The sequence below is a fragment of the Rhizobium sp. BK049 genome (assembly GCF_014193135.1).
Lineage (GTDB): Bacteria > Pseudomonadota > Alphaproteobacteria > Rhizobiales > Rhizobiaceae > Rhizobium.
In genome coordinates, this window is record NZ_JACHYV010000008.1 from 167,728 (window position 1) to 220,675 (window position 52,948).

At 60.1% G+C, this 52,948-nt stretch carries 52 protein-coding genes and 1 pseudogene (1 of these 53 cut by a window edge); 38 read left to right on the plus strand and 15 right to left on the minus strand.

The window, feature by feature from the left end:
- A protein-coding gene (locus FHT70_RS11290; protein WP_183701007.1) for a choice-of-anchor Q domain-containing protein crosses the window boundary here: on the minus strand, positions 1 to 1,204 show its 5' portion. It extends 602 nt beyond the left edge of the window; only the first 1,204 of its 1,806 coding nucleotides appear in the window; it begins with the start codon at positions 1,202 to 1,204; its stop codon lies beyond the left edge, outside the window.
- A 1,198-nt stretch (positions 1,205 to 2,402) separates the two neighbouring features.
- On the opposite strand from FHT70_RS11290, the gene FHT70_RS11295 reads away from it, so the two are divergent.
- The gene (locus FHT70_RS11295; RefSeq protein ID WP_246721810.1) at positions 2,403 to 2,780 is read left to right on the plus strand and encodes a hypothetical protein; all 378 of its coding nucleotides are present in this window, start codon (positions 2,403 to 2,405) and stop codon (positions 2,778 to 2,780) included.
- A gap of 251 nt (positions 2,781 to 3,031) precedes the next feature.
- Here the strand turns inward: FHT70_RS11295 and FHT70_RS11300 are convergent, their stop codons facing one another.
- Both FHT70_RS11300 and FHT70_RS11305 read right to left on the minus strand, forming a co-directional pair.
- Positions 3,032 to 3,343: a hypothetical protein gene (locus tag FHT70_RS11300; protein ID WP_183701011.1), complete on the minus strand. Its 312-nt coding sequence runs from the start codon at positions 3,341 to 3,343 to the stop codon at positions 3,032 to 3,034.
- A gap of 140 nt (positions 3,344 to 3,483) precedes the next feature.
- Entirely contained in the window at positions 3,484 to 3,924 is a 441-nt protein-coding gene (locus tag FHT70_RS11305) for a DUF3597 domain-containing protein (RefSeq protein WP_097598740.1), read from the minus strand.
- Positions 3,925 to 4,400: 476 nt separating this feature from the next.
- On the opposite strand from FHT70_RS11305, the gene FHT70_RS11310 reads away from it, so the two are divergent.
- A complete protein-coding gene (locus FHT70_RS11310; RefSeq protein ID WP_348649531.1) occupies positions 4,401 to 5,039 on the plus strand; it encodes a hypothetical protein in 639 nt (212 codons plus the stop codon).
- Between the two features lie 63 nt (positions 5,040 to 5,102).
- Here the strand turns inward: FHT70_RS11310 and FHT70_RS11315 are convergent, their stop codons facing one another.
- The 4 genes from FHT70_RS11315 to FHT70_RS11330 form a co-directional block, all read right to left on the minus strand.
- Positions 5,103 to 5,876, minus strand: coding sequence for an amino acid ABC transporter ATP-binding protein (locus FHT70_RS11315; protein WP_097598606.1), 774 nt, complete (start codon positions 5,874 to 5,876; stop codon positions 5,103 to 5,105).
- A gap of 18 nt (positions 5,877 to 5,894) precedes the next feature.
- The gene (locus FHT70_RS11320) at positions 5,895 to 7,040 is read right to left on the minus strand and encodes an amino acid ABC transporter permease (RefSeq protein ID WP_183701013.1); all 1,146 of its coding nucleotides are present in this window, start codon (positions 7,038 to 7,040) and stop codon (positions 5,895 to 5,897) included.
- 1 nt (position 7,041) lies between these two features.
- Positions 7,042 to 8,244, minus strand: a complete 1,203-nt coding sequence (locus tag FHT70_RS11325; RefSeq protein WP_097598604.1) for an amino acid ABC transporter permease — start codon at positions 8,242 to 8,244, stop codon at positions 7,042 to 7,044.
- Positions 8,245 to 8,338: 94 nt separating this feature from the next.
- Positions 8,339 to 9,364: an amino acid ABC transporter substrate-binding protein gene (locus FHT70_RS11330; RefSeq protein WP_085778036.1), complete on the minus strand. Its 1,026-nt coding sequence runs from the start codon at positions 9,362 to 9,364 to the stop codon at positions 8,339 to 8,341.
- A 347-nt stretch (positions 9,365 to 9,711) separates the two neighbouring features.
- On the opposite strand from FHT70_RS11330, the gene FHT70_RS11335 reads away from it, so the two are divergent.
- Entirely contained in the window at positions 9,712 to 10,902 is a 1,191-nt protein-coding gene (locus FHT70_RS11335; protein ID WP_097598738.1) for a cystathionine beta-lyase, read from the plus strand.
- 113 nt (positions 10,903 to 11,015) lie between these two features.
- On the opposite strand, the gene FHT70_RS11340 is transcribed toward FHT70_RS11335, so the two are convergent.
- Complete coding sequence (locus FHT70_RS11340) at positions 11,016 to 12,197, minus strand: FAD-dependent monooxygenase (protein WP_183701015.1); 1,182 nt, start codon at positions 12,195 to 12,197, stop codon at positions 11,016 to 11,018.
- 28 nt (positions 12,198 to 12,225) lie between these two features.
- Complete coding sequence (locus FHT70_RS11345; RefSeq protein ID WP_011425183.1) at positions 12,226 to 12,471, minus strand: zinc-finger domain-containing protein; 246 nt, start codon at positions 12,469 to 12,471, stop codon at positions 12,226 to 12,228.
- A gap of 155 nt (positions 12,472 to 12,626) precedes the next feature.
- Here FHT70_RS11345 and FHT70_RS11350 point away from each other — a divergent pair, with 155 nt between their 5' ends.
- The 6 genes from FHT70_RS11350 (at position 12,627) to clpA (ending at position 18,491) form a co-directional block, all read left to right on the plus strand.
- Complete coding sequence (locus FHT70_RS11350) at positions 12,627 to 13,412, plus strand: alpha/beta hydrolase (RefSeq protein WP_085778038.1); 786 nt, start codon at positions 12,627 to 12,629, stop codon at positions 13,410 to 13,412.
- Between the two features lie 127 nt (positions 13,413 to 13,539).
- On the plus strand, positions 13,540 to 14,373 hold the full coding sequence (gene cysE / locus FHT70_RS11355) for a serine O-acetyltransferase (RefSeq protein ID WP_064709189.1): 834 nt from the start codon (positions 13,540 to 13,542) through the stop codon (positions 14,371 to 14,373).
- 137 nt (positions 14,374 to 14,510) lie between these two features.
- The gene (locus tag FHT70_RS11360) at positions 14,511 to 14,714 is read left to right on the plus strand and encodes a DUF3126 family protein (protein WP_008526943.1); all 204 of its coding nucleotides are present in this window, start codon (positions 14,511 to 14,513) and stop codon (positions 14,712 to 14,714) included.
- Between the two features lie 272 nt (positions 14,715 to 14,986).
- Positions 14,987 to 15,367, plus strand: coding sequence for a phasin family protein (locus FHT70_RS11365; protein ID WP_085778039.1), 381 nt, complete (start codon positions 14,987 to 14,989; stop codon positions 15,365 to 15,367).
- A gap of 270 nt (positions 15,368 to 15,637) precedes the next feature.
- The gene (gene clpS, locus FHT70_RS11370) at positions 15,638 to 15,991 is read left to right on the plus strand and encodes an ATP-dependent Clp protease adapter ClpS (RefSeq protein WP_008526939.1); all 354 of its coding nucleotides are present in this window, start codon (positions 15,638 to 15,640) and stop codon (positions 15,989 to 15,991) included.
- A 10-nt stretch (positions 15,992 to 16,001) separates the two neighbouring features.
- A complete protein-coding gene (clpA, locus tag FHT70_RS11375) occupies positions 16,002 to 18,491 on the plus strand; it encodes an ATP-dependent Clp protease ATP-binding subunit ClpA (protein ID WP_183701017.1) in 2,490 nt (829 codons plus the stop codon).
- 75 nt (positions 18,492 to 18,566) lie between these two features.
- Here clpA and FHT70_RS11380 read toward each other — a convergent pair whose 3' ends face one another.
- From FHT70_RS11380 to FHT70_RS11395, 4 genes are all read right to left on the minus strand, one after another.
- Positions 18,567 to 18,992 carry an HIT family protein gene (locus FHT70_RS11380; protein WP_085778041.1) on the minus strand — a complete coding sequence of 142 codons (426 nt, stop codon included), beginning with the start codon at positions 18,990 to 18,992 and terminating at the stop codon, positions 18,567 to 18,569.
- A gap of 54 nt (positions 18,993 to 19,046) precedes the next feature.
- Positions 19,047 to 20,237, minus strand: coding sequence for a GNAT family N-acetyltransferase (locus FHT70_RS11385; RefSeq protein WP_183701019.1), 1,191 nt, complete (start codon positions 20,235 to 20,237; stop codon positions 19,047 to 19,049).
- 78 nt (positions 20,238 to 20,315) lie between these two features.
- Positions 20,316 to 21,032 (minus strand): glycerophosphodiester phosphodiesterase, encoded by a 717-nt coding sequence (locus FHT70_RS11390; protein WP_097598601.1) that lies wholly within the window; start codon positions 21,030 to 21,032, stop codon positions 20,316 to 20,318.
- Positions 21,029 to 21,499: a RidA family protein gene (locus FHT70_RS11395; RefSeq protein ID WP_097598600.1), complete on the minus strand. Its 471-nt coding sequence runs from the start codon at positions 21,497 to 21,499 to the stop codon at positions 21,029 to 21,031. Before FHT70_RS11395 ends, FHT70_RS11390 begins: the two co-directional genes overlap by 4 nt.
- Positions 21,500 to 21,635: 136 nt before the next feature.
- On the opposite strand from FHT70_RS11395, the gene FHT70_RS11400 reads away from it, so the two are divergent.
- The 15 genes from FHT70_RS11400 (at position 21,636) to lpxB (ending at position 36,239) form a co-directional block, all read left to right on the plus strand.
- Entirely contained in the window at positions 21,636 to 22,472 is an 837-nt protein-coding gene (locus FHT70_RS11400; RefSeq protein WP_183701021.1) for a cell envelope integrity EipB family protein, read from the plus strand.
- Between the two features lie 169 nt (positions 22,473 to 22,641).
- On the plus strand, positions 22,642 to 22,785 hold the full coding sequence (locus tag FHT70_RS11405) for a hypothetical protein (protein ID WP_176536260.1): 144 nt from the start codon (positions 22,642 to 22,644) through the stop codon (positions 22,783 to 22,785).
- A 233-nt stretch (positions 22,786 to 23,018) separates the two neighbouring features.
- Positions 23,019 to 23,786 (plus strand): 30S ribosomal protein S2, encoded by a 768-nt coding sequence (gene rpsB, locus FHT70_RS11410; RefSeq protein ID WP_003573382.1) that lies wholly within the window; start codon positions 23,019 to 23,021, stop codon positions 23,784 to 23,786.
- 237 nt (positions 23,787 to 24,023) lie between these two features.
- Entirely contained in the window at positions 24,024 to 24,950 is a 927-nt protein-coding gene (gene tsf / locus FHT70_RS11415) for a translation elongation factor Ts (protein ID WP_183701023.1), read from the plus strand.
- A 95-nt stretch (positions 24,951 to 25,045) separates the two neighbouring features.
- Positions 25,046 to 25,768: a UMP kinase gene (gene pyrH, locus FHT70_RS11420; protein ID WP_183701025.1), complete on the plus strand. Its 723-nt coding sequence runs from the start codon at positions 25,046 to 25,048 to the stop codon at positions 25,766 to 25,768.
- 161 nt (positions 25,769 to 25,929) lie between these two features.
- Entirely contained in the window at positions 25,930 to 26,490 is a 561-nt protein-coding gene (gene frr, locus FHT70_RS11425) for a ribosome recycling factor (protein ID WP_004678618.1), read from the plus strand.
- A 37-nt stretch (positions 26,491 to 26,527) separates the two neighbouring features.
- Positions 26,528 to 27,271 carry an isoprenyl transferase gene (locus tag FHT70_RS11430; protein ID WP_183701027.1) on the plus strand — a complete coding sequence of 248 codons (744 nt, stop codon included), beginning with the start codon at positions 26,528 to 26,530 and terminating at the stop codon, positions 27,269 to 27,271.
- Positions 27,271 to 28,101 (plus strand): phosphatidate cytidylyltransferase, encoded by an 831-nt coding sequence (locus tag FHT70_RS11435; protein WP_183701029.1) that lies wholly within the window; start codon positions 27,271 to 27,273, stop codon positions 28,099 to 28,101. The genes FHT70_RS11430 and FHT70_RS11435 overlap by 1 nt, the downstream gene beginning before the upstream one ends.
- Before the next feature lie 27 nt (positions 28,102 to 28,128).
- On the plus strand, positions 28,129 to 29,256 hold the full coding sequence (gene rseP / locus FHT70_RS11440; RefSeq protein ID WP_183701031.1) for an RIP metalloprotease RseP: 1,128 nt from the start codon (positions 28,129 to 28,131) through the stop codon (positions 29,254 to 29,256).
- 202 nt (positions 29,257 to 29,458) lie between these two features.
- Positions 29,459 to 31,798, plus strand: a complete 2,340-nt coding sequence (gene bamA, locus FHT70_RS11445) for an outer membrane protein assembly factor BamA (protein WP_085778051.1) — start codon at positions 29,459 to 29,461, stop codon at positions 31,796 to 31,798.
- A gap of 50 nt (positions 31,799 to 31,848) precedes the next feature.
- Entirely contained in the window at positions 31,849 to 32,913 is a 1,065-nt protein-coding gene (gene lpxD / locus FHT70_RS11450; RefSeq protein WP_183701033.1) for a UDP-3-O-(3-hydroxymyristoyl)glucosamine N-acyltransferase, read from the plus strand.
- A complete protein-coding gene (gene fabZ, locus FHT70_RS11455) occupies positions 32,906 to 33,373 on the plus strand; it encodes a 3-hydroxyacyl-ACP dehydratase FabZ (RefSeq protein ID WP_011425200.1) in 468 nt (155 codons plus the stop codon). The genes lpxD and fabZ overlap by 8 nt, the downstream gene beginning before the upstream one ends.
- Positions 33,370 to 34,188 carry an acyl-ACP--UDP-N-acetylglucosamine O-acyltransferase gene (gene lpxA / locus FHT70_RS11460; protein ID WP_085778053.1) on the plus strand — a complete coding sequence of 273 codons (819 nt, stop codon included), beginning with the start codon at positions 33,370 to 33,372 and terminating at the stop codon, positions 34,186 to 34,188. The genes fabZ and lpxA overlap by 4 nt, the downstream gene beginning before the upstream one ends.
- Positions 34,189 to 34,191: 3 nt before the next feature.
- Positions 34,192 to 35,073: an LpxI family protein gene (locus tag FHT70_RS11465; RefSeq protein ID WP_183701035.1), complete on the plus strand. Its 882-nt coding sequence runs from the start codon at positions 34,192 to 34,194 to the stop codon at positions 35,071 to 35,073.
- Positions 35,070 to 36,239 (plus strand): lipid-A-disaccharide synthase, encoded by a 1,170-nt coding sequence (gene lpxB / locus FHT70_RS11470; RefSeq protein ID WP_183701037.1) that lies wholly within the window; start codon positions 35,070 to 35,072, stop codon positions 36,237 to 36,239. The genes FHT70_RS11465 and lpxB overlap by 4 nt, the downstream gene beginning before the upstream one ends.
- Before the next feature lie 28 nt (positions 36,240 to 36,267).
- On the opposite strand, the gene gltA is transcribed toward lpxB, so the two are convergent.
- Complete coding sequence (gene gltA / locus FHT70_RS11475) at positions 36,268 to 37,557, minus strand: citrate synthase (protein ID WP_004678636.1); 1,290 nt, start codon at positions 37,555 to 37,557, stop codon at positions 36,268 to 36,270.
- A gap of 289 nt (positions 37,558 to 37,846) precedes the next feature.
- On the opposite strand from gltA, the gene FHT70_RS11480 reads away from it, so the two are divergent.
- Entirely contained in the window at positions 37,847 to 40,279 is a 2,433-nt protein-coding gene (locus tag FHT70_RS11480) for a ComEC/Rec2 family competence protein (protein ID WP_183701039.1), read from the plus strand.
- On the opposite strand, the gene lexA is transcribed toward FHT70_RS11480, so the two are convergent.
- Positions 40,260 to 40,976, minus strand: coding sequence for a transcriptional repressor LexA (gene lexA, locus FHT70_RS11485; protein WP_183701041.1), 717 nt, complete (start codon positions 40,974 to 40,976; stop codon positions 40,260 to 40,262). The two genes, FHT70_RS11480 and lexA, sit on opposite strands and share 20 nt — an antisense overlap.
- A gap of 198 nt (positions 40,977 to 41,174) precedes the next feature.
- Between lexA and FHT70_RS11490 the strand changes: the two genes are divergently transcribed.
- The 13 genes and pseudogenes from FHT70_RS11490 (at position 41,175) to lipA (ending at position 52,750) form a co-directional block, all read left to right on the plus strand.
- Positions 41,175 to 42,071 (plus strand): VOC family protein, encoded by an 897-nt coding sequence (locus tag FHT70_RS11490; RefSeq protein WP_183701043.1) that lies wholly within the window; start codon positions 41,175 to 41,177, stop codon positions 42,069 to 42,071.
- Positions 42,068 to 42,913, plus strand: a complete 846-nt coding sequence (gene kdsA, locus FHT70_RS11495; protein WP_183701045.1) for a 3-deoxy-8-phosphooctulonate synthase — start codon at positions 42,068 to 42,070, stop codon at positions 42,911 to 42,913. The genes FHT70_RS11490 and kdsA overlap by 4 nt, the downstream gene beginning before the upstream one ends.
- Positions 42,914 to 43,054: 141 nt before the next feature.
- On the plus strand, positions 43,055 to 44,329 hold the full coding sequence (eno, locus tag FHT70_RS11500) for a phosphopyruvate hydratase (protein ID WP_097598589.1): 1,275 nt from the start codon (positions 43,055 to 43,057) through the stop codon (positions 44,327 to 44,329).
- Positions 44,330 to 44,464: 135 nt separating this feature from the next.
- Entirely contained in the window at positions 44,465 to 44,785 is a 321-nt protein-coding gene (locus FHT70_RS11505) for a septum formation initiator family protein (RefSeq protein ID WP_064802306.1), read from the plus strand.
- A 145-nt stretch (positions 44,786 to 44,930) separates the two neighbouring features.
- Positions 44,931 to 45,977: a pyruvate dehydrogenase (acetyl-transferring) E1 component subunit alpha gene (gene pdhA / locus FHT70_RS11510; RefSeq protein WP_011425209.1), complete on the plus strand. Its 1,047-nt coding sequence runs from the start codon at positions 44,931 to 44,933 to the stop codon at positions 45,975 to 45,977.
- Positions 45,978 to 45,992: 15 nt separating this feature from the next.
- Positions 45,993 to 47,375, plus strand: coding sequence for a pyruvate dehydrogenase complex E1 component subunit beta (locus FHT70_RS11515; protein ID WP_183701047.1), 1,383 nt, complete (start codon positions 45,993 to 45,995; stop codon positions 47,373 to 47,375).
- 15 nt (positions 47,376 to 47,390) lie between these two features.
- The gene (locus FHT70_RS11520; protein ID WP_183701049.1) at positions 47,391 to 48,746 is read left to right on the plus strand and encodes a pyruvate dehydrogenase complex dihydrolipoamide acetyltransferase; all 1,356 of its coding nucleotides are present in this window, start codon (positions 47,391 to 47,393) and stop codon (positions 48,744 to 48,746) included.
- Positions 48,747 to 48,765: 19 nt separating this feature from the next.
- Positions 48,766 to 49,407 (plus strand): SGNH/GDSL hydrolase family protein, encoded by a 642-nt coding sequence (locus tag FHT70_RS11525; RefSeq protein ID WP_064802314.1) that lies wholly within the window; start codon positions 48,766 to 48,768, stop codon positions 49,405 to 49,407.
- 2 nt (positions 49,408 to 49,409) lie between these two features.
- Positions 49,410 to 49,658, plus strand: a pseudogene (locus tag FHT70_RS30690) (GNAT family N-acetyltransferase); the annotation flags it as partial.
- Positions 49,659 to 49,674: 16 nt separating this feature from the next.
- Entirely contained in the window at positions 49,675 to 51,120 is a 1,446-nt protein-coding gene (gene lpdA, locus FHT70_RS11530) for a dihydrolipoyl dehydrogenase (protein ID WP_183701051.1), read from the plus strand.
- A gap of 75 nt (positions 51,121 to 51,195) precedes the next feature.
- Complete coding sequence (locus FHT70_RS11535) at positions 51,196 to 51,450, plus strand: GlsB/YeaQ/YmgE family stress response membrane protein (RefSeq protein ID WP_011425215.1); 255 nt, start codon at positions 51,196 to 51,198, stop codon at positions 51,448 to 51,450.
- A 23-nt stretch (positions 51,451 to 51,473) separates the two neighbouring features.
- Positions 51,474 to 51,722 carry a GlsB/YeaQ/YmgE family stress response membrane protein gene (locus FHT70_RS11540; protein WP_085778064.1) on the plus strand — a complete coding sequence of 83 codons (249 nt, stop codon included), beginning with the start codon at positions 51,474 to 51,476 and terminating at the stop codon, positions 51,720 to 51,722.
- 56 nt (positions 51,723 to 51,778) lie between these two features.
- Positions 51,779 to 52,750 carry a lipoyl synthase gene (gene lipA / locus FHT70_RS11545; protein WP_183701053.1) on the plus strand — a complete coding sequence of 324 codons (972 nt, stop codon included), beginning with the start codon at positions 51,779 to 51,781 and terminating at the stop codon, positions 52,748 to 52,750.
- The last annotated feature ends 198 nt before the right edge of the window (positions 52,751 to 52,948 follow it).

Sequence of the window (52,948 nt, forward strand, 5' to 3'; positions counted from 1 at the left end):
TGGTTGGCGTTCCCGATGTGGAGCCGGATTCGTACGCACCCATATCGACAGTTCCAACGACGCGATGGTCGCCGTCCAGATCGACGGAGCTGACGCCGTACTTGCTGGTTCCGTGGTCGATCGCCGTCGAGCCGGAGCTGAGGTGGAAGTTGTCGCTCGATGCCCCTGCGAATTTAGGGTCAACGCCGAGCTGATTGCCGTTCGCCGTGCTCGGCATCGCGTTGCCGCCATCGGTTTTGACCGATGCCTGACCGGCGGTGCCGTTATAGGTGATGTTGTTGGCCCAGACGACGTTCTTGTTGGTGTAGGCGTCGGTAGACGTATTATCGATCGCGGTGTTGTTCTTGTTCAGCGATGGATCCGCTACGGCGATGTTGTTGACCCAGGTGTTGTTGCTCGATGCCGAGTTGCTGAGCTCGCCACGCCAGGTGCCGCTGTTCTGCGGGTCCTGATTGTTGTGGTATGCGGTGTTGTTCGACACAGTGACGGAGTCGCTCCAGGTAACCTGAATGCCTTTGCCGCCGTTCCCGTAGACAAGGTTGTTGTCGACCAGGGTTTTGAACGTGTAGTTCGGATTACCGCTAGCCTGCGTGCTCTGGAAATCGTCGATGATGATGCCGTTGCCGTCGGTGTGCTCACCAGACTTTGTGACGTTGTCGTGCGAGATGTTGTTGCGCACGATGTTCCGGTATCCGTCCGTCGAGGTATCGCCGGTGATGTTCCGGTTCTGGTAGATGGAGATGCCCGAGAACCAGCCTGTCGAAGCGTTATTGTAAGTCTCGTTGCCTTCGACGTGGATGAAGTCCGACTGGTTGAACTGGATGCCCGACTCCCCGCTGCCGTGGACCTTGTTGTTGAGGATCTGGACGTGGTGGACATTGTTCGCTTCGATGCCGTCGCCTTTGGCGCCGCCGATGTCAAAGCCGTCGATCGTGACGTAGTTGGCGTTGACGCTGATCGCGTTCCATGAGCCCGCGGGCGGCCGGATCAGCGCCCCGCCAGGCACCTCGGAGCGGAGCGTGATGTCGCCTGCCGCCGAGCCGTCCTTGTCGATGTTGATGCTCTCGTTATAGGTCCCCGGTTTCACCACGACCTCGTCGCCAGGCTTAAGGTTTGAAGCCATCGCCTCACTGATCGTGCGAAAAGGGGAGGTGGCACTGCCGTTACCGCCGCTGCTGCTCGAAGCTACGTAGTATGTTGTCATGGTTTTGTTCCTCAACTTCAGCGTTGTCTAATATTTTGTGGTTAATCATGTGTTGCGGCGGGGGTTATAGGACGACGTTTTGAAGGGCGCAACAGCTTAAAAACAGTAAGTACTTGAGAAACATAGCCATATTGCTGCCACAATATCCAGATCACTCCCAAGTTACATTTTGAAATATTTGCGGAAATCCGATTCGCCCAAATTGGGACAAACTATATATCTCGCAAACCGCGAATTATTCTTTCTGCAACCATGGCGACACCCACCCATTGAAAAGATTAGGAAAACCTGATGGACGTCACTGGAATCCTGCCGCGAAGGCGGGATCAACATTTTTTGTGAATTTTTCAATTTTTGGCAGCTTCGCCTTCACGATTGAGGCTAATTGAGGTGGCCGTGGCAAGGCCAACATCCTCTCCGGGGTGCTCGAATCGATCATGAGTCGCTTTCAAGACTGATTAGATAACGGGCACACCGCTCCTCCGCCGACACATGCTGGCAGTGAAATTCGCCTTCGAAGCGCAGGCTCTGGCGGAAGCCTTACTCAGCGCCACGGCATCGAATGCGTGTGATCGCGCCGAAAGACACTCCTCAGCTGGTGGCATATCCTGAACAATCCTGAACTCGAACCCCGCCAATTTAGAGAGCGTGGGCAGGGCGATTCATCCATAGTTCGGTGTCCAATCGGTAGATTACAAGGGAAATTTGGTCGGACCCCTCATCTGGCATGGAGGCGGCTGGTCCCATTTGGGCGCGGGTCCTTCGGCGGCACATCGGGCGTGATGGCAAATGTTCAGACGCTCTCGGCTTCGCAGTTGTTCTATAGGAGAGAAATATTGCTCTTCTTCGTGGCTGGTCTTTCCGATACCGGAGCCATGACGATTTCGGCTGGCTGACATGTCGTCACGCAGGCGGCAAGCAGTACCATGGAGATCATCTTTGATACAGCGGGGACGCGAATAATATTATCCAAGACTGTCCAGTAATCGTCGCAACTGGTCTATTTCATGTAGTGTGACGCAGCCAAGACAAAGACAGAAATTCTGCGGATGTCGCCGAAAAGTTGAAATGTCGCAGAATTATATATGTTTCAACCTGCGCCAAGCTCTTCCTAGCCACAATAGGTGGGATGCTGCCGCCGAAAACGGCGTGTACCCTCCCTGCCAATTCTTGGGGGGCGAGTATGAGAACGATTTGTTTGAGCATCGGCGCCGCTGCATTTCTATATGCGTTGAATGCCTACGCCGTTGATCTTCCTGCGGGGGCCAAACAGGCTACAATGGACGAGTTCAAAGCTTTTGCTGACGGCAAGCCGGTGAAAGTAGAAATTCTCGATCTGGAAAAGCCTGTGTCCGCCGAACTCGTTTGGAGTTGGAAGAAGGGCACCATTACCGGTAAAGCCGATGTCGGCGGCAAAACGCTCGACGTGAAAACGAAACTCACTTTCAAGGGCGATAAGGCCTGTTCTGCCGGCAATGGCGAAAAGCCAAGCTGCCACTTTATCTATATCGACGGCGACAAATTCTACGAAGTGCGAGATGACATGAAGGTGCACGCAGTTTCGACGGTCGATTGAGGTTCGCAGTCTATCCCGTAGCTCCCGACCTCCGCACTTATGGAGCTCGATCGATCCCGCTGCTCCCGTTGCCCTGAAAGCCGCGCTGCAGCTTCCATCATCCCTCTGGTAATTGCCGGACGGCAAGGGCCGACCATCCGACAGCGGTCAAAGCTGATATGCGGTCGCCGTCGACAAGCCACGCCGATGCAGCCGGGCCTGTGTTCCTGACTTTTGAAGTCCTATGGGAGACTAGAACCGTTCGGTTCTTCTCAGCGGTCCAGGAAATGCTCGAAGTAAACTTCTGGGATGGGGTAGGCGTAGACGCCTCGGTCGACGAAGCCGCGTCGATAGAGGCAATTTCTGAGCGCCGCGTTATAATCGAGGCTTCTCTGGTCCGGCGAGCCGCGTCGCCACGAACCTGCTTCCGGCACGCACCGCTGGAGCGCCTTGTCATACCGGGCGAGGAGGACCGGGTCGGTATCGACCCGAATGCCGCTGTAGGATTGATAGTTAGAAGGAGATTCGGCGGCTGATATACAGCCGAAGCTAAGCACAAGACCAACAACTGCCATCAATCGCATTGGATTAAGCGCTCCCCAGATCGATTTTCGAAGTCATCTGACGGAACGTTATTGATTCCAGCGCCTGTGGGCAAGGGGTTTGGAAGGTGCCGGGATGGCTGCCGCCGCAGAATGGCGGCAGCTTTTGTCAGCAACCGAGATCAATCGAGGAGATCGGCCGGCACCTTGCCGCCATTTTCTGAAAGCCGCTTCATCAGCGCCTTGTGCAGCCACATGTTCATTTTCGCGGAATCGTTTGTATCGCCGGTATAACCGAGTTCGGCGGCGAGTTCCTTGCGCTCAGTCAAACTGGCATCCATCCCGACTGACTTCATCAGGTCGACGATCGAATGGCGCCAATCGAGTTTCTGGCCGCTCTTCTTCACAGCCGCGTCGAGGATCGGAACAATATCGACTGTCGCTGTCGCCGGGGCCGAGGCCGGCTTAGTTTGCGCAGGAGAGGACGCAGGCGTCGGACTGGGGGCTGACGGGGGTGAGACGGGAGCCTGGGCCGGCGCTGTCTTTGCTGCGCCGCTGGCGACAGGTTCGGCTGCTTTTGCTTCTCCAAAGATTGCATGTTTGATCTTGTCGAAAATGCCCATTCTTGAACCTCCGGCTTCGTAATATAGGAACATGCTGAACATGGAGGCCGGGCCGGGCATATCCAGACGAACGAAGATCTTTTTTGCTCCTGCACTAGAGGAGCGAGAAACCGGAGCAGGCGCTGCGAGGGCGATCGAGTTGGCCGGCCGCCGTGTCGACAGCTGCAACTAAGCAGCCACTTAATTACTGCGTACTCCTTCGGAATTTAGATACAGCGGCTAAATTGGGGAGAAATTCTCGCTCATGCCTGTTTTTGGCACAGTAGCTTTCGTAACGCTTACTCAGTGATAACTACGCGCCGTCATTCTCAGCCGCCGCGCAGGTTCATGACGGGCTGGAATGAAACCTTGGCAAGTCCTTCTCGTTGGTTGGCATGGATGTCGGGGTACTCGGCGTCCAATCGATCGAAGGCACGCGCGTTCCTCGATTTTCGCAGGTCGGACGAACCGTCCGGCATATGAAAACGGAGGAAGAGATGATGACTCAAATGCACAGTAGACTGCCAATTGCCCTGTTCGCATCCGCCTGCGCCGTTCTTGCCATGCCGGCAGACCATGCACACGCGACTGACATTGGCGTGTCGGTAAATGCAGGCAATGCCACCAGCGCCGACGTCGGAGCTTCGCTTGGCCGCGGAAACGGGGTTGATGCGACGGCCGACGCATCCATTGGCGGCTCGAGCGGCGCTGACGCAAATGCGTCGGCCAGTGCTCGCGGCCGCGGCGGTATCGATGCCAATGTCAATGCCATTACCGGGGGCAGTGATGGTCTCGCGACTGGCGCTAATGCCAGGCTCGGCGGCGATCGCGGCGTCAACGCCCGGACTGCCGGCTCCCGGGAGGTCGATGACAAGGCCACGGCTTCCATTGGCGGTAGTAGCGGAGCAGGCACCAAGCTTGCCATTGGTGACGCGAACGACAGGGGCGGGATGACAGCTGCTCGTAACGGCACCCTCAGCGCATCGCAGGCTCGCACGATTGCGGCGTTTCGAGAGAGACCCGTGGACGAGCAACGCAAGATGCTTGTTCGTTGCGCCGATATCTCCGCCGCCGGCAGCGGCGATGCCGGGCTTTCCGGTCTCTGCAGTCTGTTGCAGGCGTCGGTCTCCCACTGAACGTGAAAGACCCGCCGGTGCGGAAGGCACGGCGGGTCTTTTCACGAACTAAGCTTCTCGGACTTAGTGCAGGATCTGGCTGAGGAACAGTTTGGTGCGCTCGTGTTGCGGGTTGTCGAAGAACTCGGCCGGTGAGTTCTGCTCGACGATCTGGCCCTGATCCATGAAGATGACGCGGTTGGCGACCTGGCGGGCAAAGCCCATTTCGTGGGTGACGCAGAGCATGGTCATGCCTTCCTCGGCGAGACCCACCATCGTGTCGAGCACTTCCTTGATCATTTCAGGATCGAGTGCCGAAGTCGGCTCGTCGAACAGCATGATCTTCGGGTTCATGCAGAGCGATCGGGCGATCGCCACGCGCTGCTGCTGGCCGCCGGAAAGCTGACCCGGATATTTGTTGGCCTGTTCCGGGATCTTGACCCGCTTCAGGAAGTGCATGGCGATTTCTTCAGCTTGCTTCTTCGGCATCTTGCGCACCCAGATCGGCGCCAGCGTGCAGTTTTCTAGGATCGTCAGATGCGGAAAGAGGTTGAAATGCTGGAATACCATGCCCACTTCGCGGCGCACCTCGTCGATCTTCTTCAGATCGTTGGTGAGCTCGGTGCCGTCGACGATGATCTGGCCCTTCTGGTGCTCTTCAAGACGGTTGATGCAGCGGATCATCGTCGATTTGCCCGAACCGGACGGGCCGGCGATGACGATGCGTTCGCCGCGCATGACCTTCAGATTGATGTCGCGCAGCACGTGGAAATCGCCGTACCACTTGTTCATGTTGACGATTTCGATCGCCACTTCCGTTGCGGAAACGGTGAGCTTCTTAGCTGGAGCTTCAGCCATATTGTTTTCCCTCATTTTTTATCGTTTGTGGCCGGTGTCGAGGTGACGTTCGATGAATGCTGAATAGCGCGACATGCCGAAGCAGAAAAGCCAAAAGGCGAATCCGGCGAATATCAACCCCGTTAGCGGCGTTACTGCGGTCGCCCAGTTCGGATCGACGAAGTTGAGGCGAACGATGCCGAGCAGGTCGAACATGCTGATGATCGACACCAGCGAGGTGTCCTTGAACATGCCGATGAAGGTGTTGACGATGCCAGGGATCACCAGCTTGATCGCCTGCGGCATGATCACCAATCGCATCTTCTGCCAGTACCCCAGGCCGAGAGAATCCGCCCCTTCGAACTGGCCTTTGGGAATAGCCTGAAGGCCGCCACGAATGACTTCCGCCATATAGGCGGAAGCGAAGATCGATACGCCGATGATCGCGCGCAAGAGCTTGTCCACCGTCCAGCCGGCCGGCAGGAAAAGCGGCAGCATGACGCTCGCCATGAACAGGACCGTAATCAGCGGCACGCCGCGGACCACTTCGATGAAAACGACGCTGAACGTGCGGATGACCGGCATCCGCGAGCGCCTTCCGAGCGCCAGGATGATGCCGAGCGGGAAGGAGACCGCGATGCCGACAAAAGAGAGCACCAGCGTCACCAGCAGCCCGCCCCAGAGTGGCGTCTCGACGATTTCCAGGCCAAATCCGCCGTAAAGCAGAAAGAAGGAAATGATCGGCAGCACGCCGAACAGCAGCAGGGCGTTGACCCCCTTGCGCGGTGCCGAAGGAATGAGCATCGGCACCAACAGGAGTACGAAAAGAATGCCGACCAGGGTCGGGCGCCAGCGCTCGTCGAGCGGATAACGCCCAAAGATGAACTGGTCGAATTTGGCGTTGACGAAGGCCCAGCATGCACCGCTCCAGCCATCCGGCTGAATGCCGCCCTGTACGGCAGTGGCGCAGAAGGTGCGGTCAGGGCCGCTCCAAACCGCCTGCACGAAGAGCCAGTCGAGCGCGTGCAGGAGGGCCCAAACGACAAAGACCAGCGCTAGGATGGTAAGGACGATGTCCTTCGGCGTCGCAAGGAGGTTGCGGCGAATCCAAGCGACAGGGCCCTTCTCTGCTGAGGGCGGCGGCTCCGGCGCCAGTATGGCGGTTCTGACGAAAGCGTTGCTCATCTTACCTCTCCACCAGCGCCATTTTGGCATTGAACCAGTTCATCAACAGCGAGGTCACGACACTGAGGCTGAGGTAAATGACCATCCAGATGAGGATCACCTCGACAGCCTGACCGGTCTGGTTCAGCGTTGTGCTGCCGACGGCGACGAGATCGGCAAAACCGATTGCGATCGCCAGCGATGAGTTCTTGGTGAGATTGAGGTACTGACTGCTCAGCGGCGGAATGATGATGCGGAAGGCCTGCGGAATGACGACCAGCCGGGTGATCGACGAGGGGTGAAGCCCGAGTGCGCCTGCAGCTTCCGTCTGTCCCTTCGGCACGCCGCGAATGCCTGCGCGCACGATCTCGGCTATGAAGGCAGCGGTGTAGAAGGAAAGTGCCAGGAAGAGCGACATGAACTCCGGCCCGACAACGGAACCTCCGGTGAGGTTGAACTTGCCTGCGATCGGATAATCGAAGGAAAGTGGCGCGCCTGCGACTAGGAAGGCGATAAGCGGCAGGCCGATCAGCAGGCCGATCGAAGCCCAAATCGTATGGAACTGCTGACCCGTCGCGGCCTGCCGGCGATGCGCCCATCGGGCCGTGGCGATGACGGCGATGATCGCGACGACGAAGGCGACGCCGACGAGCCAGAAAGTCTCGCCGAAAATCGGCTTGGGAAAGGAAAGGCCACGGTTGTTCAGATAGGCGCCGAGCGGCAGATGCAGTGACTCGCGCGCATTCGGCAGAACTGCCAGAACGCCCGAATACCAGAAGAAGATGACAAGCAGCGGCGGGATGTTGCGGAAGACCTCGACATAAACCGTGCACAGCTTGGCTATCAGCCAGTTCCTCGACAGGCGGCCGATGCCGATGATGAAGCCGATGATCGTGGCGGTGATGATGCCCGTAACGGCGATCAGGATCGTATTCAGAAGGCCGACGACCAGCGCGCGGCCATAGGTCGAATCGCTTGAATAGGCGATCAGCGACTGACCGACCTCGAAGCCGGCGCGGCCGTTCAGAAAGCCGAAGCCGGACGCGATGTTTGCGCGCGCCAGATTGACGGCAGTGTTGTGCGCAACCCACCAGACGAAGACGACCAGCAGGACGATGGTGAGAACCTGGAAGAAGATACCCCGAACTGTCGGGTCGTAGAGGGCGGACTGAAAACTCCAGCCGCTTCTGGATAGACGTGTTGATTCCAAAGCCTGATGCGTCATGCTTGGCCAATTCCCCATTATGCTCCTTTTCGGAGCTTTTTTATTGGAGGGGAAAGGCGGTCGCCCGCCTTTCCGGCTTCATGCGTGATGCCGCTCAGCGAACCGGCGGAGCGTACTGAATGCCGCCCTTGCTCCACAGCGCGTTAAGGCCGCGCGCGATCTTGAGCGGGCTGCCCTGGCCGATGTTGCGCTCGAAGACTTCGCCGTAATTGCCGACGTTCTTGACGATGTTGTAAGCCCAGTCGTTGGTCAGGCCGAGATCGGTGCCGATCTTGGTATCCGCCTCGACGCCGAGGAAGCGCTTGATATCGGGATTCGGCGAGTTCTTCATCTCGTCGACATTGGCCTGAGTGATGCCGAATTCTTCGGCATTGATCATCGCATAGCCGACCCAGCTGACGATATCGAACCACTGGTCGTCACCCTGACGTACGGCCGGGGCGAGCGGTTCCTTGGAGATGATTTCCGGCAGAATCGTATGTTCGTCCGGATTCTTCAGCGTCAGGCGCAGCGAATAGAGGCCGGACTGGTCGGTTGTGTAGACGTCGCAACGGCCGGCATCATAGGCCGCATTGACCTCGTCCAGCTTTTCAAAGACCACCGGATTGTACTGGAGATTGTTGGCCTTGAAATAATCGGCGAGATTGAGCTCGGTGGTCGTGCCGGACTGGACGCAGACAGACGCGCCGGAAAGTTCCAGCGCCGACTTCACGTTGAGGCTCTTGCGGACCATGAAGCCCTGGCCGTCATAATAGTTGACGAAACGGAAGTTCAGGCCAAGCGCCGTATCGCGGTTGATCGACCAGGTCGTATTGCGGGCGAGGACATCGATTTCCCCGGACTGAAGCGCGGGGAAGCGATTGGCGGCGCTGAGGGGGGTGAATTTCACCTTGGTGGGATCGCCGAAGACGGCCGAAGCGACGGCTTTGCAGAAGTCGACGTCGAAGCCTGCCCAATTGCCGGAAGCGTCAGGCGCGGCAAAGCCAGCGAGCCCGGTGTTGACGCCGCACTGAATGAAACCCTTTGCCTTTACATCACCGAGAGTCGTGGCCGAAGCAGCCGAGGCGCCAAGAGCGAAAACTGCTGCGCCAATCGCGGCGGACAGAAGCTTGTTCTTCATTTTTTCCCAACCTTTTCCGTTGTATTATCTTTTCTTGTGGGGCGTTCCGGCGGAAAACTCTGCCACCCCCATCGTCTCGACACCCTCCCGGCGCGAGTACCCTATCACAGTCGCAAATGTCACTATGGTCAAGTGTCGCCATGCATAATTGCGGCAAAATTCAGAATTTTGCCGCATTGCGCCGCATTCGAAGGCGGTTGGCTAGGAAATGAGCGCCCGCTTGCGGAAAAATAACGCTAATTTGAAAAACCGAGGCGACAGTTGTCCCCATGCTCGAGGGGTTGACCGGATCGGGCGAGGCGTCCAAAAGTCTGGCTTTGCGCCCCTCGCCAAAGGCTATTTCCGACATGAAAGATAAAGACAGCTTGCTGCAGACCGCCGGCATCAATACCCGCCTGACCCATATCGGCAACGACCCCTTCGATTATCACGGCTTCGTCAATCCGCCGGTCGTGCATGCCTCGACGGTGCTGTTTCCGAACGCGGCGACGATGGACACGCGCTCGCAGAAATATACCTATGGTACGCGCGGCACACCGACGACGGATGCGCTCTGCGAGGCGATCGATGCGCTCGAAGGTTCGGCCGGCACGATCCTCGTCCCCTCGGGGCTGGCAGCCGTCACCATTCCGTTCCTCGGGTTCGTCGCCGCCGGCGATCACGCACTTGTCGTCGACTCGGTTTATGGCCCGACGCGCCATTTCTGCGATACGATGCTGAAACGCCTCGGTGTCGAGGTGGAATACTACGATCCGGCGATCGGCGCCGGCATCGAGACGCTGTTCCGGCCGAACACCAGGCTCGTCCATACCGAGGCTCCCGGATCCAACACCTTCGAAATGCAGGATATTCCAGCGATCTCGGCGGTTGCCCATCGCCACGGCGCCGTCGTCATGATGGACAATACCTGGGCGACGCCGCTTTATTTCAGGCCGCTCGATCACGGCGTCGACATCTCCATTCATGCGGCGACGAAATATCCGTCCGGCCATTCCGATATCCTGCTCGGAACGGTATCGGCCAATGCGGAGCACTGGGAGCGGCTGAAGGAGGCCAACGGCGCCCTTGGCATCTGTGGCGCACCCGACGATGCCTATCAGATCCTGCGCGGATTGCGCAGCATGGGCCTGCGCCTCGAGCGGCATTATGAAAGCGCACTCGATATCGCGGAATGGCTGGAGGGGAGGGAGGATGTCGCCCGCGTGCTGCATCCGGCGCTGCCGAGTTTCCCCTCCCACAATATCTGGAAGCGCGATTTTAAGGGCGCCAGCGGCATCTTTTCCTTTGTGCTTGCCGCTGAGAGCCCCGAGAAATTCAAACCGAAGGCGCATGCCTTCCTCGATGCGCTGAGGATTTTCGGTCTCGGATATTCCTGGGGCGGCTTTGAAAGCCTCGCGCTGCACGCCTATCTCAATGACCGCAAGGTCGCCAAGGCGCCGAAGGAGGGTCCTGTCATCCGCCTGCAGATCGGCCTTGAAGACGTGGCCGACCTCAAGGCCGATATTGAACGGGGTTTTGCGGCGGCAAGTGCAGTCTGAGCCGTTGCGGCTAACACATATCGCGCAAAAGGATGCAGCGGTTTTGTGGCAACGACATGCGTAAAACAAACACCTAAAGCGCAAGGAGCGAATCTGAAAGATCGTGACGCGCTTTAGGTGCTGCGGCCGCTTGCCGAGCCTAACAGCGTGCCCTCAGCCCGGTAGCCGTAGATCCAGTCGAGATCGGCCGCCAGGCTTTGCGGCGGCTTCAGGCCGAGCACCAGATCGCGGCCTACCCGGATCGGGCCCTTCGCATGATAGGCAAATTTGTTGAAGGCGCCGCGCTGGCGAAGCTTTGCAATGCGCGGCGCGCGATGCCTTTCAAAGAGCGTCAGCGCTTCCGCCACGGGACGATTGGCGAGAAACGCGGCAAGTTCGTAGGCGTCTTCGACCGCCATGGCCGCTCCCTGGGCGGCAAAGGGCATCATAGCATGCGCGGCGTCGCCGATCAGAACCGTCCTGCGGCCGTCCTGCCACGCGCCCGGGGTGGTTTCGAAGAGCGGCCAGAACGTCAGCTTCGGCTGTTTTTCCAGCAGCGACGTAATCGCGCTGTTCCAGCCGGAAAGCTGCGCCCGGAGCCGAGCGCGCTGCTCTGCGGTCGGCTCGTTTCGCCAGGCCTGCGGCGAGACATTGCCGGCGGTGATCGCCACCATGTTGATGCTGCCGATCTCTTTCAGCGGATAGCAGACAAGATGGGCCGATCCGCCGAGGAAAGCCGAAACGCTTGTCCGGTCGAGAAAACCTGGCGCCTGGTCTTCGGGAATGGTGAAGCGGTAGGCGATATTGCCGGAAAAACGCGGCGAGGGGCTGACGGGAACGGATTGCCGGAGCTTCGACCAAACGCCGTCCGCCCCGATGACGACATCGGCAGCGCGCTCGACAGGCGGCGAATTCGATTCCACTCGCACACCAAGATGAAGCCGGCAGAGCGGATCAGCTTCGACCGCCGTGAGAAGCGCATTCTGCAATGTGGCGCGGTGCAGGACCCCGTAGGGTGCGCCCCAGCGCTGGCGCGCGAATTTGCCGGCCGGCACGGCCGCGAGCTGGCGCAGCGAACCGCCTGACATCAGCCGGATCGCTTCCGGTTCGAGCCAGACTTTTGAAAGTCCCTCGACGACGCTGAGTTCTGCCAGGATGCGGGAGGCGTTCGGCGAAACCTGCAAGCCGGCGCCAACTGCGACGAGTTCATCCGCCTGCTCGAAAATCTCCGAGCTGATGCCCCAACGCGAAAGCGCAAGCGCAGCTGTCAGCCCGGCAATGCCGGCGCCGATGATGGCGGCATGTTCGACCGGCATTGTCAGTCCGATCCGGATTCTGGACGGTTTACGCCGCCTTCACGTGGAAAACGCAGCCGGCCGGATTGGTCTGGCTCGGCTTGAGAGATGCATTATAACGGTAAAGCGTCGAGCAATAGGAGCAGACCTTCTCGTTGTCGTCGCCCATGTCGATGAAGATATGCGGATGGTCGAAAGGAACCGAAGCGCCGGTGCACATGAATTCCTTGACGCCGACTTCGATGACGCGATGACCGCCGTCGTTCTGGAAATGGGGAATGTTGTGGCCGGCCATGTCGTTCTCCGAATGCTTTGAAAGTGCGCGAACCTTATAAGCCTTCGTCTCAAATGTGTAGAGCCAAAGCGCCGCGCCGGGCACAGTTTTTACCCACAATTTTGGCTTCCCGCCGGGAGGCGGCTCGACTATGGTCGCGCCAAAAGGAAGGCCCGATGAACCTGAATACACCCGCGTTTTCAAGCTTCACTCATGATGGATTGAAGATCGCCTTTTTCGACGAGGGCGACCCCTCCGGCGTGCCTGTCCTGTTGATCCATGGCTTTGCTTCGACGGCAAGCGTCAACTGGGTGCATCCGGGCTGGCTGAAGACGCTGGGCGATGCGGGCTACCGGGTGATCGCCATCGACAATCGCGGCCATGGCGCAAGCGACAAGCCGCACGATGCCGAAGCCTATCGCCCCTGGGTCATGGCCGGCGATGCGATCGCCTTGCTCGATCATCTCGGCATCCCTGAGGCGAATCTCATGGGCTATTCGATGGGGGCGCGCATTTCTGTATTTGCTGCACTTGCCAATCCGCATCGCGTCCGCTCGCTGGTGCTCGGCGGCCTCGGCATCGGCATGACCGATGGGGTCGGCGACTGGGATCCGATCGCCGATGCGCTGCTGGCTCCGTCGCTGGAGGTCGTGACGCATGACCGCGGCCGCATGTTCCGCGCCTTCGCCGAACAGACGAAAAGCGACCGCACTGCGCTAGCCGCCTGCATCCGCGGCTCGCGCGACCTTGTCGCTCGCTCCGATATGGGCAAGCTCGACATGCCGACCCTGATCGGCGTCGGCACCAAGGACGATATCGCCGGCTCGCCGCAGGAGTTGGCTGCCCTGATGCCCGAGGCCGAAGCGCTCGATATTCCCGGCCGCGATCACATGCTCGCCGTCGGCGATAAGGTTTTCAAGCAGGCGGTGCTGGCCTTCTACGCAAGGGTGGCCGAGGGGTGACATTATCGTGATGCCGAAAAACCATGCTAAAAAACCATGGTGACGGCACCCATTTATGTTATTGGCGTTTTCCACTATATATGGGCATTCCGAAACGGCATTCCGGCTGGCAACGAGGAGAGCGGCGATGGTCGCCAAGACAGATATCCGTGCTTTTGAAACTGGCCATCCGCTGAAGGTGATGGATCCCATCTGGGACAGCCTGCGCGAGGAAGCACGGATCGCGGCCGAAAAGGATCCTGTTCTCGCGGCCTTCCTCTATTCGACGGTGATCAATTATCATTCGCTTGAGGAATGCGTCATCCACCGCATCTGCGAACGTCTCGACCATCCGGATATGCAGGCGAACCTGCTGCGTCAGACCTTCGAGGAAATGCTGCTCGACTGGCCGGAGTGGAGCTCCATTCTTCGCGTCGACATCCAGGCCATCTACGACCGCGATCCCGCCTGCCTGCGCTTCATGGAAGCGGTGCTCTACTTCAAGGGCTTTCATGCGCTGCAGACGCACCGACTCGCGCACTGGCTTTTGAACCGTGGCCGGCGTGATTTCGCGCTCTATCTGCAGAGCCGATCCTCCAGCGTCTTCCAGACCGACATCAATCCGGCTGCGCGTATTGGCAAGGGCATCTTCCTCGATCATGCCACCGGCCTCGTCGTCGGCGAGACGGCCGTCATCGGCGACAATGTCTCGATCCTGCACGGCGTGACGCTCGGCGGCACCGGCAAGGAGGGCGCCGATCGCCACCCGAAGATCGGCAGCGGCGTCATGATCGGCGCCGGTGCGAAGATCCTCGGCAATATCGAGATCGGCTATTGCTCGCGCGTCGCCGCCGGCTCTGTGGTGCTGAAGGCGGTGCCCCCCAAGAAGACGGTTGCAGGCGTGCCGGCCAAGGTTGTGGGCGAGGCCGGTTGTTCCGAGCCGTCGCGCAATATGGATCAGGTAATCGGCGCCGATATCTGAGTGTCGGCGCTGGAAAGACAGAATAAGCGACGGAACCTGAGCGGGGACAGTCATCGCCAAGCGGCGCCCCCGCCTTTACACCGCTCCTTTTCCTGTGCAAGAAGCGGCCAATCAAGGCCGCTTACGGAGATGACAGAGTGAAGCCAGAAGAAATCAAGAAGCTCGACGCCTACTTCAAACGTACGCTCAACCCGCAGATCGTCGTCAAGGCGCGTCCGCGCAAGAATGATTCTGCGGAAGTCTATCTTGGCGAAGAATTTCTGGGCGTCGTCTATGTCGATGACGAGGACGGCGACCGCTCCTACAACTTTTCGATGGCGATCCTCGACGTCGATCTTTGATCGCGCATGAGAGCTTGAAGTGGACCGGGCGGCGACATCCGCCCGGTTTTTTTGTTTTTTTCGCTGCCGAATCAAATTTTTTTTAAAACGTCTGGTTGTGACGATATGCCATATATTAGCAAAAACCGTTAAAGAGGTACGTTCACCGGCGCGCTCGCTTTGTCTTATTGCTGTAACGCAACCTTGAGATGTTTTGCGTCGCACAAGACTACTTGACTATTTGTGCGTTGCGGCTACCCTGCCGCCATCCAACAGCCCAACGGAGGATGGCCATGTTCAACTTTGACGAAGCCAACAAAAAGAGCAAGGAAGCCGTCGACACGGCGCTGAGAACCTATTCCGAGACGACCAGGGGCTTTCAGGCGATCGCCGCGGAAGCCGCTGAATATTCGAAAAAGTCCTTTCAGGATGCCGTAACGCATTTTGAAACCTTGGCAGGCGTCAGGAGCTTCGAGGCCGCTTTCGAACTGCAGACCGGCTACGTCAAATCGGCCTATGAGAGCTTCGTGTCCGAAACGACCAAGCTCGGCGAAATGTATGCCGATCTCGCCAAATCCGCCTACAAGCCCTATGAGGCGCCGATCGCTGCTGCTGCCGCTGGCGTAGTCAAGTCGCCGAAATCGCCGCAGCCGGCGACCCCCGCTGCCGCCTGAAGCAACGTCAAAAGCGCAACCTGCGCTACATATTGAAAAATAAAGACTGGCTACGCACCTGTAGCCGGTCTTTTTTGTTTCCACTTTCATTGCTGCGTCGGACCGTCCGGGGACATTTTGGGTCTTTCCCGTGCACGCCGGCATTTCTTGATTGCAGTGTCTGACAGGGGGCTTAAAATCGGCCCATTATGAACTAAGTTAGTGTTTCAGATATTCGGCGGGAAAAGCACCCTCCCATGCTCCGCCGGATTGATCGAGGAATGAATGACAATGATCGCAAAGCCGATCCGGATGCAGAACGACAGCGAAAGGAACGGGGACAACGGAAATCGCGGAACCTCGGTCATCACGCGCACCAAGCCGAAGACCAAGAAGCCCAACCTCTATCGCGTGCTGCTTTTGAATGACGATTATACGCCCATGGAATTCGTCATTCATATTCTGGAGCGTTTTTTTCAGAAGGATCGTGAAAGTGCCACCCGCATCATGCTCCATGTCCACAATCACGGCGTCGGCGAGTGCGGAATATTCACATACGAGGTAGCGGAAACGAAGGTCAGCCAGGTGATGGACTTCGCCCGGCAGCACCAGCATCCGCTGCAATGCGTCATGGAAAAGAAGTGAGGATCTGAACGTGCCAACATTTTCGCCTAGTTTAGAGAAGGCGCTCCATCAGGCACTGACCTTTGCCAACGAGCGGCATCATGAATATGCGACGCTCGAGCATCTGCTGCTCGCCCTGATCGACGATGCCGATGCGGCCGCGGTTATGGGCGCCTGCAATGTCGATCTCGACGCGCTGCGCAAGACGCTCGTCGAATATGTCGATAACGAACTTTCCAATCTGATCACCGGTTACGACGAGGATTCCAAGCCGACCTCCGGCTTCCAGCGCGTCATCCAGCGTGCCGTTATCCACGTGCAGTCATCCGGCCGCGAAGAAGTGACCGGCGCAAACGTGCTCGTCGCGATCTTCGCCGAGCGTGAAAGCCATGCCGCCTATTTCCTGCAGGAGCAGGAGATGACCCGCTACGATGCCGTCAACTACATCTCCCACGGCATCGGCAAGCGGCCGGGCGCGTCGGAGACCCGTACTCCGCGCGGCGCCGAAGAGGAGGCCGAGAGCAAGCCGACGGCGCGCGGCGGGGAGGAAGAGGGCGGCCCCAAGAAGCAGCAGGATGCGCTCAAAGCCTATTGTGTCAATCTCAACGAGAAGGCCAAGGGTGGTAAGATCGACCCACTGATCGGCCGTCATGCCGAGGTCAGCCGCACCATCCAGATCCTGTGCCGCCGTTCGAAGAATAATCCGCTCTATGTCGGTGATCCCGGCGTCGGCAAGACGGCGATCGCCGAAGGTCTGGCCAAGCGCATCGTCGAAGGCAAGGTGCCTGAGGCGCTCGCCGATGCGACGATCTTCTCGCTCGACATGGGCACGCTGCTTGCTGGCACGCGCTACCGCGGCGACTTCGAGGAACGGCTGAAGCAGGTCGTCAAGGAGCTGGAAGAATATCCGGGCGCCGTCCTCTTCATCGACGAAATCCATACGGTGATCGGTGCCGGCGCCACCTCGGGCGGGGCGATGGATGCATCGAACCTGCTGAAGCCAGCCCTGTCATCGGGCGCGATCCGCTGCATCGGTTCGACCACATATAAGGAATACCGCCAGTTCTTCGAGAAGGACCGGGCGCTGGTCCGTCGTTTCCAGAAGATCGACGTCAGCGAACCGTCGATCAATGATGCGATCGAGATCATGAAGGGGCTGAAGCCCTATTTCGAAGAATATCATCATCTGCGTTATTCGAACGACGCCATCAAGTCGGCCGTCGAGCTGTCGGCCCGCTACATCTCCGACCGCAAGCTGCCGGACAAGGCGATCGACGTGATCGACGAAACGGGTGCGGCCCAGATGCTGCTGCCGCCGTCGAAGCGCCGCAAGCTGATCACCGAGAAGGAGATCGAGGCGACGATCGCCACGATGGCCCGCATTCCGCCGAAGACCGTCTCCAAGGACGACGAGGCCGTGCTTGCCAATCTCGAGCAGGAACTGCGTTCGGTGGTCTACGGACAGGACATCGCGATCGAAGCGCTTTCGACATCGATCAAGCTGGCGCGTGCCGGCCTTCGCGAGCCGAACAAGCCGATCGGCGCCTATGTCTTCTCCGGTCCGACCGGCGTCGGCAAGACCGAGGTGGCAAAGCAACTGGCGGCGTCGCTCGGCGTCGAGCTCCTGCGCTTCGACATGTCGGAATATATGGAGCGGCATACGGTCTCGCGTCTGCTCGGCGCACCTCCCGGCTATGTCGGCTTCGACCAGGGTGGCCTCTTGACCGATGGCGTCGACCAGCATCCGCACTGCGTGGTCCTGCTCGACGAAATCGAGAAGGCGCATCCGGATATCTACAATATCCTGCTGCAGGTCATGGATCATGGCACCCTGACCGACCACAACGGCAAGAAGATCGACTTCCGCAACGTCATCCTGATCATGACGACGAATGCGGGCGCCTCCGAAATGGCCAAGGCGGCCATCGGCTTCGGCTCGTCCAAGCGCACCGGCGAGGACGAGGAGGCGCTGACCCGTCTCTTCACGCCGGAGTTCCGCAACCGTCTCGACGCAATCATCCCGTTCGCGGCGCTGCCGACGGCGGTCATTCACAAGGTCGTTCAGAAGTTCATCATGCAGCTGGAGGCCCAGCTTTCCGAAAGGAACGTCACCTTCGACCTGCATGAGGATGCGATCGCCTGGCTTGCAGAGAAGGGTTACGACGAGAAGATGGGCGCCCGCCCGCTGGCCCGGGTAATCCAGGACACGATCAAGAAGCCGCTCGCCAACGAAATCCTCTTCGGCAAGCTGAAGAAGGGCGGCGTCGTCAACGTCACCGTCGGCCCGAAGGAAGACGGCAAGCCCGGTATCCTGCTGGAAGCCATTCCGGATACGGCGCCGATCAAGCCGAAGCCGGAGGCCGAGGTCGTCCATACCGAAACCGACGACGAGGATGATGGCGAGCTGAAGACGAAGACGGCCCGCAAGGCCCGCGCAAAGACGGTCCCGCAGGCCGAGCCTGAGGTCCGCGACGCCCCCAAGAAGGGAAGCACGGTTCCCAAGGTTCCGCGCAAGAAGTGAGAGTTCGTCACCGAATCGGAAAAGGCCGCGGTATCCGCGGCCTTTTTCTGTTTCCGTCGTTGCCAGGAATTCGCGTTATGCAAGGGCCGCCCGGATCTTTTCGGCATGGGCGGCAAGCACGGCGCCATCTTCCATCTTGCCCGAATGCGGCTTGAGCGCCACACCCTCATGGCGGGGGATGATGTGGAAATGCAGATGGAACACCGTTTGTCCGGCCGCCGGTTCGTTGAACTGGGCGATGAACACGCCATCGGCGTCGAAAACTTGCTGGACCGCCTGGGCGACCTTTTGAACGACGGTAATGGCATGGACGAGGGTGGCGGGATCGGCATCGAGGATATTGCGCGAAGGCGCCTTCGGAACGACGAGCACGTGGCCCGGCGCCTGCGGCATCACATCCATGAAGGCGACCGTATGCTGGTCCTCGTAGATTCGGTGCGAGGGAATTTCGCCGCGCAGGATCTTGGCGAAAATATTGTTGTCGTCATAGGCGCTGGTCATCGCGAAATCTCCTCACGTTCCATTTGATCGGGTAGCGCGCTCGCCGGGGCGGCGTCAATCCTCCTGCTGACGCTCACCCTTGCGGAAGGGGCTGTGCTCGCTCAGCAGCTCACTCATCTGCTCGACATCGGCGCGCTCGCGCGCGAGATAATCACCGATCGCGCGGCGCAGTCCGGCATGGGCGACATAATGAGCGGAGTGCGTCGTCACCGGCAGGTAGCCGCGAGCGAGCTTATGTTCGCCCTGCGCTCCGGCCTCGACCCGTTTCAACCCCTTCGCCAAGGCGAAGTCGATCGCCTGGTGATAGCAGACCTCGAAATGCAGGAAGGGGTGGTCCTCGATGCAGCCCCAGTGACGGCCGTAGAGCGTATCGCCGCCGATGAAATTGATTGCGCCGGCAATATAGCGTCCGTCGCGCTTGGCCATGACGAGCAGGATATCGTCGGCCATGCGCTCGCCGATCAGCGAGTAGAATTTGCGGGTGAGATAGGGCCGGCCCCATTTGCGGCCGCCGGTATCCATGTAAAATTTGAAGAACTGGTCCCAGATCCGCTCCGTCAGATCACGGCCGGTCAGCCAGTCGATGCTGATGCCGGTTTCGAGCGCGGCGCGGCGCTCCTTGCGCAATGCCTTGCGTTTGCGCGAAGCGAGCGTTTCAAGGAAGTCGTCGTGATTGGCATAGCCGTCATTGATGAAATGAAACTGCTGGTCGGTGCGGTGTAGATAGCCGTCCATCTCGAAGACGCCGATCTCCTCGTCCGGTACGAAGGTAATATGCGCCGAGGAGATGTCGAGCCGGCGCACGACCTCCTTCAGGCTTTCGGCGATCGCGCTCTGGATCGGCAGACGCTGCAACCCTTCGGCGACGAGAAGACGCGGCCCGGTCGCGGGTGTAAATGGAATCGAGCACTGCGGCTTGGGATAATAACGCCCGCCGGCCCGCTCGAAAGCGTCGGCCCAGCCGTGGTCGAAGACATATTCGCCCTGGCTGTGGTTTTTGAGGTAGCCGGGCAGGGCGCCGATCAACTCGCCGCGATCGGTTTCGAGTAACAGGTGGTGGCCGAGCCAACCGGTTTCGGCTGTGGCCGAGCCGGACTCTTCCAGCGACGACAAAAAGGCGTGCGAAACGAAAGGATTGTAGGCAAGCGTGTTGCCACCCTTCGACGCCCCGGAAAGCCTGGACCAGCTCTCCGGGGAAATCGCGGTGAAGGAGCGTTCTACGCGAATGGACAGTTCATCGGTCATGCGGCGGATGCGAAGCCTGTGGGAGGAGGGTCTCGGCTCTGTTTCAGTCTGCGCATGATCTTGGCCAAAAAGCGAGCGTCAAACCGCACGCGGGTCGAAACCTTCGAAGGTCATCTGGTCTGCATTGGCGAAAGTGCGCCGGCGCGCCTCTTCGTCTCGCACCGTCCAGGTAATCACCGGAATGCCCTTTTCGCGTTCGCCCGTGATGAAGGCATTCGGCAGGTCGTCATAATAATAGGAGATGAAATCGAGACCGATCTGCATCGCCTTGGCATGGGTCTCAAACTCCTCCGGCGTGTTGCCGTTGGCGGTCAGCCCGAGCGGGTAGGGCGAGCCAAGCGCCTTTAGATCGCGCAGCAGCCAATGGTCGAAGCTCATCAGCGCGACCTTGCCCTCATAGCCCTCAAGCACTTCGAGCACGGATTCAGCAAAGCCTTCGTCGTCGGCCTCACGGCCCTTCAGCTCCAGCACCAGGGGCACCTTGCCCTGGACGAGATCGAGGAGTTGGCTGAGCGTCGGCACCTTGTCTCCCGTGCCGCCGACGGCGATCAGCCCGAGTTCCCTGGAGGTGCGCTCGCGGACGTCGCCGTTCAGATTGCACAGACGCTGAAGATCCTCGTCATGAAAGATGATCGGTACGCCGTCGGAGGCGTAATGCAGGTCGCATTCGATCGCGAAGCCGGCTTCGACAGCGCGCGAGAAGGCCGAGAGCGTATTTTCCCAGACAAGCTTATTCAGGTCGTGATAGCCGCGATGGGCGACCGGCACGTCCTTGATCCAGTCCGCATTGGTCATTCTGCGATTTCCATGATAGCGTCGATCTCGACGGCGGCGTTGAGCGGCAGAGCGGCCATGCCGACGGCGGCGCGCGCATGTTTTCCGGCCTCGCCAAGCACACCGGCGATCAGGTTCGAAGCACCGTTGATGACGAGATGCTGCTCGATGAAGTCGGGCGCCGAGGCGACGAAACCGTTCAGCTTGATGACGCGCCGGATGCGGCCGAGGTCGCCGCCGAGCGCAGCTTTGGCCTGGGCGAGGATGTTGATGGCGCAGAGTTCGGCGGCGCGCTGGCCGCTCGCAACGTCGATGGTCTTGCCGAGATGGCCCGATACGGCGACTTTGCCGCCCTCGAGCGGCAGCTGGCCGGAGATGTAGAGAAGATTGCCGCTGATGACATAGGGAACGTAATTTGCGGCGGGTGCTGCGGCTTCGGGCAGGGTTATCCCCATCTCGCTCAAGCGTCCAGCAATTTCATTGGACATTTTCGTCTCCGCTTTTGTTGTCAATGTTTCCAAAATTATGCATCAAGACTAGAATCTTTAATATGACAGCTTCGAGCCTCGATTTGGCCGAAAGAGTTCATATAACATCGCGGCCGAGTCCAATAGGAGTGAATGAATGTTCCGATCGAGTCTAGCCGCTCTGCTTCTCGCCGGCCTTTCCGCCCACGCATGGGCGGCTGCGCCTGCGGTAAGTGCTGCGATCGCGACCGGCCTCGTCGCCCATCGCGCGGTCTACGATTTGGAATTGAAAGATGCGTCGGACCGCTCCGGCATCGCCTCCATGTACGGGCGCATGGTCTATGAATTCGACGGCAACTATTGCCAGGGCTTCACCACAAATTTCCGCTTCGTGACGCAGATCGACACTGGCGACAGCGTACGCGTCAGCGATCAGCAGACAAAGACCTTCGAGAACCTGAAGGACCGCAAGTTTACCTTCGACACCAAATCCTTCACCGACGACCAGCTCGACAAGGAGGTTAACGGCGCGGCCGAGAATCAGGCCAATGGCGTCAAAGTCGATCTCAAGCAGCCGGCGAGCCGCGAGCTGCAGCTTGGCGAAAGCCGCTTTCCGACAGAACACATGCTCGATGTGATCCAGAACGCCAAAGAAGGAAAACGCTTCTTCGAAGCCCGCGTTTTCGATGGTTCCGATGACGGCGACAAGTCGCTGGTGACGACAACGATCGTCGGCAAGCAGGAAACGCCTGCTGCCGAGGAGGCCGATGCCGGCAATGCCGGTGCCTTCTCGAAGACGGCCTTCTGGCCGGTGACCATCGCCTATTTCAACGAGAATGCAAAATCGGATTCGCTGCCGGTCTATCGCATGTCGTTCAAGCTCTACGAGAACGGCATCACCCGGGACCTGACGATGGATTATGGCGATTTCGTTCTGACCGGGAAGCTAGCCAAGCTCGAGCTGCTCGATCACAAGGCTGAGGTCTGCAAGTAGGCCGCCGTTTCTCCACTGTCATAAAACTGTATCACAAAGTTCATTATTGTGTCGGCGACCAGCGATGATTGAGTCGCCTTCTGTCGTCCTGCTCTTGTGATCGGAGCGATTCCAGCGGCCAGTCCATTGCGACGGGGCCTGCAGTTGCGCAATAGGCCTCCAGACCAATGTGCGCCGCAAGCCTGGAAAGCCTCACTATGGCGGAAACGCCGACAGCGCGATCACCAGCCTGCTGCCCGCGGAGATCGACGCCGTCCTGCCGATGCCCGATGCCGGCGTCGTGCTGGCGCTGCTGCCGACACTCGCAAGCTGAGCGGCGGCATTTTCAGGGCAGGGCAGTCGGCCGGAAATTCGGCATAATCCTTGTTTTTATGCCGAATGGAATGTTTCCCTTGCTTTTATGCCCGACGGAATGTATGGGCACCGGCATTCCACACGTAAGGCATGGGATCGTCCGGGAGAAATCCGGGCTGTTCCGCCGGTGGCATCCTCGACGAGGGTGCTGTTCGTCTTGCGGAGGTTCAACCGGAAAAGGAGTAACAAGGCATGGCATTGCCTGATTTTTCTATGCGTCAGCTTCTTGAAGCAGGCGTCCACTTCGGCCACCAGACCCATCGGTGGAACCCGAAGATGAAGCCGTATATCTTCGGCGATCGCAACAACATTCACATCATCGATCTGGCTCAGACCGTTCCGATGCTGTCGCGCGCCCTTCAGGTTGTCAGCGACACCGTTGCCCGTGGCGGCCGCGTTCTCTTCGTTGGCACCAAGCGCCAGGCTTCCGAAATCATCGCCGACAGCGCCAAGCGCTCGGCCCAGTACTACGTCAACTCGCGCTGGCTCGGCGGCATGATGACGAACTGGAAGACGATCTCCAACTCGATCCAGCGCCTACGCAAGCTCGACGAGATCCTCAACGGCGAAGCGCAGGGCTTCACCAAGAAGGAACGCCTGAACCTCGAGCGCGAACGCGAAAAGCTGGACAAGGCTCTCGGCGGTATCCGCGATATGGGCGGCACGCCCGACCTGATGTTCATCATCGACACCAACAAGGAAAAGATCGCGATCGACGAAGCCAAGCGCCTGGGCATCCCGGTCGTTGCCATCATTGATTCGAACTGCGATCCGGACCTGATCGACTATCCGATCCCGGGCAACGACGACGCATCGCGTGCCATCGCCCTGTACTGCGAGCTGATCTCTCGCGCGGCCATCGACGGCATTGCGCGCCAGCAGAGCTCTTCCGGCCGTGATCTCGGCGCATCCTCCGAAGTTCCGGTCGAGCCGGCTCTCGAGGAAGCAGCCGAAGGCTGATGAAGGCGGGCGGAGACAAAACTCCGTCGAAGCTTGCATAGACTGGGAAGGCCGCTCGCGACTCATCGAAGTTCGGCGGCCTTACCTGTTTCAAGGCGGAGGCGTCAGGCGTTCCGCCAATAAAGTTTCGTTATGGCGCGTCTTCATCACGCTGTCATACATACAGGTACATTTCGTGCCTCAATCCGGTGCCGCGCCGCTTTGCGGTCCACCGTTTGAACCGACAAGAGGAAGATAATGAGCGAGATTACGGCTGCAATGGTGAAGGAACTGCGCGAAAAGACCGGCGCAGGCATGATGGATTGCAAGAAGGCTCTTGCAGAAACCAATGGCGACATGGAAGCGGCGATCGACTGGCTGCGCGCCAAGGGCATCGCCAAGGCCGACAAAAAGTCCGGCCGCACCGCCGCCGAAGGCCTCGTTGGCGTTTCGAGCCAAGGCACGAAGGCCGTCGTCGTCGAAGTCAACTCCGAAACCGACTTCGTCGCCCGTAACGATGCCTTCCAGGATCTCGTCCGCGGCATCGCCAAGGTCGCCGTTTCGACGGATGGCACTGTCGACGCGGTGGCTGCCGCAACCTATCCGGCATCCGGCAAGTCCGTTTCCGACACGATCAAGGATGCGATCGCAACGATCGGCGAGAACATGAACCTGCGGCGTTCGATCGCTCTGTCCGTCGAGGACGGCATCGTCGCCACCTATATTCACAACGCGGTTTCCGACGGCCTCGGCAAGCTCGGCGTTCTCGTCGCGCTGAAGTCGACCGGTGACAAGGAAGCCCTGAACGCAATCGGCCGCCAGGTCGCCATGCACATTGCCGCGACCGCGCCGCTGGCGATCCGCCCGGAAGAAGTCGATGCCGCCGTCGCCGAGCGCGAGCGCAACGTTTTCATCGAGCAGTCGCGCGCGTCGGGCAAGCCCGACAACATCATCGAAAAGATGGTCGAAGGCCGCATGCGCAAGTTCTTCGAAGAAGTTGCTCTTCTCTCGCAGTCTTTCGTCATCAATCCGGATCTCACCGTCGCAGCCGCCATCAAGGAAGCTGAAAAGGCCGCCGGCGCTCCGATCGAAGTTGCCGGCATGGCCCGTCTTCTGCTCGGCGAAGGCGTCGAGAAGGAAGAGACCGATTTCGCAGCCGAAGTTGCGGCTGCCGTCAAGGGTTGATCTTTCAGCCATAATTGGGAAAACGCCAGGGCATCGCGTGACAACGCGGTGCCCTTCGTGTATCGGGCATTCACGGCAATTTACGAGGAGCCAAGATGTCTTTAGAGCCTGTCTATAAACGCGTTCTACTCAAGGCTTCCGGCGAAGCGCTCATGGGTGCCCAGGGTTTCGGGATCGATGTCGCGGTGGCGGACCGCATTGCATCTGATATCGCCGAGGCAAGGCATATGGGCGTGGAAGTCGGCGTCGTCGTCGGTGGCGGCAATATCTTCCGCGGCGTCGCAGTCGCATCCAAAGGCGGCGATCGGGTGACCGGCGACCATATGGGAATGCTCGGCACCATCATAAACGCGCTGGCGCTGGCAACCTCCCTGCGCAAGCTGAATATCGATACGGTGGTGCTTTCGGCCATCTCCATGCCGGAAATCTGCGAGAGCTTCTCGCAGCGAGCGACCCTTTATCATCTGTCGATGGGACGCGTGGTGATCTTTGCTGGCGGCACCGGCAATCCCTTCTTCACCACCGATTCCGCCGCCGCATTGCGTGCTGCCGAAATGGGCGCCCAAGCGATCTTCAAGGGCACGCAGGTGGACGGCATCTACACCGCCGACCCAAAAAAATACCCCGATGCGACCCGCTTCGACCGCCTGACGCACCAGGAAGTGCTGGACAGGGGGCTTGCGGTGATGGACGTTGCTGCGGTGGCGCTCGCCAGGGAAAATTCCATTCCGATCATCGTCTTCTCGATCCACGAGAAGGGTGGTTTTGCTGAAATCTTGACGGGCGGTGGCCTCAAGACCATCGTCTCCGACAACTGATACAAGCCGCGCCGCGGTTTCGGCGCAGCCCTCGCTAGAACATGATCGAGCTTTAGGTCCGGTTGGCCTGAATCTGAAACATGTTCTACATTAAAGAATTAGAGCATCAGATGTCCGAAAGCCGCTGACTTTTCGGCATCGCTCTAAACGGGAGCATCGACATGAGTGAAGGTATCGATATCAAGGAACTGAAGCGCCGGATGGATGGCGCGGTCTCCGCATTCAAGAGCGACATTGCATCGCTGCGCACCGGCCGTGCTTCGGCCAACATCCTCGATCCGGTAACGATCGAGGCCTATGGTTCGCGCGTGCCCTTGAACCAGGTGGCCAACATCACCGTGCCCGAGCCGCGCATGCTGACGGTTTCCGTCTGGGACAAGTCGATGGTCAGCGCCGTCGAACGCGGCATCCGCGAATCCAATCTCGGCCTTAACCCGATCGTCGACGGTCAGAGCCTGCGTATTCCGCTGCCGGAATTGAACGAGGAGCGCCGCAAGTCGCTCGTCAAGGTGGCGCACGACTATGCCGAAAAGAGCAAGGTCGCGATTCGCCATGTCCGCCGTGACGGCATGGACGGCCTCAAGAAAGCCGAAAAGGACGGTGTAATCGGCCAGGACGAGAGCCGTGCGCAATCCGAACGCGTACAGAAGATGACGGACGAGACGATTTCCGAAATCGACCGCTTGCTTGGCGAGAAGGAAAAGGAAATCATGCAGGTCTAGTGGACCTGTGCCATTGCCTGGAAAGACCGGACGGGAAATGTCGGAATCTGTATTTGTGACTGTGCCAGAGCATGTTGCCATCATCATGGACGGCAATGGCCGTTGGGCCAAGCAGCGCGGCTTGCCGCGCACGATGGGCCATCGCAAGGGCGTAGAGGCGGTACGCGAGACAGTCCGCGCCGCAGGCGCGGCCGGCATAAAATATCTCACCCTCTTCGCCTTCTCCTCGGAGAACTGGCGCCGGCCCGAAGCCGAGGTTTCCGATCTGCTCGGTCTGCTCAAGGCTTTCATTCGTCGCGACCTGGCCGAGCTTCATCGCCAGAATGTGCGCATCAAGGTTATCGGCGACCGCCACAGCCTGCGCAGCGACATTCTCAGCCTGCTGCTTGAGGCGGAGGAGACCACCAGGGACAACACGGCGCTGACGCTGGTCATCGCCTTCAATTACGGCTCGCGCGATGAAATTTCTCGCGCCGTCGTGAGTCTGGCGAGGGACGTCGAGTCCGGCCACCTGCGGGCACAGGACATCACTCCCGCACTGATCAACGGACGCCTCGACACGGCCGGCATCCCGGATCCGGATCTCATCATCCGCACCAGCGGCGAGGAACGGCTTTCCAACTTTCTGCTTTGGCAGGCCGCCTATTCCGAATTCATCTTCGTCCCGGAATATTGGCCCGATTTCAGCCGGGAGATTTTCCGCTCGGCGCTGGAAAAATTCGCCTCCCGTGACCGGCGCTTCGGCGGCCTGTCATCGCAGGCAGCCGCGGTCGGCACCTGATGCAGAGGGAATTGAAGCTCCGCATCGTTTCAGGATTGATTCTCGCGGTCAGCGTTCTTGTCGCCACCTGGTATGGCGGCCCTGCTTTTCGCACCCTGGCTGTGGTGATCGGCCTGCTGATCTACTATGAATGGTCTAAGATAACCGGCATTGCGCGTGATTGGGTCGCCAATGTGGTCGGCTGGATCGGCGAAGCGGCGGTCGCCTTCCTCGTGCTTGTCGGAAATTTCGAATTCGCCGCCGGCATGCTGGCCGGCGTCACGGCCGTCGGCATCGCCCTGATCATCCTGCACGGCACGAGCCGGTGGCTCCCGGTCGGCCTCTTCTATGCCGGCGCCACCGGCCTGGCGCTCGCCGCAATCAGAAGCAACGACCAGCCCGGTCTTTACGCCATGCTTTTCGTCTTTGCCGTCGTCTGGGCGACCGATATCCTCGCCTATTTCGTCGGCAGGGCGCTCCGCGGACCGAAGCTTGCCCCGTCGATCTCGCCGGGAAAGACATGGTCTGGTGCAATCGGCGGCGCCGTTTCTGCGGTCGCAGCCGGCGTTCTTCTCTCCCATTTCCTCGTTCCGGGCGCCGAAGTCGCCGCCGCCAGCGTGGCGCTCGTCCTGTCGATCTGCAGCCAGTCGGGCGATCTTTTCGAATCCTTCATTAAGCGCAAATTCGGCGTCAAGGATTCGAGCCGTCTCATCCCGGGCCATGGCGGCGTCATGGACCGCGTCGACGGACTGATTTTCGCCTGTTTTGCGGCGTTCTTGCTTGCTGTATCATTTTCACAGATAAAGGGAGCTGGCATGACGTCGCTCGGCGCGGCATTGTTCGGCCTCTGATGACGCGGCAGCCCGACGGAAGGAACCATGGACGTGATGACCGGCATATACGCATTTGTGATGGGGAACATCGTCACCTTCATCCTGGTGCTCTCGCTGCTCGTCTTCGTGCATGAGATGGGCCATTACCTTGTCGGGCGCTGGAGCGGCATTCGTATTCTTGCCTTTTCGGTCGGCTTTGGTCCCGAACTATTCGGCTTCACCGACCGCCATGAAACCCGCTGGAAGATCTCCGTAATCCCGCTTGGTGGTTACGTCCGCTTCTTCGGCGACGAGGATGCGTCGAGCAAACCGGACAGCGACAAGTTTGCCGCCATGTCCGAAGAGGAGAGGGCGCGCTCCTTTGCCGGAGCCAAGCTGTGGAAACGTGCCGCGACCGTCGCAGCCGGTCCGATCGCCAATTTTCTGCTGGCGATCGCCATCTTTGCTGTTCTCTTCACCGTCTATGGCCGCATGATCGCCGACCCGGTCGTTGCCGAGGTCAAGCCGGAGAGCTCGGCGGCCGCCGCCGGTATCCTTCCCGGCGACCTCCTGGTTGCCATCGATGGCGGCAAGGTCGAGACGTTTGAAGATGTGCGCCGCTATGTCGGCATGCGCCCCGGCCAAAGGATTGTCGTCACAGTCGAGCGCGGCGGCCAGAAGCTCGATGTGCCGATGGTGCCGCAGCGCGTCGAACAGACCGATCAGTTCGGCAACAAGATGGAAGTCGGTCAGATCGGCATCGCCACCGACAAGAGCTCCGGCAATTTCCGGCTGCAGACCTACACGCCGCTCCAGGCGCTGCGTGAGGGCGTGATCGCCAGCGGGCAAATTGTCACGGACACCTTCAAATATATCGGCAACATCTTCAGCGGATCGATGCGGGCCGATCAGCTGGGCGGGCCGATCCGTGTGGCGCAGGCTACCGGCCAGATGGCGAAGCTTGGCGTAGGGGCAGTGTTGCAGCTTGCTGCGGTGCTGTCGGTTTCGATAGGATTGCTTAACCTGATGCCAGTTCCGGTACTTGATGGGGGCCACCTGATGTTCTATGCGGTGGAGGCGGTCAGAGGAAAACCGCTGGGTGCCAAGGCCCAGGAAATTGCATTTCGTATAGGCCTGGCAATGATATTGACATTGATGGTTTTCACGACCTGGAACGACATCACCCTGAGCTGAGGGTAAACGCGTAAGGCAAGGGAATTACTATTTATTTACGATGTTTCAAGGCTGTAGTGGCGAATGGGTCACGCTTGGAAATGAAGTAAACAGAAATTAACGCCCTCCCTTGCTTGTATGTCAAAAGCGGGTAAAACGACACACGTGACCGGAATCGGGTTCTCCCGGGGACGGGGACGAGGGAAAAAAGGTAATAGGTGAAATGAAGGCTGGTTCAAAGTTTTTGAACGCAGTATCGGCGGTTGCGCTGTCTGCTAGTGTTGTTGCTTCGGGCGCAGGTGCTTTGACGTTCGTTTCCGCTACGGCCGCCGAGGCCGCGGTCATCCAGCGCATCGATGTGCGTGGCGCAAGCCGCGTCGGCGCGGAAGCCGTCAGGTCGAACCTCACCATCACGCCCGGCAAGAGTTTCTCGAACACTGATATCGATAACTCAGTCAAACAGCTTTACGGCACGGGCTACTTCTCCGATGTGAAGATTTCGGTTTCCGGCAGCACGCTCGTCGTCAATGTCCAGGAAGCTCAGCTCGTCAATCAGGTCGTCTTCAACGGCAACCGCAAGATCAAGGACGACAAGCTCGCGACGATCGTCCAGACGCATGCTGCCGGTCCTTACAGCGACACGCAGATTCAGTCCGACATCCAGGCGATCAAGGATGCCTATGCCGCCACCGGCCGCAGCGAAGTCGAGGTGACGACGCAAGTGGTGCCGCTGGGCGAAGGCCGCGTCAACCTTGCTTTCGTCATCAACGAAGGTGACCGCACCAAGATCGATGCGATCAATTTCGTCGGCAACAACGCCTATAGCGCCGGCCGCCTTGCTGCCGTCATCCAGACCAAGCGTTCGAACTTCCTTTCGTTCCTGACCCGCAAGGACGTCTATAACGAAGACAAGCTCCACGCCGACGAAGAAGCGCTGCGCCAGTTCTATTACAATCGCGGCTATGCCGACATGCGCATCGTCTCTTCCGATGCCAGCTTTGACGAGGCAACCAACAAATACACGCTCACCTTCAACATCGAAGAAGGCCAGCGCTACAATTTTGGTCCGGTGACCGTGCAGTCGACCGTTGAAGGCGTCGGCTCGGATCAGCTGCTGCCGTTGGTGCGCACGAAAGAAGGCCACCTCTACAGCGCCAAGGAAGTTCAGAAGTCGATCGAAGCGATTTCCGATCAGGTGGCCTCCGCCGGTTATCCCTTTGCGCGCGTCACGCCGCGCGGTAACCGCGACCTCAACAACAATACGATCGGCGTCGAGTATCTCGTCGACCAGGGCGAGCGCGCCTATGTCGAGCGCATCGAGATCCGCGGCAACAGCCGTACGCGCGACTATGTCATCCGCCGCGAATTCGACATGAGCGAAGGCGACGCCTTCAATCAGCAGATGATTACCAAGGCCAAGCGTCGTCTGGAGGCGCTCGGTTACTTCTCTTCCGTCAATATCTCCACGCAGCCGGGCAGCTCCCCGGACCGTGTCGTGGTGGTGGTCGACGTGCAGGATCAGTCGACCGGTTCGTTCGGTGTCGGCGCGGGTTATGCCGCCGGCGGTGACGGTCTGCTGCTCGAAGCATCGATCGAAGAAAAGAACTTCCTTGGCCGCGGTCAGTACATCCGCATCTCGGCCGGTGGTGGCCAGGAAGGCTCGCGCGCCTACGGCGTCAGCTTCACCGAACCCTATTTCCTCGGCTACCGCCTGGCGGCGGGCTTCGACGTCAACCACAGCGAAACGTCGAGCAACGACAATTACGACTACGAGGAAACCAGCGTCGTTCTGCGCGTCACGGCGCCGATCACCGAAGATCTGGCGACCACCTTCCGCTATAACTACAAGCAGATGAAGTACGACGCTGACAACAGCGATCTTTCCGATCTGTCCGCTCCGTATCAGCACCTGGTTGAGGACAGCCCGTGGACACGTTCTTCCGTCTCGCAGACGCTGACCTACAACACGCTCGATGACACGGTTCTGCCGCGCGAAGGCATCTACGCTACGGCGACGCAGGAAATTGCCGGCCTCGGGGGCGACTCGCAGTTCTACAAGATCTACGGCAAGGCCCGTTACTACCACCTGCTCGCCGACGATGCCGATATCATCGGTTCGGTTTCGGCTTCGGCGGGTTATGTCGTCGGCTTCGGTGAGCACCTGAACGTCTTCGACCAGTTCACGCTGACAAATGGCGACATTCGCGGTTTCGAGAACAAGGGTATCGGCCCCCGCGTTGCCGGCAACAACGACGATCCGCTGGGCGGTACAACATACTTCACCGCATCGGCTGAAGCGACTTTCCCGATGCCGGGCTTCCCGCGCGACTTCAACCTGCGCGGCGCGGTCTTCGCCGACGCCGGAACCTTGTTTGGCAACGACGTCGACCTGAGGGGCGACGGCATTGAGGGCGAAGACGCCTCGCTGCGCGCTTCCGTCGGTGTCGGTGTCGTTTGGCAGTCTCCTTTCGGTGCATTGCGTCTGGATTACGCAATCCCGGTCCTCAAGGAAGACTTCGACAAGACGCAAAACTTCAAGTTTGGCATTAACAACCAATTCTGATATCGGCAGTCCGGAACTGTAACACTCAATTCCGTTCTGGAGCATTGCCGATGGAGCAAAACGTTTTTTTTCTGCCCCATGAAGGTCTGAGGCTCGCTGAGCTGGCAGAGTTTCTTGGGGCGGAACTTGCCAACTCCGACCATGCCAATGTTATCGTCAAGTCCGTCGCGCCCATCAGCCGGGCGCGGGCGGGCGATGTCTGCTATATCCTGTCGCGCCGCAACCGCGAGGAGTTTGCGACATGCGAGGCCTCGGCGGTAATCTGCGACAAGGCGCTTGCCGATCTCGTTCCTCCGCATCTCCCGGTTATCTTCTCGTCCAATCCGCATGCTGCCTTCGCAATGGCGGGAGGCTTGTTCTATCCCGCAGCATTGCGTCCTGTCGCTCTTTCGGGTGAAAGCGAGATTGCGCCGAGCGCGGTGATCGATCCGAGCGCCAAACTTGAAAAGGGCGCGATCGTCGAACCGCTGGCCGTTATCGGTGCGCATGCCGAGATCGGGGCGGGAACGCGCATCGGCGCGAACAGCGTCATCGGTCCGAATGTCAAGATCGGGCGGGATTGTTCGATTGCGGCTGGAGCGAGCATTCTCTGTGCGCTGATCGGCAATGGCGTCATCATCCACAACGGCGTTCGGATCGGCCAGGACGGTTTTGGCTATGCACCGGGTCCGCGCGGCATGATCAAGATCGTTCAGATCGGCCGGGTGATCATCCAGGACAATGTCGAGATCGGCGCCAACACGACCATCGACCGCGGTGCCATGGACGACACGGTGATCGGCGAGGGAACCAAGATCGACAATCAGGTCCAGATCGGCCACAACGTCCAGATCGGCCGCCATTGCGCCATCGTTTCGCAGGTCGGCATCGCCGGCAGCACGAAAATCGGCAATGGCGTGCAGATCGGCGGCCAAGCGGGAATCAAAGGACATGTGACGATCGGCGATGGCGTGCAGATCGCTGCCAAAAGCGGTATCATGACCGACCTTGCCGCGGGCGGACAATATGGCGGTGTACCTGCACGTCCGCTAAAAGACTATCTGAGAGAGGCAGCGCAACAGGTATCGAAATCCAAGTTGCGCGGGAGGAACCCTGGAGGCAAGCAAAATGACTGAGGAAGCCACGACGACGCTTTCTTCGGCTGATATTACCGAGATCATGAAGCTGCTGCCGCATCGCTATCCCTTTCTCATGGTCGACAAGATCATCGAGATCGACGGCGACAACACGGCGATCGGCATTAAGAACGTCACGGTGAACGAACCACATTTCACCGGCCATTTTCCGGAAGCGCCGATTATGCCCGGGGTTTTGCTGATCGAGGGCATGGCGCAGACGGCGGGTGCCATCTGCGCCAAGAAAGAAGGTCAGACCGGCAACCTCGTCTACTTCATGACCATCGAGAATGCGCGCTTCCGCAAGCCGGTCGTGCCCGGCGACCGCGTCGAATTCCATGTCAAGAAGAACAAGCAACGCGGCAATATCTGGAAATTCCATTGCGACGCCAAGGTTGACGGCGCACTTGTCGCCGAAGCTGACATCGGCGCGATGATCGTTCGTAAGGATCAGGCATGAGCAATATCGCCGAAAGCGCCCGTATTCATCCGATGGCTGTCGTCGAAGACGGGGCTACGATCGGTGAGGGCGTCAAAATCGGTCCTTTCTGCCATGTCGGGCCGCATGTCGTCCTGCATGCGAATGTCGAGCTCTTGGCGCATGCGATCGTCACCGGCCGCACCGTTATCGGCAAGGGCACACGCATCTTCCCAATGGCCGTCGTCGGCGGTGATCCGCAGAGCGTGCACCACGGCGGCGAGGAAACGACGCTGACGGTCGGTGCAAATTGCACAATCCGCGAAGGTGTCACGATGAACACCGGCACGGCCGATTTCGGCGGTGAGACGATCGTTGGTGACAACAACCTTTTCCTTGCCAACTCCCACGTCGCGCATGACTGCCGGGTCGGCAACCATGTGATCATGTCGAACAACGTCATGCTCGCCGGACATGTCGTTATCGAGGATCGCGTTATCCTGGGCGGCGGCTCGGCGGTTCACCAGTTCACCCGCGTCGGCCGCCACGCCTTCGTCGGCGGCCTGTCGGCGGTGAGTTACGATGTCATTCCCTATGGCATGCTGAACGGTAATCCCGGTCTGCTGGGCGGCCTCAACGTCGTCGGCATGACACGGGCCGGCATCGACCGCGCCGTCATCCACCGGGTGCGCCGGGCCTACAAGGCGATTTTCGAAGGAACGGGCTCCGTGCGCGAAAACGCCGCCGCGATCCGCGAGGAATATGCTGATTGCGAGCAGGTTGTGCAGATCCTCGACTTCATTGCAGCCGAGAGCGACCGCGCCCTGTCCTCCCCGACGCGGGGGCAGAAGGGCTAGTCCGTGGCTTTAACAGGCGACACCGCTGCGGGCCGGCTGGCGATCATTGCCGGCGGTGGCCTTCTGCCTTCCTATGTCGCCGAAGCCGCGCGCGCGGCAGGCGAAGATCCTGTAATCATCGCGCTGAAGGACGAGAGCGAGCCACGCTGGGAAGGCTATGATCACGCCGTTGTCGGCATCGGCGATTTCGCCGCCCTTGAGGGTCTCTTCATCCGCTATGGCATCGGACGTGTTGTGATGTCGGGGAGCGTGCGCCGCCGGCCGGAATGGCGCGAGGTCCGTCCGACGTTGCGCATTCTGATGAAGGTCCCGGCCGCCATTCGCACACTGCTCTCCGGCGGCGACGATACGGTTCTGCAGATGGTGATCCGGTTGATCGAGGGGAACGGCCGGCGCGTCGTCGGCGCCCACGAGATCGCCCCCGACCTGCTCGTTTCCGTTGGCCCGCTTGGCGCCGCCGCACCCAGCAAGGAAGACCGGCACGATATCAGCCAGGCCGCTGATGCCGCCGAGACGCTTGGCCGGCTGGATGTCGGGCAGGGTGCAGTCAGCATCGGCGGGCGCGTCGTCGCGCTGGAAGGACTTGAGGGCACAGATGAGATGCTGGACCGTGTCGCCGGCCTCAGGGCCGCCGGACGGATCTCGCCGCGCCGCCGCGGCGTCCTCGTCAAGCTCTGCAAGCCGCAACAGGATATTCGCGCCGACCTGCCGGCGATCGGCGTTGCGACAATCCTGAACGCTGCGAAAGCCGGCCTTGCCGGCATCGCAATCGAAGCCGGTCGCTCACTGGTGCTTGATCGGGCCGCGGTCATCAGCGCCGCCGACGAGGCTGGATTGTTCGTCTGCGGCATCGACCGCGGTCTGCCGGCATGGGGAGTCGAATGAACGGGGCGCCGCTGAAGATCGCCGTCATTGCCGGTGAAGTGTCGGGCGATCTGCTCGGGGCCGATCTCATCGCGGCGCTCAAGCGGATTTACAGCGGACCGGTGGAGCTTGTCGGCGTTGGCGGCGAGGGGCTGCAGGCGGAAGGTTTGAAATCCCTGTTCGATTTTTCCGAGCTGTCGATCATGGGCATCACCCAGGTGCTGAGCCGGCTGCCAAGGCTGTTTGCCCTGATCCGTCGCACCACGGCTGAGATCGTCGCTGCAAAGCCGGATATCCTTGTCATTATCGACAGTCCCGATTTCACCCATCGCGTCGCCAAGCGCGTGCGCACCGCGTTGCCCGATCTGCCTGTTGTCAATTATGTCTGTCCGAGCGTCTGGGCCTGGAAGGAATATCGCGCCACGCGCATGCTCGGCTATGTCGATCACGTGCTTGCCGTCCTGCCCTTTGAACCGGCAGCCATGCAGCGCCTCAATGGGCCGGCGACGACATATGTCGGGCATCGTCTGGTCGCCGACCCAGCGCTGCTGGAGACACGTCGCCTGCGCGTGGGAAGGCAGCCAGGCAACGGCCCGATCCTGCTCCTTCCCGGCTCGCGCTCCTCCGAGATCCAGAAGCTTCTGCCTTATTTCGAGGTGGCCACGAATGAAATCGTCGCCCGTAATGGGCCGACACGCTTCATTCTGCCAACCGTAACGCACAGGCAAGCACTCGTCCGCGAAATGACGGCGGGCTGGGCGGTAAAGCCGGAGATCGTCGTCGGCGCGCAAGCAAAATGGAAAGCCTTTGCCGAGGCCGATGCAGCCATGGCGGCGTCTGGAACCGTTATTCTCGAACTCGCACTTGCCGACGTTCCCGTCGTATCCGCCTATAAGGTCGACTGGATCATGCGCATGCTGACATCGGGCATCAAGACCTGGACCGGCGCGCTGCCGAATCTGATCGCCGATTACCCGGTCGTGCCGGAATATCTGAACGATGTCGTCCGCGGCGCAAGCCTTGCACGCTGGATGGAAAGGCTGTCGGCCGATACCTATCAGCTGAAGGCGATGAAGGAAGGCTACGAGCTCATCTGGCAGCGCATGCAGACGGAAAAGCCGCCCGGTGAACAGGCCGCGGAAATCCTTCTCGACGTTTTGGAAAAGAAAAAACCCGGCCATTCCTGACCGGGTTTCTTTTTGAGCTCTGAAGCGATCAGCGCTTCGAAACCGGGATGTAGTCGCGCTTGGGTTCGCCGACATAGAGCTGGCGTGGACGGCCGATGCGCTGTTCTGGATCCTCGATCATCTCGTTCCACTGCGCGATCCAACCGACGGTGCGGGCAAGGGCGAAGAGCACTGTGAACATGGTGGTGGGGAAGCCCAGCGCCTTCAGCGTGATGCCGGAGTAGAAGTCGATGTTTGGATAGAGCTTCTTCTCGATGAAATATTCGTCGGTGAGCGCGATGCGCTCCAGCTCCATCGCCACTTCCAGCAACGGATCGTCCTTGATACCGAGTTCGCCGAGCACTTCATGCGTCGTCTTCTGCATGATCTTGGCACGCGGATCGTAGTTCTTGTAGACGCGGTGACCGAAGCCCATCAGGCGGAACGGATCGTTTTTGTCCTTGGCGCGGGCGATATATTCCGGAATGTGGTCGACCGTGCCGATTTCCGTCAGCATATTGAGCGCTGCTTCGTTGGCGCCGCCGTGCGCGGGGCCCCATAGGCAGGCGATGCCGGCGGCGATGCAGGCGAACGGGTTGGCGCCCGATGAACCGGCGAGACGGACGGTCGAGGTCGAGGCGTTCTGTTCGTGATCGGCATGCAGGATGAAGATGCGGTCCATCGCGCGGGCAAGCACCGGATTGACCACATATTCCTCGCAGGGGACGGCAAAGCACATGCGCAGGAAGTTCGACGCATAGTCGAGGTCGTTCTTCGGGTAAACGAAGGGCTGACCGATATGGTATTTATATGCCATGGCGGCAAGCGTCGGCATCTTGGCGATCATGCGGAGGCTGGCGACCATGCGCTGGTGCGGATCGGTGATGTCTGTGGAGTCGTGATAGAAGGCCGACAGTGCGCCGACGCAGCCGCACATGACGGCCATCGGATGTGCATCGCGGCGGAAGCCGGTGAAGAAGCGGCTCATCTGCTCATGCACCATCGTGTGGTGCGTGACGCGATAGTCGAAGTCCTTCTTCTGCGCGGCCGTCGGCAGTTCGCCGTAGAGCAGGAGGTAGCAGACCTCGAGAAAGTCGCCGTGCTCGGCCAGCTGCTCGATCGGATAGCCGCGGTGCAGCAGCACACCTTCGTCACCGTCGATATAGGTGATTTTCGATTCACAGGATGCGGTCGAGGTGAAGCCCGGATCGTAAGTGAAGGAAGCGGTGTTCTTGTAGAGGGCACCGATGTCGATGACGCTCGGGCCGATCGTGCCGCTTTTAACGGCGAGGTCAACCGATTTGTCACCGATTTTTATTGTAGCGCTTTGATCCGTCATGCTGTCCTCCGAAATGTCGGTGGCGCCACAAAAGCGCCATAGGGGTTAAGCGTCCTTTCCGATAGCTATATGATCGTGACGCTAATGCCAAGTTACCGTGACGGCATTTTGTGCATTGCGGCATCACCTTTTAGGCACCGCAGCGATGAGCCGCACGCATAGCGGAAGCTGATGATTCGACTTGCCTTTTGCCACTTACGATTTTCGCTCGTATTTCAATCGATTATCCTTGCCGGATTTGCTTGAAGGTTGCATTCTTAGGGCCTGGCGGCGTGATCTTGGGCGGGGCATGCAGGAAACGACGACAGCCGAATTGCGGCCGCAAGCGGGCGTCGGCCTTGCCGATCCGCCAGATTTTCCTGCGCCTGCGGTGGTGACTCAATCGGCAAGGACGCAGTCGCAGACCCCATTGCATCGTCGGCTGCTGGCCACTGCCGGGCAATCGCTCCGTGCCGGGGCCTGCATGCTGGGCGAAGAGGCCGATCATGGCCGCCTGCTGCTGTTCTCGCCGGTCTTCCTCGGAGCCGGCTCGGCCTTCTGGTTTCTTGCTGCATCGGATTTTCCCCTCGTTGCATCGCTGCTCTGCCTGCTGGTGTCGGCGGCCGCGGTTTTCCTCACCGATCCCAGCCGACCGGCCTTGCGCGCAAGTTTCATGGCGCTGGCACTTTTCGCCGGCGGCATGCTCTCAGCTCAGTTCGAGAGCTGGCGGGCTTCGACGGTGATCCTCGATTCATCCGTGACGACGACGGTGACTGGCCGCGTCGAACGGCGGGAAGGCGACGGGCGCGGGCGCTGGCGCTACATTCTTGCCGTCGCCGGCACCGAGGCGCCGGAGCTGAAACGGCCGCCGAGACGCATCACCGCGATCGTCCGGGGTGCCGATGCGCCTTTCGAGATCGGCGACATCATCACCGGCAAGGCACGTCTGACGCCGCCGGCGGGGCCCGCACTTCCCGCGCTCAACGACTTCTCCTTCGGTGCCTATTTCGACGGCATCGGCGCCAACGGTTTCTTCTATGGTGCGCCGGAGAAACTCGACTTGGAGGCAGGCCCGCAGGCGGCCAGGTCGACGGCGGACGCCCTGCTCGAATGGCTCTACCAGCTGCGCAGCAGCATCGGCGACCGCATAAGATCGATCCTGCCCGACGACACCGGCGCCTTTGCCGCTGCCCTGGTGACGGACGAACGGCGCGCCATATCGCACGCGACGACGGAGGCGCTGCGCCAGTCCGGCCTTGCCCATATCGTCGCGATCTCGGGCCTCAACATGGCGCTGTCGGCTGGCATCTTCTTCGTCGGCTTCCGGATGCTGCTCAGCCTCTTTCCCGGCGTCGCCCAAGCCTATCCTACAAAGAAGATCGCCGCTGCCGGCGCGCTCATCGCCGTCACCGCCTATTACCTGATCTCCGGTTTCGGGGTTTCGGCCGAGCGCGCCTTTATCATGATGGCCATCATGCTGATTGCCGTCTTCTTCGACCGGCCGTCGATCAGCCTGCGCAATGTCGTTCTCTCCGCGCTCATCATCATCGCCATTTCACCTTCGGAAGTATTGGGACCGAGCTTTCAGATGTCCTTTGCCGCAACATTGGCCTTGGTATCGGGCTATCAGTTGTGGAAGGACAGGCGTGTCCGCGAAAACGCTTTTCTGAAACTGCCGATCATCAGGCCGGTCGTTGCCGTCGCCGGTTTCTTCGGCGGGATCTTCCTGACCTCGCTGATCGGCGGCTTTTCCACCGCATTGTTTTCGATCGAGCATTTTCATCGCCTGACGGCTTACGGCCTGCCGGCAAACCTTGCGACGATGCCGATTATCTCCTTCATCGTCATGCCGGCCGGATTGTTGGCGATGTTGCTCATGCCTTTCGGTCTGGACGCTCCGCTCTGGAAGATCGTCGGATTCGGCCTCGATCTGGTGATTGCGGTTGCCAAGACGGTATCCGGCTGGGGCGGTGATATCGGCATCGGCCGCTTGCCCGGCTGGTATTTCGCAGTGGCAGTGGCAGGCTTTCTGCTGCTGACGCTGCTGCGCACTCGGCTGCGCCATGTCGGCACATCGATCATCGCCATCTCTACGCTCATCGTGCTGCTTCTGCCGGTTCCCCGGCCGCCGGATCTGGTGATTTCGGAGGATGGCAGTCTGGTTGCGGTCGTCGCGGCTGAGGCAATAGCTTCCAACCGTGAAAACCCGCCGGATTTCATATTCGACCAGTGGCAGAGAGCGCTGGTGCTGCCGACACATGATCCGCCGAAGATGCTGGATGGTCCGGCCATTCCGCCGGAAGGAGAAGGCCGCCGTGTCAGGCTTTCCCGCGATCAGCAGAACGAAGCGAGTGCAGCGATGCGGGCAGCCGCCGCAGGCGGTGAAGCAAACCGTTTTTCCTGCGTCAAGAAGGCTTGGTGCACATCAAGACTTGGCAATGGCCATATCGTCACCGTTATCGACAATGCCGCCTATCTCGGCCCGGCCTGCGATACGGCCGATATCGTCGTGACCTCGGTCCGTCTGCGTTTCAACAGCTGCCGTTCAGGTGGCACGCTTTTCACCGGCGAGACGCTGCGTAGGACCGGCTCGCTCGAATTGCGTTTCGCCGATGCCGGCCTGGAGGTCACCACCGCCTTCGATGCTTTGTCGCGACCATGGATGCGCCATCGCGCCTATGATTGGCGCAATGATCGTTTTACCGATTCCAGCCCATCCGGCGTCAGTGATAGCGACGGATGAGGCCGACGAGCTTGCCCTGCACCTTGACGCGGTCGGGTCCGAAGATGCGGGTCTCATAAGCCGGGTTGGCGGCCTCGAGCGCGATCGAGGCGCCCTTGCGGCGGAAACGCTTCAGCGTTGCTTCCTCGTCATCGACGAGGGCAACGACGATATCGCCGGGACTGGCGGTACTGCCGTTGCGAATGATCACGGTGTCGCCGTCGAAGATGCCGGCGTCGATCATCGAATCACCTTTGACCTCCAGCGCATAGTGCTCACCGGAGCCGAGCATATCCGCGGGAACGACGATATCGTGGGTGTTGTTCTGGATCGCCGAGATCGGAACGCCGGCGGCGATACGTCCCATGACCGGCACGGAGACGGAGTTGCCATTGTCGGCGACCGGCTTTGGCGCAGCGGGGGCGGCGACCGGCTGGGGCTTGCCGAGGCTGCCCTCGATGACGCTCGGCGAAAAACCGCGACGCTGAAGACTGGGGTTATAGGCCTCCGGAAGCTTGATCACCTCGAGCGCTCGGGCGCGGTTCGGTAGGCGGCGAATGAAGCCGCGTTCCTCAAGCGCCGTGATCAGGCGGTGAATGCCGGATTTCGAGGCGAGATCCAGGGCATCCTTCATTTCGTCGAAAGAGGGAGGAACGCCGGATTCCTTCATGCGCTCATGGATGAAAAGGAGAAGCTCCTGTTGTTTGCGCGTGAGCATCGACGTCAGACCCCGTGATTGAAACAAATCCAGAACGGACACTATATGTTCCATATGTGTTCCGCAAGTAGCTAAATTTCCGTAAACCCTCGCGCCAACTCGTGGAGATTTTTATTTTCATTTGCCGGATTGGCGCACATGTCTTGCATTGAGGGGTGGTGCTGTCGCACATCTCTTGCCGGTTTCAGGAGGATATTCATGAACGCGCATTCCGCCAAGTCGCACCCGCTGGATCATGTCGTGCTGCCCGTGGTCAATATCGATCTGGCGCGCGAAAGGCTCGGCAAGCTCGGTTTCACCGTCGCCGCCGATGCGCGCCATCCCTTCGGAACGGAGAATGCCTGCATCTTTTTCGCCGACAAGACCTATCTGGAGCCGCTTGGCGTGGCGAGTGTCGACGAGAGCGAGGCAGCGGCCCGCCAGGGCAACGTCTTCATCGCCCGCAATCGCGCCTTCCGTTTCCGCTGCGGCGAGGAGGGACTTTCTGCGCTGGCCTTCCTCAGCGAGGATGCCGACCTCGATCATAAGCGCTTCGTCAGCAACGGCGCGAGCGCCGGTGAGATGTTGCAGTTCAGCCGGCCGATGCGGATGCCGGACGGTTCGGAGAGCGTCGGCAGCTTTAAGCTGGCCTTTGCAGCTGATTTGCGCGCCCCCGATTTCTTTCTCTTTACTTGCCAGCGCATCAATTCGTTCCCTACAGATCGCGCCGCGCTGGAGACGCACGCCAATGGCGTGATCGGCATTGCCGAGATCGCACTTTGTGCACCGGACCCGGCGGCATTCGCCGCCTTCGTCGGGCTTGCGATTGGGCAGGCGGCGGTGGAGAAAACGGGTTTCGGCATGAATATCGCGGCATCGAATGCAAAGATCAGCTTGATGACGCCGGAAGGGCTGGAGGCCTATTTCGAAACCGCTGTCTCATCAGCCGATCGCGGCCTGCGAGGGCGGGCAATCCTCTTCACCGTCATCGATCTTGCCGTGACAGAAGCGCATTTGGGTGCTAACGGGATCACATTCACACGCAAGAACAATCGCATTCTGGTGAAGCCCACGCCCGGGCAGGGTGCGCTCTTCGCCTTCGAGGAAACACGATGAGCACCGACACGAATTCCGAAGTCAGGATCGGCGAAGGCGAAGGCCAGGTCACTTTTTCCAATACTGGCCGCTTGTCGCTGATCGCCGGTCCATGCCAGATGGAGAGCCGGGATCACGCCTTCATGGTCGCCGGCACGCTGAAGGAGCTCTGCGGCAAGCTCGGCATTGGCCTCGTCTACAAGAGCTCCTTCGACAAGGCGAACCGTACCTCGCTCTCGGCTGAACGCGGCATCGGCCTGGAAAAGGGCATGGAGGTCTTTGCCGACCTCAAGAAGGAATTCGGCTTTCCCGTCATAACCGACGTTCATACGGCCGAGCAATGCGCCGAGGTGGCCAAGGTGGTCGATGTTCTGCAGATCCCGGCCTTCCTCTGCCGTCAGACCGACCTTCTGATCGCCGCCGCCAGAACCGGCCGCGCCGTCAATGTCAAGAAGGGCCAGTTCCTCGCCCCTTGGGATATGAAGAACGTTCTGAAGAAGCTCAACGCCAGCGGCAATCCGAATGTGCTCTTGTGCGAGCGCGGTGCCTCCTTCGGCTACAATACGCTGGTTTCCGACATGCGTTCGCTGCCGATCATGGCGGCGATGGGAGCTCCCGTCATTTTTGACGCCACCCATTCCGTGGCGCAGCCGGGCGGGCAGGGCGATTCCTCCGGCGGCCAGCGCGAGTTCGTGGAAACGCTGGCGCGCGCGGCAGTGGCGACGGGAATTGCCGGCGTCTTCGTCGAAACCCATCAGGATCCCGACAACGCACCGTCCGACGGGCCGAACATGGTCTATCTCAAGGACATGCCGCGACTGCTTGAGAAGCTGCTTGCCTTCGATGCGATCGCCAAGGCCTAACGTTCAACAGGCTGACATGATCGTGGTTTAGGCCACGATGCGATACCCGCTCGAAGGCTGGAAATTGCGCCATTGTAATTTGCACGCCTTCGATTATGACAGGCTTCGAACGACTTATCACCCACCGAGCAGGAAGAACCCATGACTGCAATCACCGATATCATCGCCCGCGAGATCCTCGATAGCCGTGGCAACCCCACCGTCGAAGTCGACGTCTATCTCGAAGACGGCAGCATGGGCCGCGCGGCCGTTCCCTCGGGCGCCTCGACGGGCGCACATGAGGCGGTCGAGCTGCGCGACGGCGGCAAGCGCTACCTCGGCAAGGGCGTCGAAAAGGCGGTCGAGGCCGCCAACACCGAGATCTTCGACGCGATCGGCGGCATCGATGCCGAAAATCAGATCCAGATCGACAACATCATGATCGAGCTCGATGGCACGCCGAACAAGTCGCGCCTCGGCGCCAACGCCATCCTCGGCGTCTCGCTCGCCGTCGCCAAGGCTGCGGCCCAGGCATCCGGCCTGCCGCTTTACCGTTACGTCGGCGGCGCTTCCGCCAGCCTCCTGCCGGTGCCGATGATGAACATCATCAACGGCGGCGCTCATGCCGACAACCCGATCGACTTCCAGGAATTCATGATCCTGCCGGTCGGCGCCGATTCGATCGCCGACGCCGTGCGCATGGGTTCGGAAGTCTTCCATACGCTCCGCAAGGAGCTTGCCGCGCAGGGCCACAACACCAATGTCGGTGACGAAGGCGGCTTCGCTCCCGGCCTGAAGAGTGCGCCCGAAGCCCTGGACTTCATCATGAAGTCGATCGAGAAAGCCGGCTACAAGCCGGGCGACGACATGTGCCTCGGCCTCGACTGCGCCTCGACGGAATTCTTCAAGGACGGCAAGTATGTTCTGGAGGGCGAAGGCCGCACGCTCGAGTCGGGCGCCATGGCCGAATATCTGGCCGAGCTCGCCGGCAAATACCCGATCATCTCGATCGAAGACGGCATGGCCGAAGACGACTGGGAGGGCTGGAAGGCGCTGACCGATCTGATCGGCAAGAAGACTCAGCTCGTCGGCGACGATCTCTTCGTCACCAACTCGGCCCGCCTTCGCGACGGCATCCGCATGGGCGTCGCCAACTCGATCCTCGTCAAGGTCAACCAGATCGGCTCTCTGACGGAAACGCTTGATGCCGTTAACACGGCGCATAAGGCAGCCTATACCGCCGTCATGTCGCACCGCTCCGGAGAAACGGAAGATTCGACCATTGCCGATCTCGCCGTCGCCACCAACTGCGGCCAGATCAAGACCGGCTCACTGTCGCGTTCTGACCGTCTCGCCAAGTACAATCAGCTGATCCGCATCGAGGAGGGCCTAGGCCCCCAGGCCCAATATGCCGGCCGCTCGATCATCAAAGGCTGATCCGATCTGATTTGCAATGCTCGACCCGCGCCTCACCGGCGCGGGTTTTTTCTTGCCGGCGGTTACGGTCAATGAACGGTTAATCTCTGCGCGTTATGCTGAACGAATTGGTAATGCGTTCAAGAGCATGCGTGTATGTGGACAAAGCATCATAAGAAGAGAAAGCTCGGCCGCTTCGTCATCCCGGCTATGACGGTCGCGTTCCTTTCCTATTTCGGTTATCATTGCATCCATGGCGATTATGGCCTGCGGGCGACGGAGACGTTCGAGCGTCAGCGCGTTGCGCGCGAAAGGGAGCTTGCCGTCCTGAAGGCGAAGCGCGAACATCTGGAAAGCCAGGTGGCGCTACTGAGTGACGGCTCGCTCGACAAGGACATGCTGGACGAAAAGGCGCGATATCAGCTGAATATGTCGCGTGCGGACGAGATCGTCATATTCAATCATTATTCCAATTAACCGGAATTCGGTTAATTGAAATTTCTAATTTATTTCCAATAATTTAGCGTCGAATACGAGCCATGCAATTATGGCATTGCTGTGGTCATATTTCTTCCCTATGGTACGCGCCACCGAGAAATGACAAACCCATAGGGAGGGTTGAATGGCGCCGCGAAAGACCGCGACCGTTTCCAGCCGCAAAACTGCAGCAAAACCAGCAGCCAAAGCATCGAATGGAGGCCCGGTAGCCGACTTCGACCGGGATGAGGAACTCAAGGCCTATCGCGAGATGCTACTGATCCGCCGCTTCGAGGAGAAGGCCGGTCAGCTTTACGGCATGGGCTTCATCGGCGGCTTTTGTCATCTCTATATCGGTCAGGAAGCTGTCGTCGTCGGCATGCAGATGGCGCAGAAGGAAGGCGATCAGGTCATCACCGCCTATCGCGACCACGGCCACATGCTGGCAACCGGCATGGAGGCGCGCGGGGTCATGGCGGAACTGACCGGGCGCCGCAGCGGCTATTCCCACGGGAAGGGCGGCTCGATGCACATGTTCTCGAAAGAGAAGCATTTCTACGGCGGTCACGGCATCGTCGGCGCCCAGGTTTCGCTCGGAACGGGGCTTGCCTTTGCAAACCACTACCGCGGCAACGGCAATGTCGCCATCGCCTATTTCGGCGACGGCGCAGCCAACCAGGGCCAGGTCTACGAGAGCTTCAACATGGCGGCTCTCTGGAAGCTGCCGATCGTCTATATCGTCGAAAACAACCGTTACGCCATGGGCACCTCGACCGCCCGTGCCACCGCTCAGTCGAATTACTCGCTGCGCGGCTCCGGCTTCGGCATTCCCGGCATTCAGGTCGACGGCATGGACGTTCGCGCCGTCAAGGCGGCGGCCGACGAGGCGCTCGAACATTGCCGCTCCGGCAAGGGCCCGATCATTCTCGAAATGCTGACCTATCGTTATCGCGGCCACTCCATGTCCGATCCGGCGAAATATCGCACAAAGGAAGAAGTGCAGAAGATGCGCTCCGAACAGGATCCGATCGAGCAGGTAAAGGCACGCCTCATCGAAAAGGGCTGGGCTTCCGAAGACGATCTGAAGGCGATCGACAAGGATGTTCGCGACATCGTCGCCGACAGCGCCGACTTCGCACAGGCCGATCCGGAGCCGGATGCATCCGAGCTCTATACCGACATTCTGCTCTAATCGGGGAGGGAACCCATGCCTATCGATATCCTCATGCCCGCCCTCTCTCCGACGATGGAAGAAGGCACGCTGTCCAAATGGCTGAAGCAGGAAGGTGACAAGGTCACTTCTGGCGACGTCATCGCCGAAATCGAAACCGACAAGGCGACGATGGAAGTCGAAGCGGTCGACGAAGGCGTCATCGGCAAGCTGCTGGTCGACGCCGGCACCGTAGGCGTCAAGGTCAACACCAAGATCGCCGTGCTGCTGCAAGATGGCGAATCCGCTTCGGATATATCAGCTGCCAAGTCGGCCGCAGCCGCTCCGCAGGTGGCTCAGGAAGAGAAGCCGACCAACACCGGTTCTGCTTCCGCGCCGCTTCCGGCCGAGCCGAAAGCCGTCGTTCCGAACGATCCGGAAATCCCGGCCGGCACCGAAATGGTGTCGATGACCGTGCGCGAAGCGTTGCGCGACGCCATGGCCGAAGAAATGCGCGCCAACGACGACGTCTTCGTCATGGGTGAGGAAGTCGCCGAATATCAGGGCGCCTACAAGGTCACGCAGGGCCTGCTGCAGGAATTCGGCCCCCGCCGCGTCATCGATACGCCGATCACCGAGCACGGCTTTGCCGGCGTCGGCGTCGGTGCCGCCATGGCCGGCCTTCGCCCGATCGTCGAATTCATGACCTTCAATTTCGCCATGCAGGCGATCGACCACATCATCAACTCGGCCGCCAAGACGCTGTATATGTCCGGCGGCCAGATGGGCGCTCCGATCGTCTTCCGCGGCCCGAATGGTGCCGCCGCCCGCGTCGGCGCCCAGCACAGCCAGGACTATGCCGCCTGGTACAGCGCCATCCCCGGCCTCAAGGTGATCATGCCTTACACGGCATCCGACGCCAAGGGTCTGCTGAAGGCGGCGATTCGCGATCCGAACCCGATCATCTTCCTCGAAAACGAAATTCTCTACGGCCAGCACTTCGACGTGCCGAAGCTCGATAATTTCGTCCTGCCGATCGGCAAGGCGCGGATCCATCGCCAGGGCAAAGACGTCACCGTCGTCTCCTTCGGCATCGGCATGACCTATGCGACGAAGGCGGCCGCCGAACTCGAACAGCTCGGCATTGACGTTGAACTGATCGACCTTCGCACCATCCGCCCGATGGATCTGCCGACGGTTATCGAATCGGTGAAGAAAACCGGCCGCCTCGTCACCGTCGAGGAAGGTTATCCGCAATCCTCCGTCGGCACCGAAATCGCCACCCGCGTCATGCAGCAGGCCTTCGACTATCTCGATGCGCCGATCCTGACGATCGCAGGCAAGGACGTTCCGATGCCTTACGCCGCCAATCTCGAAAAGCTGGCGCTTCCGAACGTCGGCGAAGTCGTCGATGCGGTGAAGGCTGTTTGCTACAAATAAGGGGAGGGTATTTCGATGCCGATCAATATCACGATGCCCGCCCTCTCTCCGACCATGGAAGAAGGCAATCTTTCCAAGTGGCTGGTCAAGGAAGGCGACACGGTCAAATCTGGCGATGTGATCGCCGAGATCGAGACCGACAAGGCGACGATGGAAGTCGAAGCCGTCGATGAAGGCACGGTCGCCAAGCTGGTCGTCCCGGCCGGCACCGAAGGCGTTAAGGTCAATGCGCTGATTGCCGTTCTCGCCGCCGATGGCGAAGATGTCGCCGCTGCCGCAAATGGTGCAGGTTCCGCCGCTCCGGCCAAGGCTGAGGCCGCACCTGCGCCGAAGGCCGACGCTGCGCCGGCGAAGGCTGAGGCAGCTCCGGCCACGGCACCGGCGCCTGCCGCAGCACCCGCGGCCGCTTCATCAGGTGGCAACCGCACCTTCTCTTCGCCGCTCGCCCGCCGGCTGGCCAAGGAAGCTGGTATCGACTTGTCGGCCGTCGCCGGTTCCGGTCCGCATGGCCGCGTGATCAAGAGCGATATCGAAGCTGCCGTTGCCGGTGGTGGCGCCAAGGCTGCTGCCGCTCCCGCCGCTGCTGCTCCTCAGGCTGCAGCCGCGCCGGCTCCGGCCGCGGCGCCGAAGGGTGCCTCCGAGGAAGCCGTGCTCAAGCTCTTCGAGCCGGGCTCCTACGAGCTTGTGCCGCATGACGGCATGCGCAAGACGATCGCCCGGCGGCTGGTCGAATCCAAGCAGACGATCCCGCATTTCTACGTCAGCGTCGATTGCGAGCTCGACGCTCTGATGGCACTGCGCGCCCAGCTGAACGATGCGGCGCCGCGCAAGGACAATGCTCCGGCCTACAAGCTCTCGGTCAACGACATGGTCATCAAGGCCATGGCGCTGGCGCTGCGCGACGTTCCGGACGCCAATGTGTCGTGGACCGACAATAACATGATCAAGCACAAGCACGCCGACGTCGGCGTCGCCGTGTCGATCCCGGGCGGCCTGATCACGCCGATCATTCGCAAGGCCGAGCAGAAGACGCTGTCTGTCATCTCCAACGAGATGCGCGATCTCGGCAAGCGGGCCAAGGACCGCAAGCTGAAGCCCGAGGAATATCAGGGCGGCACGAGTTCGGTCTCGAACATGGGCATGATGGGCGTGAAGAACTTCGCCGCCGTTGTCAACCCGCCGCATGCGACGATCCTCGCGGTCGGCGCCGGCGAGCAGCGGGTGATCGTCAAGAACGGCGAAATGGCGATCGCCACCGTGATGTCGGTGACGCTGTCGACCGACCATCGCTGCGTCGACGGCGCCCTCGGCGCCGAGCTGCTCCAGGCCTTCAAGGGCTATATCGAAAACCCGATGGGCTTGCTTGTCTGATAGCGAAGCGGAGGCGGAAATGACCAAGACCGTTCTTTGCTATGGTGACTCGCTGACCTGGGGTCATGATCCTGAGACAATCGGCCGTCATGAGTACAAGAACCGTTGGCCGAGCGTGCTTCAGGCAGCGCTCGGCAGCGAGGCGCGTGTTATCGCCGAAGGGCTGAACGGTCGCACGACCGCTTTCGACGACCACCTCGCCGATTGCGACCGCAATGGTGCACGCGTCCTGCCGACGATCCTGCAGACGCATGCACCGCTCGACCTCGTCATCCTGCTGCTAGGCACCAATGACATGAAGCCGGTTGTGGCTGGTTCAGCTTTCGCCGCCTGCCAAGGCATCAGCCGGCTTGTGCGACTGATCCGCAATCACGCCTGGCCCTTTGAATTCGACGGGCCGGAGATCCTGATCGTAGCGCCGCCGGCGATCTGCGCGACCGGCAATGTGCCCTTCGCCGCATCCTTTCCCGGCGGCATCGAGGAATCGGCGAAGCTCGCAACGCTCTATCGCGACCTTGCCGACGAGCTTGGTTGTGGCTTTTTCGATGGCAATTCTGTCGCCAAGACCACGCCGATCGACGGCATTCACCTCGATGCGGAAAACACGCGGGCGCTCGGGCGCGGGCTGGAATCGATCGTGCGGATGATGCTGGGGATCTGAAAAACTGGTTCACCGGCAGTCTCGGCGCGTTTATCGCCATATGCGCGGCATCGGCCTCGGACGCAGGCTGCTGGACGATCCGAAAGGGTTGGTCGCCGCCAGTCAGGCTGGTCGCAGCAAGCGATAATGAGGCGGCTTTGTCGCTTATGAAAGAAACGGATTCTTGGAGGGCTGCCCGCGCTGATGCCGTGCCGCTCTTCGAAAACAGCAATAGGCACGCGTGGGTGCTCATGACCCGCAGCGCAGCATAGCAAAGGCAGGAAACACATGGCTGAATCCTACGACGTCATCATCATCGGCTCCGGTCCCGGCGGCTATGTCGCCGCCATTCGCGCGGCCCAGCTCGGGCTTAAGACGGCGATAGTCGAGCGCGAACATATGGGCGGCATCTGCCTGAACTGGGGCTGCATACCGACGAAGGCGCTGTTGCGTTCGGCCGAGGTACTCGATCACGCCAATCACTTCAAGGATTTCGGCCTCGTTCTTGAAGGCACGGTCAAGCCGGATGCCAAGGCCGTCGTCGGCCGCTCGCGCGCTGTCTCCGCCCGTCTCAACGCCGGCGTCGGTTTCCTGATGAAGAAGAACAAGATCGACATCATCTGGGGCGAGGCGAAGCTTTCGAAGCCTGGTGAAATCGTCGTCGGCAAGTCGTCGAAGCCGGTAGTCGAGCCGCAGCACCCGCTGCCAAAGAATGTCAAGGGCGAGGGCACCTATACCGCCAAGCACATCATCATCGCGACTGGCGCCCGTCCGCGCGCGCTGCCCGGCATCGAGCCCGACGGCAAGCTGATCTGGACCTATTTCGAGGCGCTGAAGCCGGATGCGCTGCCGAAGTCGCTGATCGTCATGGGCTCGGGTGCGATCGGCATCGAATTCGCAAGCTTCTATCGCTCGATGGGCGTCGACGTCACGGTGGTGGAAGTGATGCCGACCATCATGCCGGTCGAGGATGCCGAAATCACCGCCGTCGCCCGCAAGCAGCTGGAAAAGCGCGGCCTCAAGATCTTCACCAGCGCCAAGGTGACCAAGGTCGAGAAGGCGGCAAACAGCATCACCGCCCATGTCGAGACTGCAGACGGCAAGGTCCAGCAGATCACCGCCGACCGGATGATTTCGGCTGTCGGCGTTCAGGGCAATATCGAAAACCTCGGCCTGGAGGCGCTCGGCATCAAGACCGACCGCGGCTGCGTCGTCGCCGACGGTTACGGCAAGACCAATGTGGCGGGTATCTATGCGATCGGTGATGTCGCCGGCCCGCCGATGCTGGCCCACAAGGCCGAGCATGAGGGCGTCGTCTGCGTCGAAAAAATCGCCGGCCTGCCGAATGTTCATCCCACCGACAAGGGCAAGGTGCCGGGCTGCACCTATTGCAATCCGCAGGTCGCCTCCGTCGGCCTTACGGAAGCCAAGGCCAAGGAGCTGGGCCGCGATATCCGGGTCGGTCGCTTCTCCTTCGCGGCGAACGGCAAGGCGATCGCTCTCGGCGAAGACCAGGGCATGGTCAAGGTGATCTTCGACAAGAAGACCGGCGAACTGCTCGGCGCCCACATGGTTGGCGCCGAAGTCACCGAGCTCATCCAGGGCTTCGTCGTCGCGATGAACCTCGAAACGACCGAGGAAGAACTGATGCATACCATCTTCCCTCATCCGACCGTATCCGAGACGATGAAGGAAGCGGTGCTCGATGCTTACGGTCGTGTACTGAACGCTTGAGAATTTTTGGGCGCTGCCCCTTTTCCGGAGTGGAAAGCCACTCCGGTCGGGTGGAAAAGGCGAAAGGAAATCATCATGTCTATGGAGACGCAGGCGTTGCTGGTGTTTTTGCTGATCGGCCTGGTTGCGGGCTTCCTGGCAAGTCTCGTCGTCGGTGGCGGCGGTTTGATCAGATGCCTGCTGAGCGGCATCATCGGCGCCTTCGTCGGCGGCTATCTGTTCAGCGCGCTCGGCATTTCGCTGGGCATTGAAAATGCGCTGGTCGTGCAGATCATCCACGCCACCGTCGGCGCCATCATCGTGGTGCTGGTCGCCAGAGCGGTCGCTTAGCGCAGATTGAGGGCAGGACAGGCATGGAAAGCGTGGGCTGGATTTCGGCAATCATCATCGGCGGACTTGCGGGCTGGCTGGCCGGCAAGCTGATGGATGCACGATATGGAATTTTCCTGAACATCGTGCTCGGCATTGTCGGCTCGGTTGTCGCCACCGCCATCCTCGCCCAGTTTCACGTTCAACTGGCCGGTGGACGGCTCGGCTATTTCGTGACGGGTTTCCTCGGCGCCTGCCTGCTGATATTCGTTGCGCGACTGGTGCGGCGCTAAATTGCGACGCGTCGTAGGGACTGTGCCGCTTAGGGCGGCGGAAAGCTGAGACTGCAATGGTGACCATTCTCGACACGATCAATCCCGACGCCAAGCGCGTGCGCCATCCTGAGAAGGCGCATCGGCCGGATACGGATGTCATGCGCAAGCCGGATTGGATCCGCGTCAAGGCGCCGACTTCCAAGGGCTATGCCGAGACACGCGCCATCGTGAAGGAGCACAAGCTGGTCACCGTCTGCGAGGAGGCCGGCTGCCCGAATATCGGCGAGTGCTGGGACAAGAAGCACGCGACCTTCATGATCATGGGCGAGATCTGTACCCGCGCCTGCGCCTTTTGCAATGTCGCGACCGGCAAGCCGAATGCGCTTGACATGGCCGAGCCCGAAAACGTCGCCAAGGCGGTCAAGGAGATGGGCCTCAGCCACGTCGTCATCACCTCGGTCGACCGCGACGATCTCGAGGACGGAGGTGCCGAGCACTTCGAAAAGGTGATTTGGGCGATCCGTGCCGCCTCGCCGGGAACGACGATCGAGATCCTGACGCCTGATTTCCTGAAGAAGCCGGGCGCCCTGGAGCGCGTCGTCGCCGCCAAACCCGACGTCTTCAACCACAATATGGAAACGGTGGCCGGCAACTATCTGACGGTTCGCCCCGGCGCCCGTTATTTCCATTCCATCCGCCTGCTGCAGCGGGTGAAGGAACTCGATCCCACCATGTTCACCAAGTCAGGCATCATGGTCGGCCTTGGCGAGGAGCGCAATGAAGTGCTGCAGCTGATGGACGACCTGCGCACAGCCGATGTCGACTTCCTGACGATCGGCCAATACCTGCAGCCGACCCGCAAGCACCACAAGGTCGAAAGCTTCGTCACGCCCGACGAGTTCAAGTCTTACGAGACGGTCGCCTACAGCAAGGGCTTCCTGATGGTGGCCTCCAGCCCGCTGACCCGCTCGTCACACCATGCCGGCGATGATTTCGCAAGGCTGAGAGCGGCGCGTGAGAAGAAGCTGCTGATCGCGGCCGAATAGGGCTGGGTGCTGCGACAGGAGAATATTTCCGGCCTCTAGATCGCCGCCTGCCCCTCATCCGCCTTCCGGCACCTTCTTGGATAAGAAAAATGTAGGATATTGATGCCTGCCGGGCGGGTGGCCGCCCGCCCGGCAGCTGGTTGTCGGATCGTCACCTTCTTAGCCGTTTGGGGCTGTGGGGAGCAGGATCGCAACCGG

What these genes read in the sequence shown, in the direction of transcription:
- frr (WP_004678618.1), top strand. Translation starts at nt 25,930, where the DNA reads ATGAGTGAAGGTATCGATATCAAGGAACTGAAGCGCCGGATGGATGGC.
- FHT70_RS11345 (WP_011425183.1), bottom strand. Translation starts at nt 12,471, where the DNA reads ATGGCCGGCCACAACATTCCCCATTTCCAGAACGACGGCGGTCATCGC.
- lpxD (WP_183701033.1), top strand. Translation starts at nt 31,849, where the DNA reads ATGGAGCAAAACGTTTTTTTTCTGCCCCATGAAGGTCTGAGGCTCGCT.
- FHT70_RS11435 (WP_183701029.1), top strand. Translation starts at nt 27,271, where the DNA reads ATGCAGAGGGAATTGAAGCTCCGCATCGTTTCAGGATTGATTCTCGCG.
- rpsB (WP_003573382.1), top strand. Translation starts at nt 23,019, where the DNA reads ATGGCATTGCCTGATTTTTCTATGCGTCAGCTTCTTGAAGCAGGCGTC.
- tsf (WP_183701023.1), top strand. Translation starts at nt 24,024, where the DNA reads ATGAGCGAGATTACGGCTGCAATGGTGAAGGAACTGCGCGAAAAGACC.
- FHT70_RS11515 (WP_183701047.1), top strand. Translation starts at nt 45,993, where the DNA reads ATGCCTATCGATATCCTCATGCCCGCCCTCTCTCCGACGATGGAAGAA.
- rseP (WP_183701031.1), top strand. Translation starts at nt 28,129, where the DNA reads ATGGACGTGATGACCGGCATATACGCATTTGTGATGGGGAACATCGTC.
- FHT70_RS11335 (WP_097598738.1), top strand. Translation starts at nt 9,712, where the DNA reads ATGAAAGATAAAGACAGCTTGCTGCAGACCGCCGGCATCAATACCCGC.
- FHT70_RS11525 (WP_064802314.1), top strand. Translation starts at nt 48,766, where the DNA reads ATGACCAAGACCGTTCTTTGCTATGGTGACTCGCTGACCTGGGGTCAT.
- FHT70_RS11365 (WP_085778039.1), top strand. Translation starts at nt 14,987, where the DNA reads ATGTTCAACTTTGACGAAGCCAACAAAAAGAGCAAGGAAGCCGTCGAC.
- cysE (WP_064709189.1), top strand. Translation starts at nt 13,540, where the DNA reads ATGGTCGCCAAGACAGATATCCGTGCTTTTGAAACTGGCCATCCGCTG.
- FHT70_RS11340 (WP_183701015.1), bottom strand. Translation starts at nt 12,197, where the DNA reads ATGCCGGTCGAACATGCCGCCATCATCGGCGCCGGCATTGCCGGGCTG.
- FHT70_RS11490 (WP_183701043.1), top strand. Translation starts at nt 41,175, where the DNA reads ATGAACGCGCATTCCGCCAAGTCGCACCCGCTGGATCATGTCGTGCTG.
- FHT70_RS11480 (WP_183701039.1), top strand. Translation starts at nt 37,847, where the DNA reads ATGCAGGAAACGACGACAGCCGAATTGCGGCCGCAAGCGGGCGTCGGC.
- fabZ (WP_011425200.1), top strand. Translation starts at nt 32,906, where the DNA reads ATGACTGAGGAAGCCACGACGACGCTTTCTTCGGCTGATATTACCGAG.
- FHT70_RS11430 (WP_183701027.1), top strand. Translation starts at nt 26,528, where the DNA reads ATGTCGGAATCTGTATTTGTGACTGTGCCAGAGCATGTTGCCATCATC.
- FHT70_RS11505 (WP_064802306.1), top strand. Translation starts at nt 44,465, where the DNA reads ATGTGGACAAAGCATCATAAGAAGAGAAAGCTCGGCCGCTTCGTCATC.
- lexA (WP_183701041.1), bottom strand. Translation starts at nt 40,976, where the DNA reads ATGCTCACGCGCAAACAACAGGAGCTTCTCCTTTTCATCCATGAGCGC.
- lipA (WP_183701053.1), top strand. Translation starts at nt 51,779, where the DNA reads ATGGTGACCATTCTCGACACGATCAATCCCGACGCCAAGCGCGTGCGC.
- pdhA (WP_011425209.1), top strand. Translation starts at nt 44,931, where the DNA reads ATGGCGCCGCGAAAGACCGCGACCGTTTCCAGCCGCAAAACTGCAGCA.
- FHT70_RS11310 (WP_348649531.1), top strand. Translation starts at nt 4,401, where the DNA reads ATGATGACTCAAATGCACAGTAGACTGCCAATTGCCCTGTTCGCATCC.
- FHT70_RS11400 (WP_183701021.1), top strand. Translation starts at nt 21,636, where the DNA reads ATGTTCCGATCGAGTCTAGCCGCTCTGCTTCTCGCCGGCCTTTCCGCC.
- FHT70_RS11520 (WP_183701049.1), top strand. Translation starts at nt 47,391, where the DNA reads ATGCCGATCAATATCACGATGCCCGCCCTCTCTCCGACCATGGAAGAA.
- FHT70_RS11385 (WP_183701019.1), bottom strand. Translation starts at nt 20,237, where the DNA reads ATGACCGATGAACTGTCCATTCGCGTAGAACGCTCCTTCACCGCGATT.
- eno (WP_097598589.1), top strand. Translation starts at nt 43,055, where the DNA reads ATGACTGCAATCACCGATATCATCGCCCGCGAGATCCTCGATAGCCGT.
- FHT70_RS11315 (WP_097598606.1), bottom strand. Translation starts at nt 5,876, where the DNA reads ATGGCTGAAGCTCCAGCTAAGAAGCTCACCGTTTCCGCAACGGAAGTG.
- FHT70_RS11350 (WP_085778038.1), top strand. Translation starts at nt 12,627, where the DNA reads ATGAACCTGAATACACCCGCGTTTTCAAGCTTCACTCATGATGGATTG.
- kdsA (WP_183701045.1), top strand. Translation starts at nt 42,068, where the DNA reads ATGAGCACCGACACGAATTCCGAAGTCAGGATCGGCGAAGGCGAAGGC.
- FHT70_RS11535 (WP_011425215.1), top strand. Translation starts at nt 51,196, where the DNA reads ATGTCTATGGAGACGCAGGCGTTGCTGGTGTTTTTGCTGATCGGCCTG.
- lpxB (WP_183701037.1), top strand. Translation starts at nt 35,070, where the DNA reads ATGAACGGGGCGCCGCTGAAGATCGCCGTCATTGCCGGTGAAGTGTCG.
- lpdA (WP_183701051.1), top strand. Translation starts at nt 49,675, where the DNA reads ATGGCTGAATCCTACGACGTCATCATCATCGGCTCCGGTCCCGGCGGC.
- FHT70_RS11325 (WP_097598604.1), bottom strand. Translation starts at nt 8,244, where the DNA reads ATGACGCATCAGGCTTTGGAATCAACACGTCTATCCAGAAGCGGCTGG.
- lpxA (WP_085778053.1), top strand. Translation starts at nt 33,370, where the DNA reads ATGAGCAATATCGCCGAAAGCGCCCGTATTCATCCGATGGCTGTCGTC.
- clpS (WP_008526939.1), top strand. Translation starts at nt 15,638, where the DNA reads ATGATCGCAAAGCCGATCCGGATGCAGAACGACAGCGAAAGGAACGGG.
- FHT70_RS11330 (WP_085778036.1), bottom strand. Translation starts at nt 9,364, where the DNA reads ATGAAGAACAAGCTTCTGTCCGCCGCGATTGGCGCAGCAGTTTTCGCT.
- FHT70_RS11320 (WP_183701013.1), bottom strand. Translation starts at nt 7,040, where the DNA reads ATGAGCAACGCTTTCGTCAGAACCGCCATACTGGCGCCGGAGCCGCCG.
- FHT70_RS11395 (WP_097598600.1), bottom strand. Translation starts at nt 21,499, where the DNA reads ATGTCCAATGAAATTGCTGGACGCTTGAGCGAGATGGGGATAACCCTG.
- FHT70_RS11380 (WP_085778041.1), bottom strand. Translation starts at nt 18,992, where the DNA reads ATGACCAGCGCCTATGACGACAACAATATTTTCGCCAAGATCCTGCGC.
- gltA (WP_004678636.1), bottom strand. Translation starts at nt 37,557, where the DNA reads ATGACGGATCAAAGCGCTACAATAAAAATCGGTGACAAATCGGTTGAC.
- pyrH (WP_183701025.1), top strand. Translation starts at nt 25,046, where the DNA reads ATGTCTTTAGAGCCTGTCTATAAACGCGTTCTACTCAAGGCTTCCGGC.
- bamA (WP_085778051.1), top strand. Translation starts at nt 29,459, where the DNA reads ATGAAGGCTGGTTCAAAGTTTTTGAACGCAGTATCGGCGGTTGCGCTG.
- FHT70_RS11390 (WP_097598601.1), bottom strand. Translation starts at nt 21,032, where the DNA reads ATGACCAATGCGGACTGGATCAAGGACGTGCCGGTCGCCCATCGCGGC.
- FHT70_RS11305 (WP_097598740.1), bottom strand. Translation starts at nt 3,924, where the DNA reads ATGGGCATTTTCGACAAGATCAAACATGCAATCTTTGGAGAAGCAAAA.
- FHT70_RS11540 (WP_085778064.1), top strand. Translation starts at nt 51,474, where the DNA reads ATGGAAAGCGTGGGCTGGATTTCGGCAATCATCATCGGCGGACTTGCG.
- FHT70_RS11300 (WP_183701011.1), bottom strand. Translation starts at nt 3,343, where the DNA reads ATGCGATTGATGGCAGTTGTTGGTCTTGTGCTTAGCTTCGGCTGTATA.